This window comes from Dechloromonas sp. ZS-1, assembly GCF_039649255.1.
GTDB lineage: Bacteria > Pseudomonadota > Gammaproteobacteria > Burkholderiales > Rhodocyclaceae > Azonexus.
Genome location: NZ_JBDIYD010000009.1, coordinates 1 through 56555, shown reverse-complemented (window position 1 = coordinate 56555; position 56555 = coordinate 1). Strand labels below are relative to the sequence as shown.

The following is a 56555-nucleotide window of genomic DNA, read 5'->3' as shown; positions in this document are numbered from 1 at the left end:
GAGGACTGGAAAGCCTGCGCTGTGCCCTGCAGGCTGGTCGCCAGCGAGGCCGGGACGTTGACCTCGGATTCGAGCACCTTGATCCGGTCGACCGCATCGCCCAGCGACACGCCCGGCAGCAGGTTGAAGGAAATGGTCACGGAAGGCAGCTGCCCTTGGTGATTCACCGTCAGCGCCTGCGTCTTCTTGGTAAATCGGGCCACGGTATCGAGCGGGATCAGCTTGCCGCCACCGCGCACATACAGGCGCGACAGCATCTGCGGATCGGCCTGATAGGCCGGATCGACCTCCAGAATGACCTGATACTGCGCCGTGCTGCCGTAAATGGTGGACACCTGGCGGGCACTGAACGCGCTTTGCAGGGCGTCCTCGACCTGGGCAAAGGTCAATCCCAGCGCACCGAGCTTGTCGCGATCGACCTCAACCCCGACCACCGGACTCAGGTTGTTGAGGTTGTTGGTAACGTCCACGAAGCCCGGCAACTGTCGGATTTTCTGGGTCAGCGTGCCGGTCCATTGATACAGTTCATCGAGATCGGTGCTTTGCAGGGTGTATTGATATTGTGCCGCCGTGACCTGGCCGCCGATGCGGATGACCGGCGGATTCTGCATATACACCTTGATGCCCGGCACCTGGGCGAGCTTGGGACGCAGGCGCTGAATGATCTGGTCCGGGGTCGAATTCCGCTCATGCCGCGGCTTGAGAATCATGAACACCGTCCCGGTGTTCGCCGTCGGGCGGATACCGCCAGCCCCCACGGCGGACATGAAGGACGCAATGTCCGGGTCCTGGGCAACAATCTCCGCCACCATGCGCTGGTGCTTCACCATGGAAGCAAAGGAGGCATCCTGAGCGCCCTCGGTAAAGGCAATGATCTGGCCGGAGTCCCCGCTCGGCAGGAAATCCTTGGGAACCAGGGTGAACAACCAGACGCTCAGACCAATCGTGGCAAAGAAGCTGAACAACACGCTGCGCCGGTGCTGCAAAGCCCAGCGCAGGCTGCGCTCGTAGCCGGACAGCAGGGCCGAGAAAAAGCGCTCGAACAGCTGAAAAATCCGGCCATGCGTTTCCGTCTCGGCATGCTTCACGTAACGGCTGCACAGCATCGGGGTGAGGGTCAGCGAGACGAAACCGGACACCAGAATGGCCACGCAGATGGTTACCGCGAATTCATTGAGCAGACGGCCGACAATCCCCTGCATGAAAAGCACCGGAATGAACACCGCGATCAGCGACAGGGTCATCGAAATGATCGTGAACCCGATTTCGCCCGCCCCTTTGATGGCCGCCTGAAACGGGGTTTCGCCCGCTTCTACGTGGCGGATGATGTTCTCCAGCATCACGATTGCATCATCGACCACAAAACCGACAGACAAGGTCAGCGCCAGCAGCGAGAGGTTGTCCAGACTGTAGCCGAGCAGGTGCATCACGGCGAAGGTGCCGACCACCGAAATGGGCAGCGCCAGGCTGGGAATGATCGTTGCCGACAGATTACGCAGGAAGAGCAGGATCACCATGATGACCAGGAAGCCCGACAGGACCAGCGTGAATTGCACATCCTCGATGGCGTCGCGGATGGAATGGCTGCGGTCAAACAGGATCTTCATCGTCACGGCCGCCGGCAACTTCGCCTGGAAGGCGGGCAGCACGTTCTTGATGGCATCCACCGTCTCGATGGTGTTGGCGCCAGGCTGGCGCTGGATGGCCAGCACGATGGCCCGTTTATCCACGTTCCAGCTGGCAATGCGGATGTTCTCGACGCTGTCGATCGGCGTCGCCACATCCTCCAGGCGCACCGGCGCGCCATTGCGCCAGGTCACGATGAGCGGACGGTAGGCCGCCGCATTGTTCAGCTGGCCGTTGTCCTTCAGTGCGAAGGTCTGGCGGCTGCCGTCCAGCTGGCCGACTGGCTGATTGACGTTCCCCTGGGCAACGGCCTGTTGCAGTTCATCGAAACCGATGCCGCGGGCCGCGAGCTGATCCGGATTGGCCTGGACGCGCACGGCGAATTTCTGCGAGCCGTAGATCTGCACCTGCGCAACCCCCGGGATGGTCGACAGGCGCTGCGCCAGCTGGGTTTCGGCATATTCATGGACGAGCGAGAGCGGCAGGGTCTCGGACGACATGGCAATGTAGAAAATCGGCGAATCCGCCGGATTCACCTTACGGAAAGACGGTGGCGTCGGCATGTTGGGCGGGAGCTTGCGCAGGGCTGCGGAAATCGCCGACTGGACATCCTGGGCCGCAGCATCGATATCGCGGCTCAATGAAAACTGCAGGGTAATCGTGGTCGAGCCCTGGGCACTGGTCGAGTTCATCGACTCCAGGCCGGAGATCGTCGAAAACTGCCCTTCAAGCGGTGTCGCCACCGCCGCCGCCATGGTTTCCGGGGAAGCCCCCGGCAGGCTGGCGGAAACCGAGATGGTGGGGAAGTCGACCGCCGGCAACTCCGACACCGGCAATGCACGGTAGCCCAGAATGCCGAAAACCAGGATCGCTGCCATCAGCAGCGTCGTCATGACCGGGCGACGGATACACAACTCAGGCAAGGACATCGCGGGCTCCTCAGCGGGTGGCCGATGCCGGCGCAGACGGGGCTGGCGCAGCATCACCGCTGGCGGCTGGCGCCGGCTTGGCGGCCTCCGCCGTGGCTGCAACAGGCGCGGCCACGACCGGGGCCGACTTGGCCTCACCGACCTCTGCAGCCGGCTTGGCTGCCGGCGCTTCCTTGCTCTTGGTACGGACAGTCGCCCCCGGCGTGAGACGCAACTGGCCATCCGTGACCACGACTTCCCCGGCCGCCAGACCCTTGCCAATGGCACTGCGCCCTTGATGGCTGGTCAATACCTCCACCTTGCGCAAGGCCACCGTGTCATCCGCATTCACGACATACAGGAAATTGCCTTCAGCCCCCTGCTGTACGGCTTCATTGGGTACCAGCACCGCCGCCGTCAGCCGATCCAGTACGGTGCTGACATTCAGAAACTGGCCGGGCGTCAGCGCACCCTTGGCATTATCCACCACGGCCTTCATGACGATGGTGCCGGTCGCCTGATCGACGGCATTGTCGATAAAACGTGCCTTGCCGGTAATCTCCTCGCCCTTGCTGCCGGGTATCGACATCTGAACCGCCATCGGCCCGGCGCTGAGGCTCTGGCGCAGGCGGCCCAGATGGCGCTCGGGCACCGAGAAGGTGACATACAGCGGATCAATGCGATTGACCACGGCCAAGGTCGTGTCATTGGTTTTCACCGCAGACCCCGGGAACACCAGGCGTGCGCCGACCACACCGGAGAATGGTGCCCGGATGGTGGTGTAGGAGAGTTGCAGGCGCGCCAGTTCGAGCGCGGCCTGATCCGCCTTCAAGGTTGCCGCCGCCGCCGCTTGCGTCGTTTTGACTTCGTTCAGCTTTTCATCGGACACGAAACCGCGCGCCTTCAGGCCGGTATACCGCGCCACATCAGCCTGCGCCTTGGCCAGTTGGGCTTCATCCTTTGCAACCAGGGCTTCGGCCTGCGCCGCCTTTGCAGCCAGGTCACCCCGATCCAGCTGGATCAGGACATCGCCTTTTTTCACGGCCTGACCTTCGGTGTAACGGACCGACTCAACCTGCCCGTCCACGCGGGACTTGAGGGTCACACCCTCCCAGGCTTCGGCCCGCCCCACCGTCGTGAGCAACACCGGCATCTCACCTTGCTCGGCCTTGGCCACCGTCACCGGCACCGGGCCGGGCTTGGCCGCCTGTTTTTTGGCATCACCGCCCTGGCGGCTGTACCAGACCCCGCCACCGGCGGCGAGGGCAATGACGATGACGGCAAGGAGAAGACGACGGGTGCTCGGCATGATGCATCCAGATTCGGAAAGGGTATTGGACGTAAAAAACCCGTTGCAGAACAACGGGTTTCATTGACTTTTAAAGTGGGGGATTATTCCCACTCAATGGTCGCGGGCGGTTTGCCGGAGACGTCATAAACCACGCGATTCAGGCCACGTACTTCGTTGATGATGCGGTTCGAAACCCGCCCCAGCAATTCGTACGGCAGATGCGCCCAATGCGCGGTCATGAAGTCGCTGGTCACGACGGCACGCAGGGCCACCACGTTTTCGTAGGTGCGGCCATCGCCCATCACGCCCACGCTCTTGACCGGCAGGAAGACGGCGAAGGCCTGGCTGGTGAGGTCGTACCAGCTCTTGCCAACGTCTTCTTCGCTGCACAGACCGGCGACGGCATCGTGTGCCGTGGCGACGGTCGACCGCAGTTCATCGATGAAAATGGCGTCGGCGCGCTGCAGCAGATGCGCTGCCTTCAGGGTGACTTCACCGAGGATGCGCACACCCAGGCCCGGGCCCGGGAACGGATGGCGATAGACCATCTCGCGCGGCAGGCCGAGCGCCACGCCGAGTTCGCGCACTTCGTCCTTGAACAGCTCACGCAGCGGCTCCAGCAGCTTGAGATGCATGTCTTCCGGCAGGCCGCCGACGTTGTGGTGGCTCTTGATCGTGTGGGCGCCCTTCTTGCCCTTGCCGGCGGATTCGATCACGTCCGGGTAGATCGTGCCCTGGGCCAGCCACTTGGCGGCAGAGAGCTTCTTCGACTCGGCCTGGAAGACCTCGACGAATTCCTTACCGATGATCTTGCGCTTCTGTTCCGGGTCGGACACACCGGCCAGCTTGCCCATGAAGTCGTCCACGGCATCGACGCGGATGACCTTGACGCCGAGGTTGCGGGCGAACATGTCCATGACCATGTCGCCTTCGTTCAGGCGCAGCAGGCCATGATCGACGAAAACGCAGGTCAGCTGGTCGCCGATGGCGCGATGGATCAGCGCAGCAGCCACCGAGGAATCAACGCCACCGGACAGGCCGAGGATGACTTCTTCGTCACCGACCTGCTTGCGGATGGCCTCAACGGCTTCGGCGATGTAGTCGCCCATGACCCAGTCGGTGCCGCAACCGCAGATACCATGCACGAAGCGCTCGAGCAGCGCGCGGCCCTGCTTGGTGTGGGTGACTTCCGGGTGGAACTGAACGGCGTAGAACTTGCGCGACTCGTCGGCCATGCCGGCGATCGGGCAGGACGGCGTCGAGGCCATCTTGATGAAACCCGGCGGCAGTTCCATGACGGAGTCACCGTGGCTCATCCAGACCTTGAGCATGCCGTGGCCTTCATCCGTGGTGAAGTCGGCGATGTCCTTGAGCAGTGCGGTATGGCCGTGGGCACGCACTTCGGAATAACCGAATTCGCGGGCCTTGCCGGCCGCTTCGGCAGTCATCACCTTGCCACCCAGTTGCTGGGCCATGGTCTGCATGCCGTAGCAGATGCCGAGGACCGGGACGCCCAGTTCGAACACGACATTCGGCGCACGCGGGGTGTCGCCTTCAGTGACCGAATTCGGACCGCCGGAGAGAATGATGCCCTGAGCGCCGTAATTGCGGATGAAATCGTCAGAGACGTCGTAGGGGTGAATCTCGCAGAACACCTTGGCTTCGCGCACGCGACGGGCGATCAGCTGGGTGACCTGGGAACCGAAATCGAGAATGAGGATTTTCTGGTGGCTCATTGAAAAAATCCGGAAAAGTGAATCCTTGAATGAAAAGGGCGGCTCCTTGAGCCGCCCTGCAGAATGCCGAAGCGATCAATCGAGGTGATAGTTCGGTGCTTCCTTGGTGATCTGCACATCGTGCACGTGCGATTCGCGGATGCCGGCCGAGGTAATCTCGACGAAACAGGCACGATCATGCACATCGGCGATGGTGGCGCAACCGAGGTAGCCCATCGAGGAACGCAGGCCGCCCATCAGCTGATGGATGACGGCGAGGACCGAGCCCTTGTACGGCACGCGGCCTTCGATGCCTTCGGGCACGAACTTGTCGACGTTGGCGGTGTTGTCCTGGAAATAGCGGTCGGAAGAACCGGCCTGCATGGCACCCAGCGAGCCCATGCCACGGTAGGACTTGTAGGAACGCCCCTGGAACAGCTCGACTTCGCCCGGCGCTTCTTCGGTACCAGCGAACAGGCCGCCCAGCATCACGGCATTGGCGCCGGCGGCGATCGCCTTGGCGATGTCGCCGGAGTAACGGATGCCGCCGTCGGCGATCATCGGTACGCCGGTGCCCTTGAGGGCTTCGGAGACGTTCTGGATGGCGGTGATCTGCGGCACGCCGACACCGGCCACGATGCGGGTCGTACAGATGGAGCCCGGGCCGATACCGACCTTGACGCCATCGGCACCCATATCAACGAGGGCACGCGCTGCATCGGCCGTGGCGATGTTGCCGCCGATGACTTCGATATGCGGGAAATTCTTCTTAACCCAATTGACGCGATCCAGCACGCCCTGGGAATGACCGTGTGCCGTATCGACCACGATCACGTCGATCCCGGCTTCGGCCAGCAGTTCGACGCGCTCTTCGGTCCCGGCACCAACACCGACGGCAGCGCCGGCACGCAGACGGCCGGTGGCGTCCTTGTTGGCCAGCGGATGTTCGGTGGACTTCAGGATGTCCTTGACGGTGATCAGGCCACGCAGGCTGAATTCATCGTCGATGACCAGCACGCGCTCCAGGCGATGCTTGCGGATCAGCTCTTTGGCTTCTTCGATGCTGGCGCCTTCCTTGACCGTAACCAGGCGCTTTTTCGGGGTCATGATGGCCTTGACCGGCTGATCGAGATTGGTCTCGAAACGCAGATCGCGGTTGGTCACGATACCGACCACCTTGCCGGCCTTATCGACCACCGGCAGACCGGAAATCCGGTGCTGGCGGGTGATTTCGAGCACGTCGCGAACCGTCATGTTCGGCTGGACCGTGTACGGATCCTTCAGGATACCGGACTCGAAACGCTTCACCTTGGCCACTTCGGCAGCCTGGGCCTTGGCGGAGAGGTTCTTGTGGATGATACCGATACCGCCTTCCTGAGCCAGCGCAATGGCGAGACGGCCTTCCGTGACGGTATCCATCGCGGCAGACAGCAGCGGCATGTTCAGGGTGATGTTGCGGGTCAGCTTGGTAGCAAGACTGACATCGCGCGGCAGGACTTGGGAATGTGCAGGGACGAGCAGGACGTCGTCGAAAGTGAGGGCTTTTTGCAGCAGTCGCATGGCCTTTAATCCAAGGTCACAAAATCGTATTATACAGAAATCCGGCCAAAACCTTGAGACCCATGAGAAACCTTGCGTTTTTTACCCTTGCCCTGATGTCGACCGTCGCCAGCCTTGATCTCGTTGCCCAGACGTATCAGTGGCGGGACGCCAATGGCCGCACCATCATTTCCGACTCCCCGCCCCCGCGCAACGCCAAGGATTCCCGCACGCTGGGCACGGCCCCTGCCCCTGCAGTAGGCCAAGCGCCGGCAGCGCAGCCAGGACAGGCTGCAGCGTCACCGGCAGCGGCACAACCGGCCGCCCCCAAAACCACGGCTGAAAAAGAAGCCGAGTTCAGAAAGCGCCAGCAGGAAGCCAAGGAAAAGGCTGAAAAAGCGGAGAAAGAACAGGCCGCCGCCCGCGAGCGCCAGGAAGTTTGCGAGCGCGCCCGCCGCAACCTGGCCATGCTGGAGTCTGACCAGGCCGTTTCCATGGCCAGCGAAACAGGCGAAAAACAGACCCTCGACGCCAACCAGCGCGCCCAGGAAATCGAACGCGCCCGTCGCCTGGTGGCGGAAACCTGCAAATAATCGCGCGCAACATACGGACGCAAAAAAGCCGGGGCCAGCCCCGGCTTTTTCATGCCCACCCGGTATCCGGCAGGGCGGCTGGATTCAACAGACTCAGGCTTCGGTGCCCGCCTCAGCCTCGCCCGCGCCTTTTTTCATGACCTTGCCTTCCGCCGCCCGCTGCTTGCGGACTTCTTTCGGATCGGCAATCAAGGGCCGGTAAACTTCAACGCGATCCTTGTCGCGCAGCACCGCGTCCACCTTGGCCAACTTGTTCCAGATGCCCAGCTTGTTTTTCTTGAGATCGATCTCCGGGTACTTGGCAAGCAGGCCGGAAGCCTCGATGGCAGCCTGAACGGTGGTGCCCGCCGGTACCTTGAGGGAAACGACCTCCTGCTTGGTCGCCAAGGGGTAACACACTTCAATCTGAATCAGGTCAGCCATGGCTGGCTCCATAAACTTGGGCGGCGCGACGCACGAAGGCATCGACAAAGGTATTGGCAATGTGACCGAAAACCGGCCCGATGATTTTCTCGAACAGCTTGCTGGAAAACTCGTAGTGCAGCCGGAACTCGATCTTGCAGGCATTTTCAGCCAGCGGTTTGAAATGCCACGACCCTTCGAGACGGCGGAACGGTCCATCGACCAGGCGGATCAGCATGCTCTGCGGAAACACCTTTTCGTTCTCCGTAGTGAAGGATGATTTCACCGAGTGGTAATTGATATGCAGCGTTCCCACCGTCTTGTGCGCATCCCGGAACTTCACTTCGGTCTTGCTGCACCACGGCAGGAAGGCGGGGTAATCCTCGCAACGGTCGACGAGTTCGAACATGCGCTCGGCAGATTGTTCGATGAGTACGGTCTTTTCAACCAGGGCCATGCGGCGTGAGTCTTCCTGAATCCTGTAGAATCGCGAATTTTAATGGAACACCCGGCAGCATGAGCATCACGGTCAACAAAAAAGCCTTCCACGACTTCTTCATCGAAGAGAAGTATGAAGCCGGCCTCGCCCTGCAAGGCTGGGAGGTCAAGGCCATCCGTGCCGGCCGGATGAACATCAAGGAATCTTACGTCGTGATCAAAAACGGCGAGATTTTCCTGATCGGCATGCACATCACGCCGCTGCCCACCGCCTCCACCCACGTCAATCCGGACCCGACCCGGACGCGCAAGCTGCTGTTGCACGCCAACGAGATCAGCAAGCTGATCGGCAAGGTGGAACGTGCCGGCTATGCGCTCGTGCCCATCGATCTGCATTACACGCGTGGCCGCATCAAGCTCGAAGTCGGTCTGGCCAAGGGCAAGAAGCAGCACGACAAGCGCCACGATGCCGCCGACAAGGATGCCAAGCGCGAGGCCGAGCGTGCCATGAAGGACCGTCAGCGCTGACGTGAGCGTCGATACCCTGCTCTACTGGGTCGGTCTGGCCGCGGTGGCGGTCAATGCGCTGACCGGCGTCCTCGATTCAGAGCGCAAGCAGATGGATCTAGTCGGCGCCCTGCTCGTCGGCTTTGCCACCGCCCTGGGCGGCGGTACGGTGCGCGACCTGCTGCTCGACCGCAATGTCTTCTGGGTGGTGGATCAGACTTATGTCACGGTCGCCCTGGGGACAGGCTTTCTGACCTTCTTTGTGGCGCGCGCGCTGACCATTCCGCCCCGCCTCTTCCTGATTCCGGATGCCCTCGGTCTCGCGCTCTTCACCGTCGTGGGAACCCAAGTCGCGCTGCAATGGCACACACCCTGGCTGGTCGCCAGCCTGATGGGCATGATCACCGGGGTGCTGGGGGGCGTCATTCGCGACATCCTGTGCAACGATGTCCCGCTTGTTTTCCTCAAAGGGGAACTCTATGCCAGCGCTGCCTGGCTCGGGGCGATGACCCTGATCGGGCTGCAGGCTGTCGGCTTCCATGCCATCGACGCCTCCTGGGTGGCAATGGCCGTTGTGCTGGTCCTGCGCCTGCTGGCCATGCGCTACCACCTCACCCTGCCCGCCTTCGGCAGCCGATCAGAACGCTGAAGCACCGGTTGGAGCCAAGCGGGCTTCAGCCTGCACCAAGGCCCTGACCAGATCGATTTCGCCCTATTCCGACGGTCGACCGTCGGAATAGGCGTGTTTTACAGACCGCGCATCCAGGCCGGACGAAGCGGCGCATGCTCAGGCTGAGCGATGGCCGACCGCACCTCCGCCAGCAGACGCGCCTTATCGGCCCCCAGCGTCCCCTTGAGGACCAGCCAGTTGGAGGCATGGTCGCTGCGAAAAACCGTGCGCTTCAACTCAAGTGCCGACAGAAAGACTTCCATCTCACGGAACAAGGCGAGCTGATCAAGCGGTTCCCAATCCGGGAAATCAGCCCGGAAGCGTTGCTCCCCCTTGGGAAAGCTGACGACCAGCGTCGAGAGGTATTCCGGCTGGGTCAGATTGGCGAGCCGGGCCGAGGCCATGGCATGCGCCTCGCTGTGCGCCGTGCCGCCCAGGCCATTGAGGATCATTACGGAGCGGGTGATCCCGGCCGCCCCCAGCATGTCGAGCGCAGACCGTGTGGAATCGAAGGTTTCGCCCTTGTTGACCGCCGCCAGGACCGTATCGTCGCCGGACTCGGCGCCGACATAGACCATTTTCAAGCCAGCTGCAGCCAGGGCATCGACCTCGGCCTGCGTTTTCTTGCGCAGGTTGCGCGGCAGGCAATAGGCGGAAACACGGCGCACCGCCGGCATATGGGTGCGGATCGCCGCCAGAATGGTGAGCAGACGGCGGGTCGGCAGCACCAGCGCATCACCATCGGCCAGAAAGACGCGCCGGACCTGATCCCCGTACAGAGCCCCTGTCCGGCGAATGCTTTCCAGCACCTCGTCCTCGCTACGCGCCCGAAAAGCCTTTTGCGGCGCGGTGTACATCTCGCAGAAGGTGCACTGGTTCCACGAACAGCCATCGGTCACCGGCAGGATCAGCGACTCGGCTTCGCTCGGCGGGCGAAAAACCGGTTCGACGTAGCGGATGGGGATCATGCCCCGCGCTGGCCGGAAACGCGATCGACGAAAGCCTGCGGCAACAGGGCCGGCTTGCGGGCCGTGTAATCGAAGAACATGATCCCGTGCTTGCCGCGCGCCACTTCGCGCCCGCTGGCCTTATCCAGCAGGCGCCAGACAAAATCACAGCCATATTTGTTGAAATCGGCCACGGCAAAATCCGCGACCAGGGTTTCGCCATGAAACGCTTCGGAGCGATACTGCACCGCCGCATCCGCCACGATCAGGCCACAACCTTCCGTATCGAGTTCGGTATAGCCCATCGACTTCAGGAAACGCACCCGCCCCTCGGCCACCAGAGAGAGCAGACCGGCATTATCGACGTGATGGCCGTAATTGATATGCTGGATGTAAATGGGGATTTCCGTTGAAAACAGGAAGGACTCGGGCAAATCGATCTGAATGCGGGCCATGATCAGGAAAACGGCAAAATGGAAAAGCGCATTCTAAAGGCCTTCTCCCCTGGGCGTTTACCCCGGTATGCCATTTTGCTGGCCTGTACTATCATTTTCATATGAGCTTGATGTCCATCCCGAAACACTCGCGGGCCACGGTCATTGCGATCGTGCTGTTCCTCTGTTTCGATTTTTTGACCCTCGGCCTGAATATCTGGGTCACCATGCGCATCGAGTCGCAGGCAGTCGGCATCAACCTGGCCGGGCGGCAGCGCATGCTGTCCCAGCGCATGGTCAAAACCCTGCTCCAACTCGACAATACCCTCAAACGAGACGAACCCACCGCCAACGGCCTGCAGGAACTGCAACTCACCTTCCGGCTGTTCGACGACACTCTGCGCGGCTTCAGCGAAGGCCACATCACCCAGAGCGGCACCGAGCAGGAAATCTTCCTCCCGGCAGTCAGCGGCCAGGCAGCGCGTTATCTGGTTGAAGAAGCCAACCATGTCTGGGCCCCCTATCGCGAACGCATCGTCGCCGTCCTCGAAGCCGATGGCACCCAGCTGCTGCACGCCCTGCCGGCGGCAGTCACGGCAGCCGAGCGCTACAACCTGCAATTGCTGAGCCTGATGAACCGCCTGACCAGCGAGCTGGAGCGCGAAACGCAGCACGAAGCGCAACAGGTGCGCCTGGTCCAGAGCGTGGCCTTCCTGCTTGCCCTGCTCAACGCCCTCGTTGCGCTAGTGTTGTATCAGCGGCGGATGAAGGCCACCGACCAACAGAAGGACTTGCTGGACGAGATCATCAACCGCGTCAGCGCAAGCATTCTGGTCCTCGACGAAGCCCACCAGGTGGTACAGGCCAACCGGACGGCCGAAAACATGTTCGGTTACGGTGCGGGCGAATTGAATGGACTGCCACTGAAATCCCTGCTCCACGGCAGCGATGGCAACCAGATCGGAAAATGCCGTGACGGGGCCACCTTCATGGCTGAAAGCGTCCGCCAGGACGGTGAGTTCGGTGGCCGCGCCTTGCAGATCGTGACCATTTCCGATGTCACGCTGAACCGCAAGCATGAAGCACATCTGACCACACTGGCCTATCACGACCTGCTCACCCAGCTGCCCAACCGCATGTTGTTCGACGACCGCCTGCAACAGGAAATCGCCCACGCGCAGCGCCACAACCTGATGGTCGGCGTGATGTTCCTAGACCTCGACCATTTCAAGCCGGTCAATGATCGCTATGGGCACGATGTCGGTGATCAGCTCCTGCGTGAAGTGGCTCGCCGCCTGCAGGAAGTGCTGCGCGAAACGGACACCGTTTCACGGCGTAGCGGCGACGAATTCACCCTGCTGATCAGCGATGCTCAGGGCCGAGAAAGTCTCTCCCTGGTTGCCGACAAGATCATTGCCTGCATCGAACAGCCAATCTGTGTGCGCGGCATTGAACTCCATATCAGCGTTTCCATCGGCATCAGCCAGTTTCCGATTGATGGCGCAGATTCCGCCACCCTGCTCGCGCACGCCGATGAGGCGATGTACCGCGCCAAACAGCATGGCCGGGGGCGCAAGGAGTTTTACAGCAATGGCGAGGCGCATGCGCCGACCGGCACAGCCGCGCCCCCCGGCTACGCCGAGGGACTGGACGGGCAATAAACCCTTAGCCCTTGACGCAGACCACCTGCTTCAAGGTATGCACGATCTCCGTCAGATCACGCTGATTGGCCATCACGGCGTCGATGTCTTTGTAGGCGGCGGGAATTTCGTCGATGACCCCCTTGTCCTTGCGGCAGATCACGCCTTCGGTCTGGCGCCGCAAATCGGCTTCGACAAAACTGCGGGCGGCCGCGTTGCGGCTCATGCGACGCCCCGCACCGTGGGCACTGGAGCAGAAGCTCTCTGCATTGCCCTTGCCGCGCACGATGTAGCTGCGCGCCCCCATGCTACCGGGCACGATGCCCAGTTCGCCCTGCCCCGCCAGGATCGCCCCCTTGCGCGTCACCCATACATGCTTGCCATAGTGGCGCTCACGCGCCACATAGTTGTGGTGGCAATTGACCACTTCGCCGGTCACCGTAAAGGCCGGCAAATGGCGCTCCATGCCGCGCAGGACCAGATCGAGCATGCATTCCCGGTTGGCAAAGGCGTAGGTCTGCGCCCAGAGTACGGCCTCAACGTAATCGTCAAAACGGGCGCTGCCTTCCTTGAAATAAGCCAGATCCCGGTCCGGCAGGTGAATCTCCTGGCGCAGCATGTCTTCCCGGGCCAATTCGATGAAATAGCTGGCGAGCGCATTGCCAATGCCCCGGCTGCCTGAATGCAGCATGACCCAGACCTGATCGGCCTCATCGAGACAGACCTCGATGAAATGATTGCCGCCCCCCAGCGTCCCCAGCTGATTGACCCACTTCGAATAACGGCCAAAGCGCTTCAGGAGTTGCGGATGCCGGGCCATCAGGGCATTGAGGCCGGTTTCGAAGGGCTGCGCCTGGTGCTGCAGCGCACGTGCATCCTCATGCTGGGCTTTGCCGACGGGCACATCGCGGCTGATCTGATCGAACACGCGGCGCAGCGACTTTTCGTCGAGTTGCCGGGCATTCAGCGACAAGCGGCAGGCCACCATGCCACAGCCCAGATCGACCCCCGCCGCAGCCGGCACGATGGCCTGATGCGTGGCGATCACCGAACCGATGGTGGCACCAATACCGAGATGTACATCCGGCATGGCCGCCACATGATGGTGGATGAAGGGCAAGGCCGCGATGTTGGCAAGCTGCTGGCGGGAAGCGTCATCGATGTCATCAGTCCAGATATGGACCGGCACCTGCGCCCCCTTGAGGGTCTGATGGATCGGCATGGCGCGAGGGTAGCAAAAACGCCGACCCAGAGCATCCGAACAAAGCGTTACCACTGCTTAACCGCGCTTAACGGAATGCGGAACAACAATACCCGGCCTCACAGAACCGGATGACGCGCCATGACACAGCCTCGCCTCTCAATACGCCCTTATTTACTTGCAGCCTCCCTCAGTATGGCCGGTTGCGCGCCGATGGGCAGCCCAGGCCATGATCGTTACAGCGAACCCGAACGAAGGGAGGCTGCGGTCCCTGCAGGGAGCGTCATCAACAACCTGCAGCAGCAACTGCAACAAACCGCTGAGGCACTCAAGCTGAGCCCCACTCAGGCGGTGCTATGGGACAGCTATCAGGACAAGATCGGTGCCCTGATGAGCGATCAGATGAAGTTACAACCCTATCGGGCCAGCCGGAGTCCGGCGCCGCAACAGATCGCCCAGAAAGTCGATGCGGTGCGTCATCGCCTGACTGCACTGGAGGACATCGAGGATGCAGCCAATCACCTTTACGCTGCACTGACCCCATCACAGCAAGCAACCGCCGACCAACTGCTGCCCAATACGATACCGACACTTTATTCAGGCTTGAGTACAGCAGGTGCTACAGAGGAACGCAGCGGCAATGGCCGCGAGGGCCGAGGCGGCCCTTCAGGCAACCGGGGCGGCCCCGGTGGTGGTATGGGTGGTATGGGGGGAGGCATGGGCGGCGGCCTCGGCCGCTGATCCTGCCGCATATCGCACAGTTGAAATCAGCCCCATGCCAATAGTCGACCGTCGGGAAGCAGCAAAAACCGCCGCCAGGAACGCACGGTTACTGCCCCGGCAGATTGCTGTCTTTACGTATCAACGCAATCTGTTTCAGCCCTGCACCGCATCCTTCGCGGCGGCGCCGCAGGCATGACAGAAACGGGCGAAGGCGCTCTTGCGGGTCTCGCAGGCGCCGCAGTGGTCGAACAGGCAAATCCCGCAATGCGGGCAGTAATCGATGCTCGTGTTCGTGAGATCCACCGGGCGCTCGCAGCCCGGGCAGACTTTTTTGCCCAGACGGGCCAGCGCCGTGTCGTAGGAGAGTTCGCGCCGACGCTCGACATCGGGCAGGGCTTCGGCCTGCTTCTGGCGCTCCAGATACCGGTTCAGGGCGAGGATCGCGTAGCGGCCGACCAGCACGGTGAGCAAGATGCCGACCACCGAGCGCACGTAGCCGCCATAGCTCGGCAGATACGGCACCAGTTCGACAAAGAAGGCAAACAGCGCAAAGTAGATGAAGCCCCAGACAAAGGGCCACCAGGTGCTCTGCCGCTTTTTCGCAAACAGCCAGCCGGCGATGCCGAGCAGCGGCAGGGTCAGTGCCAGGCGATAGCCAAAGACGCGCAACTCCTGCGCCTGCAAGGCGGCGGTCAACGCGCCGGAGGCATCGTTTTCCAGCGTCTGCAAATTGCGCCGCGCCTGCGCTTCGGCCTGACGGGCATCCAGCAGCACCTGCTGGACGCGCTCCACATCGGACAAGGCTTTGCGTTCGAGCACTTTCAACTCTTCCAGCGCACGCGTCCTGGCGATCAGTTCAGCATCCTGATCCGGCCGCTGCGTGGCATGGCGGGTTGAGAGCCAGCCGTTGAAGGTGTCGCGCGCCGTAGCAGCGTTGGCACGGGCCGCGTTCAGTTTCAACTGCGCCTGATCGTGCGCCTCCTGGGCCGTCCGCGCCGTTTCCTCGGCCTGACGAATCTGCTGCCGGGCCTTCTGCGCCGCCGGCTGATCAATGTAGTCTTCCAGCTGCGGGTAATGCTCGACCTTGGGCAGATTGGCCACCAGGTTATTCCCCAGGCCAATCAGGAAGCTGGCAAACACCACCGCCACCAGCCAGAGGCCGAAGCGGAACCATTTTTCCGACAAACGCAATGCCTTGCTCATGCTGCCTCCCGTTGTGCGCCCCGTAACCACTGGAGCAGGAACATCCCGGCCACGGCCAGGCTACCGCCCACCAGACCGACGACCATGGCCAGCCCGCTTTCAACCACCATGCCGAGCTTGCCGCTCGCTGCGACAAAATCCGCCACCACATGATGCACCGGCGGCAGGCCATGCACCAGAATACCGCCGCCGACCATGAACATCGCCGCCGTGCCGAGCACCGTCAGCAGTTTCATCAGTTTGGGCGCCGCCAGGACCAGCCCCTGGCCAACGCGCTGCAGCGCCCGCTGCGGCTTTTTCAGCAGGTAGAAACCCAGATCGTCGAGCTTGACGATCCCGGCCACCACGCCATACACCCCCACGGTCATGAGCAGCCCGATGCCCGCCAGCACGCTCAATTGCGTCATGAAGGGCCGGTCCGCCACGGTACCGAGCGCAATGACGATGATTTCCGCCGACAGCACGAAATCGGTGCGGATGGCGCCCTGGATCTTCTCCGCTTCAAAGGTCGCCATATCGATGCCCGGATCGTCCAGGGCGGCCTTCTCGGCGGCGTGCTCCTGGGGCGAAGCTTTGTGCAGAAGCTTTTCCACCCCCTCGAAGCAGAGATACAGCCCGCCCAGCATGAGCAGCGGCAAGACCGCCTGCGGCAGGATGGCACTGATCGCCAGCGCGGCCGGCACCAGAATCAGCTTGTTTTTCAGGGAGCCAAGTGCCACCGCCCAGACCACCGGCAATTCGCGTTCGGCGCGCACACCCGCCACCTGCTGGGCATTGAGCGCCAGATCATCACCGAGCACCCCCGCCGTCTTCTTGGCGGCCACCTTGGTCATCAAGGCCACGTCATCCAGCACGCTGGCAATATCGTCAATCAGGGCAAGCAGGCTGGCACCGGCCATCGGGGTTCCTCTCATTTTGGGCGTTGTCCTGCGGTCGACCGCAGGATCACGGCATTTTTCAATGCCGGCAGTCTACCCGAGGGCACATCGGTCCAGACTTCACGCGCACGAAAAAATAGGCACAATGACTGTCATGAAAACGCTGCTCATCGTTTATCACTCCCTCACCGGCTGCACCCGCCAGATGGTGATGGCCGCAGCCGACGGCGCCCTCACCGAGCTCGGCATCCGGGTGCTGGTCAAGCATGCGCGCGACACCCATGTTGACGATGTCCTGCACGCGGCGGGCTACCTGTTTGCCACCCCGGAAACGCTGGGCAGCATGAGCGGCCTGCTCAAGGATTTTTTCGACCGGACCTATTACCCGGCCCTCGAGCAACTCAATGGCCGCCCCTACGCGAGCCTCATCTGCGCCGGCAGCGACGGCCAGGGCGCAGCCCGGCAGATCGAACGCATCGCCACCGGCTGGCGCCTCAAATCCGCCGCCCCGCCCCTCATCATCTGCACCCACGCCCAAACGCCGGAGGCCATCCTGAATCCCAAGCAGATCCCGACGGTCGACCTCGACGCCTGCCGCGAATTGGGCGCAGCCATCGCCGGCGGCCTGGCCCTGGGCATCTTCTGAGCCACCCGGCGGCTCAGGTAAAATGGCGCAATGACACAGCGCACCGACCCCAGCCAGCACTCGCCGCTTGGCAAGACCACGGCCTACCGCAGCGACTACGCCCCGGAACTCCTCTACCCGATTCCGCGCCAGATCAAGCGGGACGAAATCGGCATCGACGGCACGCACCTGCCCTTTTTGGGCGAGGACATCTGGAACGGCTACGAAGTCTCCTGGCTCAACCCGAAAGGCAAGCCGGTCGTCGCCCTCGCCACCTTCCGCGTACCGGCCAGCAGCCCCAACCTGATCGAATCCAAATCCTTCAAGCTCTACCTGAATTCGCTCAACCAGACCGCCTACCCGGACAGCGAAACCGTGCGTGCCACGCTCATGCGCGACCTCTCCGCCGCCGCCGGCGCACCGGTTCAGGTTGAACTGCTGCCACTGGAACAACAACCGCAAGTCGGCGTCACCTACCCCGACGGCACCCTGCTCGACACGATGGATATTGCCTGCGACAACTACCAGCCCGCCCCGCACCTGCTGGCGACGGTCGACGGTCCGGAAGTCGAAGAAACGCTCTACTCCCACCTGCTCAAATCCAACTGCCTGGTCACCGGCCAGCCGGACTGGGCCATGGTCGTGATCCGCTACCGCGGCCGCCCGCTCGACCACGCCGGCCTGCTCCGCTACATCGTCTCCTTCCGCGAGCACAACGAGTTCCACGAACAATGCGTCGAGCGCATCTTCACCGACCTCATGCGCCAGTGCGCCCCGCGCACCCTCTCGGTCTACGCCCGCTACACCCGCCGCGGCGGCCTCGACATCAACCCCTTCCGCAGCACCGACACCAGCACCGCCCCGGACAACCTGCGGGAAGTACGGCAGTAAACACAGCCTCCTCGCTGTGCTTACACGTGCGTCGGTGACAGCCCCTTAAAAGCTTGTTACGACGCATTGCCGAGCTTTTGTCGAGGAACGGACATCTAACTTCACTCGTTCACCAAGGCCATTATTCCATCTTCCCCTTACGAGAAACGTCCTACAGCTACTCAGCCTATGTCAAATGCAACGTTTTGTTACGGTGCTGGATTTCTCTGTCATGAGGGCTATAAGTGAATTGACGGGATGAAAAAACGCATTCCGCCAGCTTCATCTGAAATTCATCATGGTGTATGGATATTGTTTGGGAGAGAAAAATGACCAAGAAAACCGTAAAAATTGCGCTGTCTGCTATCGCGCTAGGCTTGATGGCCTCTACAGCATCCTTCGCCGCAGATGCTCCAATTTATGGCAGCCAGTTGATGTCCAAACAGGAGCGCATCGAGCATCGCAATAAGTTGCGGGCCGCGAAAACTGTAGAAGAGCGAGAGCAAGTCAGGCTGCAACATCATGAGCAAATGCAACTGCGTGCGAAGGAAAAAGGGGTTACCTTGCCGGACACACCACCAGCCCAAGGCGCCGGACAAGGTCGTGGCGTAGGCCCCGGAAGCGGAATGGGGCCAGGGCGGAATCGCTAAGCCAGCTTCAGTATCACGCCCCGTTGCAGGGCGTGACAGGGGGCGCCATCGGGTTGATGGCGCCTGGCGACGGTCGACCGTCAGATTTCGCTGAAAACCACCTCGGCCGGCAGGCGGGATTTCGGCAGTTTGGCGTTGAAATCCTGCTCGCTGCTGTAACCCAGGGCGCACATCACGACGGCGCGCAGGCCCTTTTCCGGCAGGCCGAGGGCGGTGTCGAGGGCGGCGACGTCGATGCCTTCCATCGGGCAGGCGTCGACGCCGACAGCGGCGGCGGCTTGCAAGAGGTTGCCGAGGGCGATGTAGATCTGACGATCGGCCCAGGCATCCAGGTCGTTCAACTGGTCACGATGCAGGGTGACGTAGAAACCGCGCGAGTTGGCCTGGCCGGCCTTGGCTTCCGGGGTGGCGAAGCGGCCGTCGCTTTCTTCCTGGGCGAGAAGCGTGTTGAGGTGGGTGTCATCGAGCGTGGTGCGGGCGCAGAAAACCACGACGTGCGAGGCACCGCGGACCTTGCCGGCATTGTAGGCAAAGGCGCCGTCCAGCGTGGCGGCCAGGGTTTCCTTTCCGGCGTCGCTGCCGGCGATGACGAAGTGCCAGGGCTGGCTATTGACCGAGGACGGCGCATAGCGCAGCACGGTCTTCAGGTCCGCCAGCACGGCCGCATCGATCTTGCGGGCCGGATCGAAGGCCTTGCAGGTGCGACGGGTCGTGGCAATCTGGGCAATGTTCATGGTGGGGCATCCTTATCGGTATCTGTAATGGGGGCTGCGCCATCCGGCCGCTCGCGGTTAGAATCCGGTTCCGCGACAGCCTTCCGGCGGTCGACCGGCATTATCACCCGAAATTTGCACCACATTCGAGCCACACATGTCCGACTATTCCGCTTCATCCATCCGCGTCCTCAAGGACCTCGAACCCGTCAAGGAACGCCCCGGGATGTACACCCGGACCACCTGCCCGACCCATATCGTGCAGGAGGTCATCGACAACGCGGCAGACGAGGCGCTGGCCGGTTTTGCCAAGAAGATCGCGGTGCGCATCCAGGCGGATGGCCTCATTGAAGTCTCGGATAACGGGCGTGGCATTCCCGTCGAGATCCATCCGGAAGAAGGCAAGCCGGCCGTCGAACTGGTCTTCTGCAAGCTGCACGCGGGCGGCAAGTTCAACAAGAAGGAATCGGGCAACGCCTACCGCTTCTCGGGCGGTTTGCATGGCGTCGGTGTCTCGGTGACCAACGCCTTGTCGACCCGGCTGGAAGTCGAGATCAAGCGCGGCGGCGGCGTGCATAAAATTGCTTTTGCCGATGGCTTCGTGGTCGAGCCGCTGGCCCGTATCGGCGATGTCGGCCCGCGCACGACCGGCACCACGGTGCGCATTTCGCCGGATCCCAAGTATTTCGATTCGCCCAAGGTCAATCTCGGTCAGTTGGAGCACCTGCTGCGTTCCAAGGCTGTGCTCATGCCCAATGTCACCGTTGAACTGGAGATTGAAGGCCAGGACAAGAAAACCTGGTGCTACCAGAACGGCATGGCCGATTATCTGAGCGAAATGATGGTCGGCCAGCCCGTGGCGCCAATTTTCGTGGGTGAAAAATATGTCGAGACAGAAAACGGTTTTGCCGTCGGTGAAGGCGCCACCTGGGCGCTGGCCTGGTTCGAGGAAGGCGGCGGCAAGCCGGAAAGCTATGTCAACCTGATCCCGACGCTGGACGGCGGCACCCATGAAGCCGGCTTGAAAGCCGGCGTCTTCGAGGCCGTGAAAGCCTTTGCCGAGCACCACGCCATCCTGCCCGCCAAGGTCAAGCTGGCGCAGGAAGACGTCTGCGGCAAGATGACCTACCTGCTCTCGGCCAAGGTGCTCGATCCGCAGTTCCAGGGCCAGACCAAGGAAAAACTGACCAGCCGCGATGCCTACAAGCTGGTCTCGCAGATGGTGCGCGACCCGTTCGAGCTGTGGCTGAACAGCCATGCCGATTTCGGCAAGAAAATCGCCGAGCTCGCCGTCAAGGCCGCGCAGAACCGCCTCAAGTCGACCCAGAAGGTCGAAAAGAAGAAGTCCTCCGGCATCGCCACCCTGCCCGGCAAGCTGACCGATTGCGAATCCGACGACATTGCCCGCAACGAGATTTTCCTCGTCGAGGGCGACTCTGCCGGCGGCTCCGCCAAGCAGGGCCGCGACAAGGAAACCCAGGCCGTTCTGCCGCTGCGCGGCAAGGTGCTCAACACCTGGGAGGTCGAGCGCGACCAGTTGTTCAAGAATAACGAAGTGCATGACATTTCCGTCGCCGTCGGCGTCGACCCGCACGGCATCGACCAGATGGACACGGTCGACCTCTCCGGCCTGCGTTATGGCCGCATCATCGTGATGTCCGATGCGGACGTGGATGGCTCGCACATCCAGGTGTTGCTCTTCACCCTCTTCCTCAAACACTTCCCGGCGCTGGTCGAAAAAGGCCATGTCCATGTCGCCCAGCCGCCGCTCTTCCGCGTCGATGTCGAAGCCAAGGGTCACACGCGCAAGGTCTATTGCCTGGACGAAGCCGAAAAGCAGCAAACCCTGCACAAGCTGCGCGAGGAAGGCATCAACGAAAGCCGCATCACCGTCTCCCGATTCAAAGGTCTGGGCGAGATGAACCCGGACCAGCTCTGGGAAACCACGCTCTGCCCGGACACCCGCCGCCTCGTACCGTTCCAGGCCGGTCGGGAGACCATCCGGGAGATGCACACGACCTTCACCCTGCTCATGGGCAAGGGCGAAGCCGCCGGACGCCGCGCCTGGATGGAAAAAGACGGCGGCCTGGTCGAAGCCGACGTTTAAAAGGAGCCCTGCATGCGCGCCCCCCTCAATCTGGCATTACAAGGTGGGGGCGCACATGGTGCCTTTACCTGGGGCGTCCTTGACGCCCTGCTCGGCGAAAGCGACTTTCCGATTGAAGGGGTGAGCGGCACCAGCGCGGGGGCGATGAATGCCCTCTGTCTGGCGCACGGCTGGATGCAGGGCGGGCGCGACGGTGCACGCCGCGCCCTGGCCGATTTCTGGCAGGCCGTCGCCGCGCAATCCGCCCCCTTTTCACTGCCCAAGGCCTTGCAGGGCAGCATGGCCCCGGCCATGAAAATGATGTTGCAATGGAGCGACCACCTGTCGCCCGAACAACTCAACCCGCTCGATCTGAACCCCCTGCGTGATGTCCTGCATGCCCAGTTCGATTTCGAGCGCCTGCGCCGCGAGTGCCCGATCCAGTTGTTCATTGCCGCCACCCATGCCAACTCCGGCAAGGTCCGCATCTTCCGCAATCCGGAGTTGAGCGCCGACAGCTTCCTCGCCTCCGCCTGCCTGCCGACCATCCACCACACCGTGACCATCGATGGCGAGCCCTACTGGGATGGCGGCTACAGCGCCAATCCGGCGGTCTTTCCGCTGCTCCATCACTGCCCGTCACCCGATATCCTGCTGGTCCTGCTGACACCCCTGCATTACAACGAAACGCCCTATTCCGCGACCGACATCCGCCAGCGCCTGCGCGAACTCGCCTTCAACGCCACCTTCCTGCGCGAAATGCGCATGTTCGCCCACATGCGCGAACAGATCGGCACGCCGCGCTTGCCGGACTGGCTGCCCTTCGGCAAATTCGAACGCCGCATCGCCCGCCTGCGCTTCCACGCCATTGCCGGCGATCACGTGCTCAGCGAGTTTCCGGCTGAAAGCAAACTCGCGGTTAATCTGCCTTTCTTCGAAACGCTGCGCGATCTCGGTAGCCAGCATGCCCGGCGCTGGCTCAGCGCACACCGCCAGGACATCGGCCAACGCGCCAGCCTGGATCTGAACCGGGTGTTTTACTAATCCAGCGATCAGTAGTGCAGTTCGGGGCACGAGGACAGCCGCGCATGCCCCGGCGGCATGCCAGGCCGAAGACGGAAGGGCTGTCCAGTCCTAGATGCTGAAATCTGCAGTGTTGCTCGATGGTTGAACCGCATCATGGTTCGACACCACCCGGTCGCGCCCGCGCCGCTTTGCCTCATACAAGGCCAGATCCGCCCGATTCAAAATTTGCTCCGGCCCTTGGTCGACTTCGGCAATCGTGGTCACGCCGATACTGATCGTGAGCGGGATCACTATCTCGCCAAACTGAACCGGCGTCTCACGCAGCATGGCGCACACACGTTGGGCAAACTGCTCCGCATTCCCCATACTGGTTTCAGGCAGAAGCACAGCGAACTCTTCGCCGCCCAAACGGCCCACCGTATCGGATTGACGCACGGCACCACGGAGAAGTTTAGCCACGTGCAACAAGGCAGCATCGCCCGCCGCATGGCCATGGGTGTCATTGACCCGCTTGAAGAAGTCAATGTCCGCCATGAGCACTGAAGCCTGTGAATGAGCGTAACGTTTCACCCGCACCATCTCGCTGTCCAGTTTTTCCAGGAAACATCGCCGGTTATCCAGCCCGGTCAGACCATCGGTGGTGGCCAGTTTCGTCAGCATATCCTCCATCTGCTTGCGGGCCGAGATGTCGGTATGCGTACCCACCATGCGCAGCGGCCGGCCATCGGCATCACGTTCAATGACCATCCCACGGTCAAGAATCCATTTCCAGCTACCGTCCTTGCTCAGAACACGATGCTCATTGGTATAAAAGGGGGCCTCCCCGGCGAAATGACGCTCCAGATCATCCAGCACAGAGCTCATATCATCTGGATGCACCCGTTTCTTCCACTCATCCAGTTCGCTCCCGATTTCGGCTTCACTGTAGCCAAGCATCGTTTTCCAGCCTCGGGAAAAGAGCACACGGTTGTGCGCCATATCCCAATCCCAAACCCCATCACCGGCGGCCTCAAGGGCCAGGCGCCAGCGCTCCTCGTTCTCTGCCAGCAAGACCTCTTCGGCCAATCGCTGCTTGTTCGAACGGAAACTCAGGTAGCCAACCAACAAGAGCAGTGCTGATATCCCGCCCCCGGCGAGCATGGCACGGGAACGCTGATCCTGGTAAGGACGCATCATTTCCCACACCGCATGCCCTACGACCACAACCAGGTTATGGCTCTCGATTTTTCGCCAGGCGTACATCCGGTTGAAACCATCCACCTGGGACTGACGCTCAAAAACACCCGAATCGGGCGACAGGGCTGACAAATACGGGGCATCGGTCAGACTTTTACCCAAGGCACTCTCGGGATTGGGATAACGAGAGAGAATTTCCCCCTCCTGCCGCACCACACTGATGATGCTGTCGCCAGAAAGCTGGATGGATCGGTAAAAACGACTGAAATATTCGGGGGATACCGACAGGACCACCACCCCGGAGAACGTGCCGTGCGAGTCATAGATCGGTCGGGTGAACTGGATGGACCAGCGGTTGGAAACACGCCCGAGCAGCGGCTTGCTGATGAAGAGTTCATCCACGCTACGCTGCCGATGTACCTTGAAGTGTTCGCGGTCGCTGAGATCCAGGGGTTTGGCCGGCTGCTCAAGGCTCGAAAAGGCCAGCGTGCCGCTGGCGTCGATCACGGCCACCTGAAATGCCAGTTCGCGCTTGAGGTATTCCTGACGCTGCCGGACTGCTTTGGCGAAGCGCTCGCCATCCCCTTCCCATTGATCGCGAAGGTCAATGAGGGTGACATCGATTGTTTTCACGGATGACTCGATCTGCATGGCAAACGCCAGGGCCAGATTTTTCAAATCATCATGATTTCTGGACAGCAACTCCCCCCGGGCTCGCTCCACATCGAGAAAAATGCCCCCCCACAGCAAGACGAGCAAGGTCCCCATCACACCGTACAGCTTCAACAGGCGCGCATCGCGCCATGCGTTGGTCGAACCACGAGCCATTGAGTCCCCTCATCAATCGTATCTGCCCCACATGCTTGGCCTTTGGTACGCCAGCGCATGATGACGCGCTCCCCCCAACCAAGCCGCGATGCCTCATGAACGAGCACTACGTCCCTTCAGCTCGAGATAGGCATTGTGCGTCGTGTCGTTGCCGAAGCCATCATGCAATGACAACCCTGCATGGATTGGGCATAGCGGATTATGCATTTATTCCAACAATAACCAAAATGACAAATTTATTTTCAATTGCCGTCAGAAACACCTTGCAACAACTCAATGCCCAGCGCACATACCTCGCTTACATCTCTGCAGTCTAATGGTCTCCAGCGCGGCACTCGCCGCAGATGACCCGCCGAAAGGAGCACATCATGTTGAAGCACACCAAATTCCGACTGGCCGCACTGAGTCTTTTTGCCATGGGCGCACTGACCGCTGCACCGGGTTTTGCCCAACCCGCCGACTGCATGGGTGGCCCGATGGGGCGTCCGCAGGCTGAAGGACGCCAGGCAGACCGCATGAAGCAGCATCAGCAACGCCTGCACGATGCCCTGAAGCTGACACCGCAACAGGAAAAAGCCTGGGAACTGTTCCAGAGCTCGCATCCGGCCCAGGCCGGCGGTCAACGCCCTGACCCGGCCGAATTTGCCAAGCTGCCCGCCCCGGAACGCGCCGAAAAAATGCTGGCCGTCCAGAAGCAACAGCAGGAAGCCATGGGCAAGCACGTGGCAGCCATGAAGGAGTTCTACGCTCAACTGACGCCGGAGCAGAAAGCAACCTTTGACGCCCAGGGCATGCGTGGTCCGCGTCAGGGTAGCAAACGCGGTCCTGGTGCCGGTGGTCCTGGTGCAGGGGGTCCCGGGGCCGGCGCACCGGGTAACCCGCAGTAAATTCATCGCTGGCATCGCCAGCTTGCCCCCGGTTTAGCCGGGGAGCGCCAACGGGCCATCCTGTCATGGCCCGTTGCCTTGTCGACGGCGCTCAACTTACCGGGCAGATTGGCACGCACCGCTACGGACTGTTACGCAGTGGCCTCGGGCGCAGCGCTAGAATGCACGCTTTTCTGCCGTTACGCCCCACGCCCGTGTCTCAGTCCAATCCCGTTTTTGCCGCACGCCGTCAGTTTTTGCTGGCCGGCGCCACGCTGCTCATTGCCGCCTGCACGCCGGGCGAACTGGTACGCCCTGCAGCGCCGACACCGCTCACGACCAGTGCCGCCAAACCCCGGATTGCGCTGGCGCTAGGGGGCGGTGCCGCACGCGGATTTGCCCACATTGGCGTGATCAAGGTGCTCGAATCGCATGGCATCGTGCCGGACATGGTGGTCGGCACCAGCGCCGGCGCCGTGGTGGGCGCCTTGTATGCCGGTGGCTTCGACCCCTTCCAGATGCAGAAACTGGCGCAACAACTCGATGAAAAGGTTTTCGCAGACTGGACGCTGGGCGGACGCGGCTTCCTGAAAGGCGAAGCCCTGCAGGAATTCATCAATCAGCACCTCTCCCGCCGCGTCATCGAGCGCCTGAACAAACCTTTCGCCGCGATTGCCACGGATCTGCAGAGCGGCGAACGCATTGTCTTCCGCACAGGAGATACGGGCATGGCTGTGCGTGCCTCTGCCGCCGTTCCCGGCGTGTTCCAGCCGACACCGATCAAGGGGCGCAACTACGTCGACGGCGGCCTGACCAGCCCGGTACCGGTACGCGCTGCACGCGAAATGGGCGCAGACATCGTGATTGCCGTCGATATTTCAGCCAGACCGGAAGGACAGCCGACCGACAGCCTGACCTCAGTCATGTGGCAGACCATCACGATCATGGGCGGCGCGATCAGCAAAAATGAATTGAAGGAAGCCGATATCGTCATCCGCCCGGCTTTGCCCTACGTGAAATCGTGGGACTTCACGGCGCGCAACGAAGCGATGCTGGAAGGCGAACGGGCCGCTCAGCAAGCGTTACCCGCCCTGCGCCAGAAGCTCGGTCGCTAAAAGTGTCAAAAAAGTAAAATCCCGCTTGCTTCCTGTCACAGTGCACCGTTAGGATTTCTCCTGTCATAAGCCTGTGTGCTGGAGAATGGCGTGGATATCCTGCTTGTTGATGATGAAGCCGAAGTACGCGGCAACCTGAAGCTGCTCCTTTCACTCGAAGGTCATACCGTACGGGAAGCCGAGCATGGCCAAGCCGCCCTTGCCGCGCTGGCGGATAACCCGCCCGACCTGATTTTTTCCGATGTGAGAATGCCGGTCATGGATGGCTACGAATTCTGCCGTGCCGTGAAAGCGCATGAAGACTGGCGCTACATTCCCGTCACCTTCATTTCCGGCAGCGAGAGCATCGAAGCCCGCCTGGAAGCCTTTGAGGCCGGTGCGGAAGATTTCATCGTCAAACCTTTCGATGTGGCCGAGCTGCTGCACAAGGTGGGCACGGCAGCACGCATCATCGAAGAAACCCGAGCCCTTCGTACCCAGGCCAGCGAAGCGCAAAGCACCGCGTTCACCGCCATGCAATGGGCAGCCGAACTCGGCAACGTACTGGAATTCATGCGCCAAGCCCTGACGTGCCAGCAACCGGCAGCGCTCTGCCAGTTGATTCGCCATGCCTTGCAAGGCATGGGCCTGGATGCCACCGTGATGATTCACAGCGGCCACGAGGCCCACACACTCAGCCAGCGCGGCAAGGATATCCCGCTCGATCACTCCATCCTGCTGCATTTGCGAAAACTGGAGCGCATTTTCGAGTTTCAGCGTCGCGCCGTTTTCAATTACGACTCGGTGACCGTGGTCGTGCACGACATGCCTCGCGATGATCCTGCGCTGTGTGGGCGTCTGCGCGACCATCTGGCGCTGCTGGCCGAGATTGCCGATGCGCGCAACAAAACCCTGTCGCTGGAAAATCTGAAGCGCAGCCAGGCTGACGGCCTGGGCTCGGCGATCGGAATTGCCGAATCGGCCCTGGCGGAGATTTCACGCTCGCAGCAGATCAGCGAACGCACCTTGGGTGAGAGCGTGGATACGCTTCAGGACCAGCTATCCAGCGTATTTGTCGGCTGCGGGCTGAAAGAGTCGCAGGAGGCCAGTATTCTGGCCGTGATTGCCGAGCACCGCGAAGCGCTGGAAGCCCTGCTCAAGGAACACCAGGCCGCCACCCGGCGGCTTGATGAGGTCATGGCGATCCTGAAGAGCCTGTCGGCGCAAAACGCCAGGGCGCTTTAAGGCAAGGGATTCCCGCGTGCGGCCCGACGGGGCACACACACCGTAAAGCGGCAGCCGCCATCGGCACTGATGGGGCTGTCCACATCCACCTTCCCGCCTTGCAGGGTGACCATCTGGCGGACGATGGCCAAGCCCATGCCAGCCCCCGGCAAATGCCGGACATTGGTCGCCCGCTGGAAATCGCCGAACAACAGGGGCAGATCGTCCGGCGGAATCCCGATACCCTGATCCTCGACGGCCACCGTCAACGTAGCCTCATCTCCGAAGATGCGGATGCAGACCGGCGCCCCGTCCGGTGAATATTTGAGGGCATTGCTGACCAGATTGCCGAGAATATGCTCCATCACCGCCGCATCCAGCTCGCACCAGGGGTCCTCGGTTTCGTTCAGCACGCGCAGCCGCCCCAGCGCAGCCACATTGAACGCCATGGCGGCCTGATGTGCCTGCTGGCCGATCAATTCCACCGCATTGCAGCGCACCGGCGAAAACTTCTCCCGCAACAACTCGGTCTTGCCCAACTGCATCAGGCCATCGAGCATGTCCTGCATCCGGCCAATCGCCCGCGTCATGCGATCAAAGAGTTCGGCACGCTGCACCTCGTCGAAGCGCGCCCCGTAGTCCCGCAACAGTTCAAGGGAGCTCTTGAGCAAGGTGAGCGGGCTGCGAAATTCGTGTGAGGTCATGGAGACAAAGCGCGAGCGCAAAGCACTCAGTTCGGCTTGGCGCTGCATGGCGAGCTTCATCTGGGCTTCGGCGGCATAACGCTCGCTCACATCCGAGATGATCCAGACACTCTCCGTCAGTTCGCCCCCTTGAACCACGGCCTGCCCAGCCAGTTGCAGGCGGGTTTGCCGTATCGCCCCTTCCGCGCTGACACTCTGGCATGAACATTCAGCCCGAAAATTCTCGCCGGCGACCAGACGCGTTGCCACAGCGGGCCAGTCATCGGCAATTTCGGAAAACTGGGACAAAAACGGTTCACCGGCATAGAGCGGCAAGCCCGTGAGCGTCATGGCCATTTCATTGCGCCATTTGATCCGGCCCGCCTGGTCGATGGAAACAATGCCGATGATGCCGTTTTCCAGCACGACGAAATCCCGCGCCAGAATGTCTTCAAGATGTTGGCGATAAACATCGTTGGCCCGCTGCAGGCGGGCACGCTTGCAGCAGTTGCGCACGGTCTTTTCGAGCGCAGCCGGGTTTTCAACCGGTTTCAGGAAGAAATCCCAGGCGCCCTTGTGCGTGGCTTCGACCAGGTCGCGCATGTCCGTGGTGCCGGAGACGACAATCGTCGGCAAATGCGGATGCCGGGCCATGACCCAGGCAATCACCTCCGTTCCCCGCATGCCGGGCATGTCGAGGTCGACGATCAGGGCATCGGGCAGGGCCTGATCCAGACGCGTAATCCCCGCCTCACCGGAGGCCGCCGTCCAGACCTCCCAACCGGAGTCCTCAAAAAAGGCGCCCAATTGGGTTCGACAACCCGCATCGTCATCAATGATCAACAGTCGGTTCGACATGCGCATCCCCTGATTGCTTTTTTATGGCCATCAACAGGATGGCGCTGCTGGCAAACAAGACCATATGGCAGAGATAAAGTTTCATGCCTGTTTCATTGTTTCATCCGTCTGCCGGCAAAAACACCGGGGACGGGCTAAAATCCGGGCTTGATCCCGGCCCGCAACACCATGTCCCAGCCTCGCCTCCTCAGCGTCATCCCGCCGATGACGCAATTGAACGTACCGTATCCGTCCACAGCCTACCTCACCGGCTTCCTGCGTGAGCGCGGTTTTGCCGCCTTTCAGGAAGACCTGGCGCTGCAGCTCGTCCTGACGCTGTTTTCGGATACGGGACTGGATCGCGTGCGGGCGGCGGTCGACGCCTTGCCGGGCAAGAAAAAGCCACGCCCGCTGCGCAATTTCGTCACGCATTTCGACCGCTACCGCGCCACCATCGGACCGGCCATTGCTTTCCTGCAAGGTCGCGATCCCTCGCTGGCCTATCGGATTGCCAGCCGCGGCTACCTGCCGGAAGGGCCACGCTTCGATCAGGCCTTTGCCAACTATGCCGACGATGACAGCGGCGATCCGCTGGGCTGGGCATTTGGTGCGCTCGGCGTGCAGGACCGCGCCCGCCATTACGCCACGCTTTACCTGAACGATCTGTCCGATGTCGTGCGCGAGGCCGTCGACCCGCGCTTTGAGTTTGTCCGTTACGCCGAATCGCTGGCCCAGAGCCAGCCCAGCTTCGAGCCGCTGGCCGAAGCCCTGGCCGCCCCTTGCACGCTGGTCGATGAGATTCTGCAAAATCTGGCCCGGGCGGCGGTCGACCGTCACCAGCCGGATATTTTGCTGCTCTCGACGCCCTTCCCCGGCTCGGTCTATGCCGCCTTGCGCATCGCCCAGGCGATCAAGGCTCATGCACCGCGGGTGGTCATTGTGCTGGGCGGTGGCTGGGTCAATACCGAGCTGCGCGAACTGGCCGAGCCCCGGCTCTTCGATTACGTCGATTACGTCACGCTCGATGACGGCGAACGCCCGCTGCTCGCGCTGATCGAGCATCTGGACGGCAAACGCCCGCGCCTCAATCTGGTCCGCACCTTCACCCGCGTCGACGGCGCCGTACGCTGGTTCAACCACGGCGAAGCCGACGTCGCCTTTGCCGAGGTCGGCACGCCGACCTGGGACGGCCTGCCGCTCGACCGTTACCTGTCGCTGCTCGACATGCTCAACCCGATGCATCGCCTGTGGTCGGATGCGCGCTGGAACAAGCTCACCGTCGCCCACGGCTGTTACTGGAAGAAATGCAGCTTCTGCGATGTGAATCTCGACTACATCGGGCGCTACGACGGAATTGGTGCTGTCCAGCTGGTCGACCGCATGGAACGCATCATCGAAGAAACCGGCCAGTCCGGCTTTCACTTCGTCGATGAAGCCGCCCCGCCCAAGGCGCTGCGTGCCATGGCGGAGGAAATCCGCCGGCGTAACCTGACCGTTTCCTGGTGGGGCAATATCCGCTTCGAAAAATCCTTCTCGCCCGAGGTCTGCCTTGAACTGGCCGACAGTGGCTGCGTGGCGGTCTCCGGCGGCCTGGAAGTCGCCTCCGACCGTCTGCTCCAGCTCATGAAAAAAGGTGTGTCGGTCGAACAGGTGGCGCGCGTCACGCGCGGCTTCACCGACGCCGGCGTGCTGGTGCACGCCTACCTGATGTACGGTTTCCCCACGCAAACGACGCAGGACACGGTCGATGCGCTGGAATATGTACGCCAGCTCTTTCTGAACGGCTGCATTCAATCCGGCTTTTTCCACCGCTTTGCCTGCACGGTCCATTCCCCGGTCGGCAAGGACCCGGCGGCCTATGGCATCACGCTCAAGCCCGAACCCTTCAAGGGCTTCGGCAAGAACGACGTGGCCTTCATCGACCCCACCGGCACCGACCACGCCACGCTCGGTCGAGGCCTGAACAAGGCCCTCTACAACTTCATGCACGGCATCGGGCTGGATGAAGACGTACGGGCCTGGTTCGACCTGCGCGTGCCGCGCCCGACCGTGAATCGCAATATTATCGCCCGCGCCCTGCAGGCCAGCGGCCAGGGCTGAATTTCGGGCCTGCCGTGCGGTTGACCGTCAGCCGCACGCAGCAAGCAAAAAGGGGCCGATCGGCCCCTTTTTCACAACGTATGCAGCAGGTGTTCAGGTACGCATTTCGGTCAGCACCACCCCAACGCCCTTCAGACGTTCAGCCAGCGCTTCGTCCGTCTTGGCAAGCTTGGATGCGTTGTGCGTTTCCGCCCCTTGCACCAGCACCTCACAGCCCAGTTTTTCAAGCTGGTGCGCGATGGCGGCCACCACATGGCCTTTGCCGGAGTGATCGGGTCCGGTCACAGAGACGATGATCTTGTCTGCGTACATGGTTTTATCCTTATTGTCCTCGGTTTGTAAAAGCTGACAGAACAGGCCAGCGCCATTGAAATCCTAACGCGAGCCCAGTCCAAGGAGTTGATTCAGCGCAAGCCGCAACCGAGATCCCGGCACCTGAAAAATAAAAAGGGGCCTGACGGCCCCTTTTGCAATTGACACGCGCACGCCGCGAATCAACGTTCCTTGCTTTCCAGCGCGGCCTGGTTGATCTCGACCTTGTAACGCGCACGCAAGGCGGCGATGTAGGCTTCCACCTCTTCCTGCGTCGCAATCTGGCCGATCTGGCGCTGCAGGCCCTGACGGCGGGCATCATCCAGTTGCTCGCCGGCACTGACCTTGACCAGCTTGAACAGGGCATAGCCTGTGCCCGGCAGCTCAACGCCGGTGTAGGCCGGCAACTTGGCAGCATCGATACGGAAAATCGGCGACACGGCCGGCGGCGGCACCATGCGGGCATCCATGCGGGAGATCGGCTTGGCGGCCCCCCAAGCCAACTTGTCTTCGCCCTTCTTCAGGGCTTCCAGACGGGCTTCGCCATCCTTGCTGGCGAGCACCTGGGCCTCCTTGCGCTTCAGCATGCTCTCGATGCTGGCCTTGACCTGCTCGAACGGTACCTGTGCAGCCGGCTTGTACTCGACGATGCGTGCGGCCACCAGCGTGTTCGGCGCCACTTCGACCGCTTCGGTATTGCGCTTGCTCTTCACGCTGTCTTCGGCAAACAGGGTGGCCAGCAGCTTTTCGTTACCGAGCGGCCCGGCGGCCGGATTGGCCTGACGGGACAGCCAGTCACTCTGCTTGACGGTGAGCTTGAATTTCTCGGCAGCGGGCTTGAGGCTGTCGGATTGCTCGTAGACCAGATTGGTGAAGGCTTCGGCGGCTTCGGCAAATTTGCGGGCGGCGCTGCCGGCCTTGACCTCGGCTTCGATCTGCGCGCGCACTTCGGAAAGCGGCTTTTCCTTCGCGGCGTGGATGCCGGTCACCTTGATGATGTGGAAACCGAAATCGGATTCCACCACACCGGAGACCTCGCCTTCCTTCAGGCTGAAGGCAGCGTCTTCAAACGGCTTCACCATCGCACCGCGACCGAAGAAACCCAGATCGCCGCCCTTGCCGGCGGAACCCGGATCACTGGAGTGCTTCTTGGCGAGATCGGCAAAGGCAGACGGCGTCTTGCGGAGATCCTGCAGAATTTCCTCGGCCTTGGCCTTCGCCTTGTCCTTGCCGAGCTTGTCGCTGGCGATCAGGATATGGCTGGCACGGCGCTCTTCGGGCTGCTGGAATTTGTCCTTGTGACCGTCGTACCAGGCCTTGATCTCGGCATCGCTGACACTGAGCTGGGCGCTCAGGGCATCCATCGAGAGCACGACGTACTCGGCCTTGGCCTGCTCCGGCGTGGCAAATTGCTTGCCGTTTTCGTCGTAGAACTTCTGCGCGGCGCCGTCGGCCAGTTTGACCTTGTCGAGGTAGGCATCCAGCAGCACGCGATATTCCTGTACCTCGCGCTTTTCGGTCTGCAGGCCGATCACCTTGTCGCTCACCGTCCGCGCCACGATGCCGGACTGGGCAACGGCGGTCGCCAGTTGCTGCAGGGTCAGGTCCTGGCGCAGCTGGGCCTCAAAACCTTCCGGGGACATCCCCTGAGCTGCCAGCATCTGCGTGTAGCGCTCCTGGCTGAACTTGCCATCGACCTTGAAGGCTTCGATCCCGTTGATCGTGCGACGCACGACGTCATCGCTGGCAAACACACGCTGCTTGCTGGCTTCCTGCATGAGCAGGCGCTGGGTGATCAGGTCATTCAGGATGCTCTTCCGCGCTTCCGGCGTATCCAGCAATTTCGGGTCGAACTGGCCCGCCATCTGGGCACGCAGCCGATCCTGCTGTTCGCGGATGGCTTGCTGAAACTGCTGCTGGGTGACCTTGTATTCACCCACCTTGGCCACGTCATCCCCGGCGCCATTGCTGCGCATGTAGGATTCGACGCCAAAGAAGGCGAAGGGCAACGTGATCAGCCCCAGGAAAACCTGGACGACTTTCTTGTTGTTGCGGACTGCGTCAAACATGAGAGGAAAGATCCTTTGGAAGCACTGAAACCGACCTGTGGGGCGGCTCCAGGAAGGGTTCCGGTCAATGCCGGCAAAGGGCGAATGATACCGTAGTTTTCACGGGGCAAAATTGATCCGTCAGGGGTGCGTAATCAGATGCCCCAGACGCCGTACCGCGTCTTCGATTTCCGGCGTATGCGGGTTGCCGCAATTCAGGCGCAGGCAATTACGATACAGGCCGCTGGCCGAGAACAGTTCGCCGGGCACGAAAGGCACCCCCTCGCGTACGGCGCGTTCGTAAAGCGCGCTGGTATTCACCGCCTCCGGCAATTCCAGCCAGAGCACGAATGCCCCATGCGGCTGGGAAATCCGGGTTTCGGCCGGAAAGTGGCGGGCCACCGCATCGCGCATGGCAGCCACCTGAGTTTCATAGTGCCGACGCAGGCTGCGCAGGTGGCGCTCGTAGGCACCGGAATCCAGATATTCGGCGACCACCATCTGGGTCACCGGATTCGAGGCACCGCTGCAAATCGTTTTCTGCAACGACACGGCTTGCCGGTAACGCCCGGCCGCCACGAACCCCAGACGCAGCGCCGGCGACAGCGATTTCGAGAACGACCCACAGAGCATGACATTGCCCGTGGTATCAAAGGCTTTCAAAGGCCATGGGCGGGTATCGCCAAAATGCAGGTCGCCATAGATATCGTCCTCGATCACGGCGATGCCGCGGGCGGCGGTCAACGCCACCAGGGCGCGCTTTTTCTCGTCCGGCATCGTGCTGCCCAGTGGGTTACTGACATTCGGCACGAGCAGGCAGGCGGCCACCTTGCCTTGGCGGGAGGCCAGATCGAGGGCTTCGAGCGACATTCCGTGCCGGGCATCGCAGGGAATCTCCAGCGCCTTGAGCCCCAGCGATTCGAGCAACTGCAGCATCAGGTAATAGGCTGGCGACTCCACGGCCACGGTATCGCCGGGCTGCGTCACCGCACGCAGACACAGGCCGAGCGCCTCCGTACACGAATTGGTGACCAGCAACTCTTCTGTCGGCAAAGGCCCGCCCCAAGCCAGCGAACGCCGGACAAGCTGGTGCAGGAGCGCCGTTTCCCCCGGCGAATGGTGGCTACCGCTTTGCAGCAGGGTCGGATGCGTGCGCACCACCTTGGCGTACAAACGGTTCAGCGCAGCGATCGGCAACAATTCGGGCGCCGGCCAGGCGGCCACCAGCGGCGCCATGCCAGGTTGGCGCGCCGCCTGCAGGACCCGCTCCAGACGCTGCGAAATGGCCACCGGCATCGCCTCCTCGGGCGTGTTCCGCAGTTGGGGCACCGCCCGCTGCGGGCCACGCAGGCGAACGTAATAGCCAGACTGCGGACGCGCCTCGACCTTGCCCGCGTCTTCCAGGCGACGTAGTGCCTGCACGACAGTCGACATGGAAAGCCGCTTCTCGCTGGCCAGCCGCCGTACCGAAGGCAGCCGATCACCCGGTGCCAGCACCCCCCGTTCGATCAGGCTGGCCAGTTCGGCAGCCAGGCGTTCATAGCGCAGCAATTCAGGGCCAATCGGAGTAGCCATACAGTTCAGCCTCAGAACGACCAATACAGTTCATCCAGAACAAAACTGTATTGATATCAATTTTAATGTTTTGAAACTGTACCAGTTTTTCGCGCGCCCCTATGCTGTGAGCACCATTCAAACCGGAGCGCCAACATGACCCGACCCCAAGATTTCGAACTCGCCCACAGCCAGGCCTTGAGCCTGGGCAAGGCCCAAGGGCAAATCCTGCGGTGTGTCCGTGGCCGCCTCTGGATCACCCTGGCAGGCGATGCCGACGACTATTTCCTCGATGCCGGACAAACGATGCAGTTGCCGGGCAGCGGCGTCAGCGTGGTCATTGAAGGGATGGGCAGCAGCCGCTGCCAGGTAGCCTCCGGCAGGGTGTTCGCCGTGTGGCTGCGGCGTCTCAGTTCAAAGCGTCAAAAAGATCCGGCACCTTGGGCAGCAGGTTCGCCTGCTTGACCGTGAGCCGAACCGGCTGACCGCGCCGACCGATGGCCTCGACGATCATGCGACCGCCCGAGGCCTCGGCCACAACCCGCACGTTGCGGGTCGCGGCACGGGTTTTACCCTGGTAGGTCACCAGCGTACCAGCAGGCGGCAAAAGGGAATCAGGACGGGAATTCATGGCGCAAGGCTAACGCGGGCCGGGAAAAAAATCGAATACTGTACATTTATACAGTTATTCGTTATCCTGCAGCCATTGCTCATCCATTGACACCTTGAAGGAGCCTGATCATGAAACAACTGCAGAAGTGGTTTGACCAGATTGCCGGCATTCACCGCGAAGAACAGGAACGCCAGGCACTGGCCCGACGCGTTTTCAGCCAGCGCGGACCGGATCCGCTGCTCCTGCAAATGCCGGCCTGCTGGCGGCGCAAGGCACGCATCGGCCGGATTTGATGGCTGCCCGGCGGTCGACCGGGGAAAAATGGCAAAAACCGAGGAAATTCCCGGGTAAATTGCGAGCGAGTGCCTTGCCGGATGCTGCGGCTGCGGCATAATTCGCACTGTGAAACGGGCCGGCTGTCGGCCCGCCAACCCGGAGATTCAAACCAGATGAAGCGTATCGACATCGATGCCGCCATCCGTTCGCATAACCAGTGGCGCCGCCAGTTCCTGAATGCCTTTGCCGGCGGGGACTATGTCGACATGCCTTTGTCCGAACATCGCAGCTGCCTGCTCAGCCTGCAATTGGGCCGACTACGTGAGCGCCATGCCGGCGACGCCGTTTACCAGGCCCTGCTCGCCGCCGACGAGCGCTTTCATGACCTCGCCAACGAAGTCATTGAACTGAGCAATAACGGCATGGCCAGCACCGCCGACCTGCTCCTGCCGGAGCTCAATGAAGCGGCGCATCAACTGATCGCCCAACTCGACGCCTTCCGCCCGCTGCAACAGGACTGAGGTACGGCACGAACGGGCATCTGCACCAGTCGCCTTATCCGCCCCAGGCCAGTGCCGCGATAACCAACAAAAAGCCCCCGTTTTCCGGGGGCTTTTTGTTGATGCCGATTGTGTTGAACCCGACTCAAGCCTGCGCCTGCCCGCCCTTGCGATCGCTTCTGCCCAGTGCACACTGGTACTGCAGGGACTCGCGATCCGGCTCCGCCGGATACGCAACCACCAGCATGGCGCTCAATACGCCGTTGCCGCACGTGCGGCCTGATCGTAGCGGCCGGAAAGTTGGCGCAACACGCGGGCCAGATCCCCCAGGCGCGCATTTTCTTCTTCCTGACCGGAAAAGCCGGGCATCAGGCAGGCTTCGCGCACATCGCGGTAACGCTGACAGAGGGCTGCCCCTTCCTCGGTTGTGGCAAAAAAGACTTCCTTACCGCGCTTGGTGCTGCTCAGCAAGCCCATGCCTGAGAGTTTCTTGACCGAATAACTGACCACGTGGGTGTCTTCGATATTGAGGACAAAACAGATGTCAGCCAGGCGCTTTTCGGTCCGGCGGTGATTGATGTGATGCAGGATCAGGACATCCACCGGTGCCATGTCCTTGACCCCGGCCGCGCCCATGCAACGGATCAGCCAGCGGTTGAAGGCATGAGCGGCAATGATCATCCCGAACTCGAATTCCGAGAGTTCCGGTGACTTGTCCGAGACCAGATGCGAGGACGAAACGATGCGCTGACCAACCGGCGGAACAGCAGTTGCTTCAAGCTCGGGGGCGTTCTTCGTGCGACGGGACATGTGCTTTTCTCCTGGAATTTGATACGGATTATAGCGAATGTTATGTTGACTTTTTATCGACGTTTTCTTAACGTTACATCGCCATGTTCGTGCACACACCATCGGGCCGGCTCGAAAAACTCCCCCTTCCGAGCCGGCCCGGTGCATGATGTGGCGTCCATTCCAGACAATAACGAGGAGAAGTCCATGCTGAAAACCTTTGCCGCCCTTGGCCTCAGCAGTACCCTGATGTTCTCGTCCGCCGCCGCGCTTGCCCAGCAGAAGTGGGACATGCCGACCGGCTACCCGACCTCCAATTTCCACACCGCCAACATCCAGCTTTTTGCCAAGGATGTTGAAAAGGCCACCGGTGGCAAACTCGTGCTGACCATTCACGATGGCGGGGCCCTCTTCAAGGCCAACGAGATCAAGCGTGCCGTTCAGGGTGGTCAGGCGCAGATCGGTGAAATCATCATCTCCGGTTATTCGAACGAAAATCCGGTTTTCGGCGTTGATTCCATCCCCTTCCTCGCCACCAGCTATGCTGAATCCGAGAAGCTCTGGAAGGCCACCAAGGCCGCCACCGAAGCCCATCTCGCCAAGCAGGGCCTGAAAGTGCTGTACGCCGTGCCCTGGCCGCCGCAAGGGATTTTCAGCACCAAGCCGATCAACTCGGCAGCGGATCTGAAGGGTGCCAAATGGCGTGCCTACAACCCGAACACCAGCCGTATCGCCCAATTGGTCGGCGCCCAGCCGGTGACGGTTCAAGCTGCTGAACTGACCCAGGCGCTGGCCACCGGCACCGTCAACACCTTCATGACCTCCGGCGCCACCGGCTATGACAGCAAGGTCTGGGAGCAGGTGAAGTATTACTACGACGTCAGCGCCTGGCTGCCGAAGAACCTGGTCATCGTTTCCAAGAAGGCCTTTGACGGCCTCGACAAGCCGACCCAGGACGCGCTGCTGAAAGCGGCGGCCGAAGCCGAATCCCGCGGCAACAAGATCAGCCAGGAAAAGAACACCTGGTATCTCGAGCAACTGGCCAAGAACGGCATGAAGATCGAGAAGGGCTCACCGCAGCTGAAGGCTGACCTGAAGAAAGTCGGCGAGCAAATGATCGCTGACTGGGTCAAGCAAGCCGGCCCCGATGGCCAGGCCATGCTCGACGCCTACCGCAAGTAACGCACCGCCCGCGTTCCCCAACCGCACCACCAGGGCCTTTCCCCGGAAAGGCCCTTTTTTCGGAGAGGCTCCATGCGCAAGCTGATGGATACCCTATTCACGCTGGCCGCCTATCTGGCTGGCCTGTTCATGATCGCGACCCTGCTCGCCGTCCTGTCCAGCATTTTTGGCCGGCTCATTCCGGCGCTCGACCTGCCGGGCTCGGATGCCTATGCCGGCTATTGCATGGCGGCGGCCGGTTTCCTCGCGCTGGCGCCGACCCTGCGCCGTGGCGAGCACATCCGTGTGACGCTGATCTTCAATCAGCTGCCGGCCCGCGCCCAGCACATCCTGGACATCTTCTGCCACCTCGTTGCCCTGGGACTCTCCAGCGCGCTGGCCTGGTTCTCGATTCGCCTCGTGCTGCAAAGCCGTGAATTCTTCGACATCTCCACCGGCCTCGATGCCACGCCGTTGTGGATTCCTCAGATTGGCATGGCGGTCGGCACCAGCCTGTTCGCCCTGGCCTTCCTGAATGATCTGGTCCTGCTGCTGGCCGGACAAACCCTGCGCGACGCTTCGCCCGATGGCGAACCGGCCCGTATCGAATAAAGGGGAACCGCCATGGACCTGACCATTACCCTGCTGCTCATCGTCACCCTCTTCGTCATCCTCGGTTCCGGCGTCTGGATCGGCCTCGCGCTGACCGGCGTCGCCTGGATCGGGATGGAATTGTTCACCAGCCGCCCGGTTGGCGATGCCATGTCGATCACCATCTGGAGTTCTGCCTCCTCCTGGACGCTGACCGCCCTGCCGCTCTTCGTCTGGATGGGCGAAATCCTGTTCCGCACCAAGCTCTCCGAAGACATGTTCAAGGGCCTCGCCCCCTGGCTGGAACGTCTGCCGGGCCGCCTGCTGCACACCAACATCATCGGCTGCACGATCTTCGCCGCCGTCTCCGGCTCCTCCGCCGCCACCTGCGCCACGATCGGCAAGATGACCCTGCCGGAACTCAAGCGCCGCGGCTATCCGGAACACATTGCCATCGGCACCCTGGCCGGCGCCGGCACGCTCGGCCTGCTCATCCCGCCGTCGATCATCATGATCGTCTATGGCGTGACGGCCAATGTCTCGATTGCCCAGCTGTTCATCGCCGGCGTCATCCCCGGCTTGCTGCTGGCCGGCCTGTTCATGGGCTACACCATCGTCTGGGCGCTGCTGCACCCGGATCAGATTCCGCCGGCCGAACAGAAATTCACCTTCTTCCAGAAGCTCTACGAATCGCGCCACCTGATTCCGGTGGTCTCGCTGATCGCCGCCGTGCTCGGCTCGATCTACACCGGCCTGGCTACAGCCACCGAAGCGGCTGCACTGGGCGTTGTCGGCTCGATGATTATTGCTGCGGTGCAGGGTGAACTGAGCTGGAAGAATTTCCGCGAAAGCCTGCTCGGCGCGACCCGCCTCTACTGCATGATCGCGCTGATTCTGGCGGGTGCGGCTTTCCTGACCCTCTCGATGGGCTACCTCGGCCTGCCGCGCCATCTGGCAGAGTGGATTTCCAGCTTGGGCCTGTCGCCGCTCATGCTGATCATCGCGTTGATGCTGTTTTTCATTGTCCTGGGCTGCTTCCTCGACGGCATTTCGATCGTCGTGCTGACCATGGGCGTCCTCCTGCCGACCGTTGAAGCCGCCGGTTTCGATCTGGTCTGGTTCGGCATTTTCGTGGTGCTCGTGGTCGAAATGGCGCAGGTGACCCCGCCGGTCGGCTTCAATCTCTTTGTGCTGCAAGGCATGACGAAGAAGGAAATCACCTACCTCGCGAAACATGCCTTCCCGATGTTCCTGCTCATGGTGGCGGCCGTCCTGCTGCTCTATTTCTTCCCGGGTTTCATTACCTGGCTGCCGCAACAGATGGCGGGCTGAGCAGCATCATGACCACCCCGCTGTCCGACACCCCACGCCTGCTGCCGCTCGGCGACAGCGCGTGGACCGTCGAGTTTGCCCGGCACATCGACCCGGCCATCCATGGCCGGGTGATGGCCCTGGATGCCTTGGTCGACGAGGCACGTCGCCATGATCCGCTCTTTGCCGGCATCGTCGACACCGTACCGACCTTCCGCTCCCTGACCGTGCATTACCGCCCGGGCACGGACCCGCTGCTGCTCGGCGAGCGTCTGCTCGCCCTGGCCGGGAATGCCGAAGCCAGCCCCCTGGGCGGACGCCACTGGCTGCTGCCGGCCTGCTTTGACGCCGAATTTGCACCGGACCTGAGCGTGGTCGCCGAGCGCCATGGCACCACCGAAGCCGATGTCATCCAGACGCTTTGCCAAACCCCGTTCCGTGTCTACATGATTGGCTTCATGCCCGGTTTTCCGTACATGGGCGGCCTGCCGGCCAGCCTGCACACACCACGCCTGAGCACGCCGCGCAAAGCGGTGCCGGCCCGCTCCATCGCCATTGCCGGCGAGATGTGCGCGGTCTATCCGTGGCAAAGCCCGGGCGGCTGGAATCTGCTAGGCCAAACGCCGATCGACCTGTTTGTCGCTCAGGACAACCCGCCCGCCCTGCTCGCTTCGGGTGATTTTGTGCATTGGCAGGCGGTCGACCGTCGGGAATACGCCGAAATCGAACAGGCACTAAGCAGTGGCGAACTGCATCGCCAGCACTTTCTGCACGGAGGTTCAGCATGAACGGCTGGCTGGATGTGATCGACGGTGGTCTCGGCAATGCCATTCAGGATGCCGGCCGCTACGGTTATCGCCACATGGGCGTGGCCGTCTCCGGCTTTCTCGACCCCATTTTCGCGGCCTGCGCCAATGCGCTGATCGGCAATCCGGATGCGGCGGCAGCCATTGAAATCCGCGGTCTTGGTCCCGGTCTGAAGGTACGCCAGGGCCCGGTCCGTGTCGCCCTGAGCGGTGCGGTCAGCGCCAGCATCCTGCGCCACGGCGGCAGCACCCAGGAACTGCCGGCCTGGCACAGCGCCACACTGGAGACCGGCGACATCCTCAAGTGCGGTGCCGTCAGCGGCGGTACGGCCTATCTGGCGATCAGCGGCGGCATCGACCTGATCCCGCAACTCGGCAGCCGCGCCACCTATCAGCGCGCCGGCATCGGGGGCATCGATGGCCGTCTGCTGGCCGCCGGCGACGCCTTGCCCTGCCACCGACTGGCCCGTAACGAATATCGCGAATACCGCGCCGAACCCTGGGAACACCACAACGGCCCGATCCGGCTGATTCCCGGCCCACAGGTCGATCATTTTGCCGACGGCGAACTGGCGCGCTTCCTTGCCGCCACCTATTGCGTCACCCGCGACAGCGACCGCATGGGCATGCGTCTCGACGGCCCGGCCCTGGCCCACCGCAGCCCGGCCCACGCCGACATCGTCTCCGATGCCGTGACCCCGGGCACCCTGCAGGTGCCGGGCAACGGTCTCCCCATCCTGCTGCTGGCAGATTGCCAGACCGTGGGCGGCTACCCCAAGATCGCCACCGTCATCCGTGCCGACCTGCCGCGCCTGGCCCAATGCCGCGCCGGCGACAACCTGTGCTTCACGACGGTCGACCTGCCGCAGGCCCTCGAAATCCAGCATCAGGAAGCCCTGCGGCTGACCCGCTGGCAACATGGCATCCAGACCTATCTGCCCGCCGGCTACCTCGATGAAAGCGCGCTCTACACCTGCAATCTGATCGATGGTGTCGTGCGCGCCGAGCCCCCCATCCGTGACTGAACGACCCGGAGTCCTCCGCATGTCCCAGAAAATCAACCTCAATGCCGATCTCGGCGAAAGCTTCGGTGCCTGGCAGATGGGCAACGATCCTGCCTTGCTGGACCTCGTGGGCAGCGCCAATGTGGCCTGCGGCTTCCATGCCGGCGATCCGCTGGTCATGCGCCAGACGGTACGCGCCGCGCGCGAACGCGGGGTGAGCATCGGCGCCCACCCCGCGTTCCCCGATCTGCAGGGTTTCGGACGCCGCCGCATGGACATCCCGGCGGCTGAACTCACCGCCATGCTGATCTATCAGATCGGCGCCCTGCAGGCGATGGCGAGCGTCGAAGGCCATCACGTCAGCCACGTCAAACCGCACGGCGCGCTGAACAACATGGCCTGTGCCGACGCCCAACTGGCGGACATCGTCGCGCGCGCCGTGGCCGCCGTGAGCCGCGACCTGATTCTGCTTGCCCCGGCGCATTCACAACTGGCGCTGGCCGGCGCCCGCGCCGGTCTCTGGGTCGGGCTCGAAGTCTTTGCCGATCGTGCCTATCAGGAAGATGGCCAACTGGTTCCGCGCAGCCAGCCCGGTGCAATGATTCACGGCGCGGAGGCCAGTCTGGCCCATGTATTGCGCATGCTGGAAGCTGGCGGCCTGGTCAGCCAAAACGGCAAGGTGTTGAAAACCGCCATCCACAGCATTTGTGTTCACGGCGATGGCCCGGACGCAATCGCTAGTGCCCAGCGCATTCTGGAGGGGCTGCAAAATGCAGGCTACACGCCAACAACATTGCCAGAAACACTAACAAAATAGTATTTTTGCCAGATTAACCCGGCAATTGCGGCGCAACAGTGTGCCACCCGTCACACTGTTTCAACCTAGTAAAATCACTAGATCATATCAGCACAGCACCCGAAAATCGCAGACAATCCTATGACTTTTTACATAGTTTTCGGGCGGTGCCTTCCCCATGAAAGTCAATTTACCCGTCACCCAGACGGCCGTACCGCTGCCGGTCGACACGCTGCTGGTCTCGAAAACCGACCTGAAAGGCATCATCACCTACGCCAATGATGCTTTTGTCGACATCAGCGGATTCACCCGCGACGAACTGATTGGCAAAAGTCACAACCTGGTACGCCACCCGGACATGCCGCCCCAGGCTTTTGCCGACCTCTGGCAAACCGTCAAAGCCGGACGCGCCTGGAAAGGCATCGTCAAGAACCGCTGCAAGAACGGGGACTTCTACTGGGTCGAGGCCACCGTCATCCCGGTCACGAAAAACGGGGAAATCATTGGCTACATGTCGTCGCGCACCACGCCGACCCGTCAGCAGGTCAGCGATGCCGAAACACTCTACCGCCAACTGAGGGAAAGCAAGGCCGCCTTGCCCCGCCCGCGCAAGACACTCTCCCTCAAGGGAAAACTGGTCGCCTTCGCATTCGCCGTGGCCGCACTGGTCGGCAGCATGGGGCTGCTGGCCATTCAGGATGCCGCACAGCATCGGGACACACTCACGGCAGCCTATAGCGAACACGCCGATCCGGCGCTGGCCCTGCACGAAACCCTGGCACTGATGGATGGCGCATACAAGCACGCCGTACTCGCCGTCATGCACGACCCGGCCGGTCCTTACGCCAAACAGCACGCGCACCCGATCACTCAGCACCTGGACTCGATCAACCAGAAAATCGATGCCCTGCGCAAGCTACGCAAATCGATTGGCGAACGCCATTTCTCCGATACCGACAAGGCGACCTTTGACGCACTCGTCCAGACCGGCGATCGCTACATCGACCAGGGCCTGACCCCGATCAAGGCCGCCTTGCAGGCGGGGCAATTCGGGCAGGCGGCGGAACTCACGGAAAGCACCCTTTTCCCGCTTTACGAGGCTGCCAAGAAGCAGGCGAAGACGCTGAACACCACCATCCTGGCCGAAAAGGATGCCGCCAAACAGGCGGCACAGACCCATTTCGCACAAACGCGCCAGCAACTGCTGGGCGTCAGCCTGCTCTGCCTGCTGCTGGTTGGCGGCATGGCCTGGTGGATCATCCGCAGCATCACGCGCCCCCTGCAAACCGTCACCGATCATTTCCGCCGCATTTCCGAAGGGGTGCTGACGGATACGGTCGACATCCACCGACAGGACGAAATCGGCACCCTGATGTGCTCGCTCGCCGTCATGCAGACCAATCTCAAGGTGATGCTCGACAACATCAACACCTCGTCCAAGATGCTGCTGCAGTCGAGTGCAGACCTGGATGCCCAGATGTTCATGGTGACCATGCAGTCGGACACCCAGCAACGCGAAGTCGAAAGCGTGGCCGCCACCACGGAGGAGTTCAGCCAGGCCGTGGCCGAAGTGGCCGGCAGCGCGCAGCAAACAGCCGAATATGCCCAATCCGCCGAGCAACTGGTGTCCTCCTGCGGCACGACCATTGCCAGCAGCCTGCGCGCCAATGAGCAGGTGATCAGCACGGTGAATAACTCCAGCGAGATCATCGGTCGTCTGGGCAGCAGCATCCGCCGGATTGGCGACGTGACCAAAGCGATCCGCGAGATTGCCGACCAGACCAACCTGCTCGCCCTCAATGCCGCCATTGAAGCGGCGCGCGCCGGTGGGGCCGGACGCGGCTTTGCCGTGGTTGCCGACGAAGTCCGCAAACTCTCGGAACACACGGCCAACAGCACGCGCGACATCACCAATGTGATCAACGAAATCCAGTCGATTTCCGAACAGGCCGTGCAAGCGATGCATCAGGCCGTCAGCGAAGTCACCCGGGGCGATGCCTTGATGCAGGCAGGCGCCCAGGAATTAAGTCAGCTGACGGCCTCCAGCCAGGCGGTCAACGGGATGGCGCAGCACATTGCCAGTGCGGCCCAGCAACAGTCCGTGGCCGGCCAGTCCGTCGCCAGCAGCATGGTCAATGTGGCCGCCATGGTCGAGCAGAACGCCAGCGTCGCCCAGCAAGCCACCCAGCTCTCCAAGGACCTGCTCAAGACCGCCAACCGGCTCAAGAAGACGCTGGTCAAATTTCAGCTCTTCCTGCCCAGCGAAGCACCGCCGGTGGCCGCCAGCGCACCGCGCGGCCACACGCAGGAATTCATCGAGCTGTAAGCAAAAAGGGCCGGTTCAACCGGCCCTTTTTCTGAACACCTGGCGCTCAGCACTCAGGGCAGATCGTTTTCCAGCACATCCATGCGCAAGCGCCGCAAACCTTCCGGCATGCGCAACGTCACCCGATCCCAGCCCTCGAGATCAAGCACCTCGTCCAAGCAAGCCTCCATCCGCGCATGCGCGTCGATGGCTGCTGCGGCAATGCGCTGATGTACGACCACCGCCACATCGCCCCGGCTTGAATTGATTTCGCAATTGTTCTGGTAGGCAAATCAAGGGGGGGCTCGCGACCAAGTGCGTCACAGAGAAAAGCTTAATTGCAGCGCTATGATGCCTTGTAGATGCTCGGGAGGTTCACGCCTCATTCTAGGGCTTGTGAGGGAGTTTGTTGGTATGTTCGGTGCCTGTCCTAGTCGCCGACGCATCGGGGGTGCTGCAGCGCGTCTGGAGGTGCTCTGAAGGGGGTTATAAGTGCTTCTTGCGCCTGACGTCATCTCTCTCTCAGCGAAGCAGGTTTTATCGTTGTATTTCCCGAATTCTCAATCCTTGTTTACCCATTCGTGTAGCCACGCAGCGGCTTACCGATGGTAGCGTGCTTGGTTGGGTGATGCTCGGTGCTGGCGGTAATAGAGACGCCGGAGATACCCCAAGTAAGGGTGAGTAACGGGTGATAGATGGCAGTAGTTTTTCTGAAGGGGGAGTGTGTGAATAATCCGGTAACTTCACCAGACTTGGGGGAGATGGGCGCTGAAAGCGCATTCTCAAACCACGACGACTTTGTCCTGCCCAGGTGGCGACAGAACTGCGTCGCTTGCGTGAGTTGATTGGGAAGTCGACTACAGCCAAAGCTCACTAGGTCGCAGCAGAAGTTGGAAAGAGCACCACGGATCAACATGCCCCCGGAGCAAATCAGCAAGCTCAGGAGACTCAGGTGTCGCTCGGTGATCGCAAAACTGTCTGGCCGCACGGGACGCAAGCAGCTCTCGAATACTACATCGACCAAACATGCACCGGGATTGTCATTCAACAAACCAATGCTGCTCACCTACACCAATGAGAAGCACCCCTACCGAATCATCCGTTTCCACCGATAGTTCAAACCATAAGCCTGGATATCAGCATTGCAAGAGATCGATCTTGATAGCTCGAGCTCGAGTACACATAGAGTACACGAATAAAATTCAGAAGAGATCGGCTGTAAAACAACAACGTAAGTTATTGATTTTATGGCGCGCCCGGAGGGACTCGAACCCCCGACCTGCTGCTTAGAAGAAAGCAAAAGTTTAACGGAACGAATTATTGATCAAAATTGACCCGAATGGAAGATTAAAAATTTTTCCTTTTAAATCAATACAATTTTAGTCTTCATCACACTAACCACCTTTGCAACTCAATTGACTTATATCGATCCGCATTCTAAATTCTGCTTACAGATTGCTTACAAGTTACAAAGCCAATGAGCAGAATCAAACTAACAGCAGGCCGGATTCGTGATCTCTCCTGCCCAGATGAAGAGTCTCAGGTGTTTCTATGGGATAGTGATGTGTCTGGCCTTGCGGTCAGAGCCACGCCCAGCGGAAAAAAGACTTTCTTCTTTCAAGGGCGAATTGCAGGCAGATCTGTTCGCATAAGCATTGGCGATGTACGCGACTGGGGCATCGACGAAGCAAGGGAAGAAGCTCGAACCGTTCAAAAGCAAATTGATAACGGTCTCGACCCCAGGAAAGAGAAGGCGGCTCGTCTTGCCAAAATCATCGATGAGCGGGAGTGCTCGTTGCGCGAAGAAACAACCTTTGGCATCGCCTGGCAGACCTACCTCACTGCAAATCGAGCGAAGTGGAGTGCGCGTCATTTCACAGACCATCTGAAAGCAACTTCGGAGACAAGCAAGCCTCCTGGCCCCCTGGCAGAATTTTTGTCACTTCGATTGAGTGAGGTTAACTCTGAAAAAGTAAAAGCCTGGTTGGACAGGGAGGTAACAAAACGCCCAACCTACTCGGCCATTGCCTTTCGCAAGCTTCGGGCCTTTCTAAACTGGGCTGTCGAGCAACCTGACTATCAGGGCATTGTTGCACACGATGCCTGTAGTCGAAAAGTTTCCCGAATCAAATTGCCAAAAAATCGAGTTAAGACCGATTGCCTGCAAAGGGAACAACTCAACGCCTGGTTTGCTGCAGTCAAAAAGTTATCGTCACCGATTGTATCTGCATACCTACAGGGACTGCTCATAACAGGCGCTCGCAGGGAAGAGCTTGCAACTTTACGCTGGGAAAACGTAGATTTGAAATGGAAATCGTTAACAATTAGAGACAAGGTCGAGGGCGAACGTACCATACCCTTAACCCCCTACTTTGAAAGCCTGCTGCGGGATCTAAAACGAATCAATCAGACCCCACCTCCTGCCGAGCGCATCCTTCACGGTAAGCGTATCAAGAACGATGTTGAAAACTGGAAACCGTCAGAATGGGTATTCAGCAGCAAGACATCAGCGACAGGCAGAATTGTCGAGCCACGCATCGCCCATAACCGAGCTCTCGCCGAGGCTGGACTTCCCGATCTAACGCTGCATGGTCTCCGCCGAAGTTTTGGCACCCTTGCCGAGTGGGTGGAATGTCCAGTTGGAATTAGCGCCCAGATCATGGGGCACAAACCTAGCGCCCTAGCCGAAAAGCATTATCGACAGCGCCCCATCGACCTCCTACGAATGTGGCATACAAAGATCGAAGCATGGATGCTCGAAGAAGCTGGTTTGAAATTTGTGTCGACATTCCCAAATAACAAAGTGCCAGTTGACACATCCAGTTGACCAAACTATTAATTCTAATCAATGGCTTGCATAAAAAACGCAACCAATTAGAATTTGCAGCACAGATCAGTGCAGTTCAACATTGAAAATCTCTGGTTTGTGCGCTTTTTGCTTAGCGCCATTTTCTTTTGCTCGAAAGACTAAGCGGGCCCCACCCCTAGGGCTAAAACGCTTGGGCCGAACAAATGCAACGAAGTGTCAGTTGTATTGCCGACAGCAATTGCTGTCGGGCCTGCTTGTGGCTTTGCTACGGCAGTGTTCGATTCGAGCCTTCTTGCTCCATCACAACTCCACTTCACCCAAGCTATGCGGCAATTTGCTGCAACTTTCAAACTTTGGCAGAGGGGAGCCTGGAGCATTTTCTATGCAAGACGAAACAGATATTGGTCAAACGGAGCAGACTCACCTTTCTTCACCTACCCCAGCAGCAAGAAACCTGGCACCAAAGGAATCCGCTTTGCAACCTGGACTCCTAGAGAAATTACTGCGCCGCTTAGAGGTACTCAGCCACCTCACGACCGAGCAATTTGCCGAGATCCTTCATGTTAAGCCAGAAACGGTTAGGTCAGGGCTTTGCCGCTCAGGAAATTACTGCAGCATTATCCCACTGAAGCTTCCGAACCGGCGTTTGGCGTGGCCGGCTAAAGATGTGGTTCGCCTATTGAACGGGGAGGAAAATTAATGGCCAACCAAACTAATGTATTGAAAGAGAAAAACAATCAATTGACAGGGATGTCTGAGGCGGCAATTCCCGCAACCCCTGGCCTTCATATCGTTCAGGTGCCTAGCAATCTTCCATTGATTTACATCCGTCGCGCACTTGAACAGGCAGTGTTTGCTGGACTCTCAGCGTATACGCTTGGGTTTGAAAAATCTCAGCGACTGATTCCGTTCCTGTCCGTCAGTAAAAACCAACTGACACAAGCCACTGACTTATATCGCAACCACTTTTCGAGTAAGGAGGGCGAGCAGCCTAATGTGGTCCTTTTGGGCAAGAATCAATTCGACGTTTTCAGCTCGGAGGGTATGTTGTATGTGACTCTCAAGACTGGAAAGCCACGCGGGGAAACCGTATGCACCATGCAGCAGCAGATTCGTTCGACATTCCAACCTAGCCAAGTCGAGAACTTTATCAAGCTTCAGACACACGCACGTGAAAAGAATATTTGCTTCATCGTATTTCTTCAAAGCGATCTAGCACCGGATGCAATCGGATGCACTGAGCTTGCGGATGAGTACATTTTGTTGAGCCGCTGCGAGCCGTATGTGGGAGCAGTCACCTCATTCTCGGTTGACTCCCTCAACCGCCAATGGCTCAGTGGGCTTGCAATTGGCAACGTCCAGATGTCGACGATTTGGGGCATTGGCGGTGACACCAAGCTGACAACTGAATCATTTATCCATGAAAAGCTCGAAAACCGCTTGGCTTGGCTTGCCAGAAACGTCATGGTTATGGGGCCTGATGATGTAGGCAAGTTACTCTGTATTAGTCGGCACTCCGTATGGCGCCATGAAAAGCAGATATTTGTGCCAACACCTCATATCCTGCCGGACCCTAAATTCATCGACCACCAACTGAAGTTTTTTGCATGTCCTGACCCGATGGATGAACCACCCGACGATTGGACACAAGCTTAACGAAACCAAACCTCAAGCCCTGATGAGATCAGGGCTTTTTGTTTCCTAGCAATTATCGACTGCAGATGTGCTCGGCGCTCGATACCCCCACCTGCGCAGGCCCGGTTGAAACTAACGAGTTGTTGCACACATTCACTACAACTATTGCAACACAAGCAACTCGTGCAACAACCGCACGACCGCGGTAAATCCCTGACGCGCCATTGTACGAAGACGCTCATCATCGGCCACTGACTTACCGACGATGACAATACTCAGAGCACCAACGAAGTCCGCTGTGCTTCGTTCAAACCAGAAGCTGGTCGAGAGTCCCACCTGACGTAATGAAGTCAGCCACCCACTTTGGCTGACGACCACGGCCAGTCCACGCGAGGTCGGCATTTTCCGGGTCGCGATACTTAACGGCTACAGCCTTTTTCACCTTGGGCTCCGACACGCCGCCAAGCAGATCATCAAGCGAAAAACCATGTGCTGCTGCAATTGCCTCAATCTCTTTACGGGCCTTCGCCTTGTCCTCTCTTTCCCGGCGCTTGAGCTCTGCCGGAATACGTTCAAGTAGAGCTTTGAGATCTGCCGTAGTGATAGCAGAAAAATCCATGACAATTTGTCCTTATGAAGAGAGTTGCGATTATGCCGTAAAAAAAGATAAACACTGCGTTAGCAAGCACACTGTATTTTAGCGGGCATACAACCCCACCCCTAAACACAATCCACATACCATATAATTCTAGATGCCATACTGTGACCCACAACAAACTTGAATAACAACCAAGCAAACACTGTAATACTTACCGTTGCTACAATTACTTGCCAATCAACAATTCAATAGTCAGCCATGAATAATAAACAGAAAACGTGCCTTAGTGGTTTGTATATCAATGGTGTGTTTGCATCGTCGACATTCGATAATGTTAAAGCGAAATTTAAGGTCTCGCATCAAGCTTTGGGAAAGCCACTACCCTACGATAATGACAAACCTACGATGACTAGTAGCCAAGTATTCAACAGCATTGGGAATGCCAGCCTCACTGTCAGGTCTTCTGGTGATGGCACAACGTTGACTATTGATGGCTCATATATCAAGTGGCTAACAGGGCAGAATGTTATCGGTACTTCTGACTTGTTTTATTTGTGTTCCCAGACATTTCAGAGGGTATGTAAGGCTATTGGAATTTGCCCTAGCCAAGAGGAAGTTGACGCTGTTGAACAAGGTGAATTTGTCTTGTTTAGACTTGATTATGCCGTTCACTGTGATGCAAAAAGTGAAGACTCTGCGATATTCCTGCAAGAGCAAATCAAGAAACACTGGGCATTCAAACAGCGAGATTATTCACACTACGGTTATCATGAAACATTGTATGTTGCTCAAAGTTCTAAGCGCCGGACTTTTAAGAGTTACATGAAGGGCCGGGATATTAAAGCCAAGGGTGGTTTAGCTGATGTTCTATACGGCAAAGAAATCGAGAGCATCAGCAATCAATTGGTGCGCATTGAACTTACTTTACGTAATAAATACCTTAAAGAAACCAATTCGACCAGAAACCCGGATTTGAAACTAAACAACCCGTTGGCGTGGAAGAAAAAGTACGCCAAGGCCCTGTTGAAACAACGAATCAAAACCTTGTTATCAGGCATTAACGGAATGAACTCACTGCCTAATCATTCAAAGTCAAAAGGAAAAATGAGTAACGCTGACAAGGCTGTTATTGCGGCTCATTCTGCAGGCGTTTCAATTTCCAGCATTTATGACCAACGTGGGTATAAACGTATTAGAAACAAAATCAAGAAAAATACTGGTATCGACATAGCTCTTCCTGTTGGGCAACAACATATCAACGATTATTTTTTGGAAGCTCGTCAGTTACTTCGTGATGGCATCAAGTACCGCTCCAACCGTGCTCTATTCAATGCCATGATGGCCCATGTCGACAATGCCGATTCCAATTTAACCTCGGACATATCTGACCTGATGGGCTAATGATTTCCTAGCTCAGTTGCACTCAACGGTTGAAAATCATGCAACAACTCCAACAAGCGCAACACAGTACTGTCTGCCACACTGAATGTTAACGTATTTGTTAAAGGATTTAGCAATGAGCTTCACCGCCCAAGATGTTGTGCCGATCAGCGAGGCACGTGCTCGACTGACCGAGTTGGCTGATGATGTGGTGTCCGGCGCTGAAAAGCTGCTGACCAAGAACGGGGCGGCTTACGTCGCATTGGTCGATGCGAAGAAACTCGACTACTACCATCGGCTGGAAGAAGAACACGCCAGCTTGGTGTTGCTGACCGAAGCGGAAGCCGGTCTCCGTGAGGTTTTGGCCGGGCATCGCGTATCGAACGCTGACCTGATGAAGGCGTTGTCTTAATGGCGTTACCCCTAAACGCCAAGGTCGAAGCTGCACCGAACTTCCTCGCCAACCTCGATGCCGCTCACCAGTTCTTTCTGGTTCAGGATGCAGACAGCGCAGATTCACGGCTAACCAAGCTGAAAGAAGACCTCAGCGACATGATCGCCATCCTGGCTTGGTCGCCAGCCAGCGGTCGGCCAGCACGGTTTTTATCTGCAAAATCTGCACAAGCTACGCTGAAAGCCAACGCGGTTCAGCAACTAGCAGAGCAAGCCGGGCGGGAACATGCCGATCAATCGTTATCTGAACTGTTGGGTCAATAGCTCCAACACATTTTGTGGTTGCGCATTGGCTTGGGCCAGTATTGCGGCTCCTGCTTGGCGCAGCATTTGAGTGCGGACATGTTGTGCAGTTTCGGCGGCATAGTCAGCATCAAGTATGCGCGATCTAGTGCTCGAGGCGCTTTCCCTCGCGATCTGCAAATTTGACACAATACCATCGAAGCGGCTTTGCGCAGCCCCCACGCCCGCTCGGATCATGCTGATTTTATCCAATGCGGCATCAGCGATACTAATTGTTTCCATAGCCGCCTCCGCAGTACTGACATCAATCAGACCAGCCACTTTGACAAAATCAGATGAAATAACAAACCCGCTCGGCAATTGCAGAGAAAGCTCACCAATAGCGATAGCACTGTCGTTTTCCGTGCCTGCCGTGAGCGTTTTTCCGCCAAAAATGATCGACGAAGGTGGTGTAGTGATATTTGGGGAAAAAGTTTCGATATCAGACGAAGTCATCGAAAAAATCCCGTTTCCTGAAACATTCGTCCCTTGCTGGGTCGATACGGTAAAACCCGTCCCCAGGCCATCTCCAATGACTCCCAAAACATTCTGGGCCCCATTTGAAAACGAAATATTGGTGTTGCCATTATAAGAAAGGGTTACCGACGAGCCCGAGTTGGTCGCATTCCAGGCACCTCCCAAACTGTTATTCAATCCTTGAGCAATTTGCCCAGCAATCTGCCCAGGGTTGTATACGCTGGCCACCCCCAACGGGATGGTGATTCTTTGTGGAACCCCTGCGTTATCAGCAGAGGTTAAATCAAAAGAGATCTCATTTATCCCGGTGGAATGCATAGACTCAAAACCACCGGCACTAAAGAGGACTGGATTTGGGCCACTATAGATCACGCTATTCACCCGAGTTGCACTTAAAGAAAAACTACCGTTGGCAAAAGTGGTTCCTGGTTGATTTATGACGGCAGCAGACATGTCGGGCGGGGAGGTAATCAACACATCGGAACCAGAAACCGTTGCAACACCCGGACCATAACCAGAAACCGGATCATTGATGGCGGCAGCAACAGCCATTGCATTAGCCGCAGGCGTGCCCCCCGCAGCCAGGGGAATATTGAAATATTTTGGGGAAGGTCCGGATTGGCCGTTGGTGTAAAAATTTACTGCGAAATTCAGCTGGTCACCGATTCCACTGGTTCCTGCCAGGGACAACTTGAGCGTTGAGGGTACGGGCGCAATGCTGGTGTTGCTGATGCCGAGCGTAATTGTCGGGTTGGTCATAAAACTGGCAGCACCGGTCACCGAAAAATTTTCCAGCCCGATATTTTCGCCCAAGCTATTTGTTAATGTTACCCCGCCGCCGCCTGCATTTGCGGTCAGATAACTGAACCCGGCAGAGTTGATGGCATTTGCGAAATCGGCCTCAATTGTTGGAAAGGCACTTGTATCTCGAACGAAACTGATATTTTTGTCGGGCTCATAGCCCAGCCCGGATATTTTGAATGAAACGGTGACACCATCATCCATCCCGGTTGAATTTCTAAAATCGACGACGGTCGAATTAGTCGCCGTTGCCACGACCCCATTCCCTCCCCAGAAGAGATCGTTATTAATTTCATCTGCCAGCCACCTAGCTGATTCACCGGGTGTTTCATTGTAGGTCCAAGGTGTTCCAGTTGGATCGGTTATCGTTAGTTTTTGCGCTCTTCCAGTGCCTGCAGCACTGTTGTAATCGGGGCCGACCAGAACTTGAGGGGTAGTGAGTGCAATGACCGGGGTACTCGTTCCGACCGACAAGCCGATATTGGTAACGTCTTCGAGTTTTGCGGAGCCGATCGACAGAGAAAAGGAGTCCGGATTGTTCGCACCAATTTGAATATGCTGGTTCGTGTACGAACCATCAATCAACTTCAGGTTATTAAAATGCGTGCCATTGACGGTGCGCACATATTCACTTGCCAATTGATCTACTTCGATCTGCATGGCCTGCCGGTCGCTGTCTTTATACGTGCCATTGGCTGATTGAACAGCCAGTTCCCTTATTCGTTGAAACCAGGTCGTTAGGTTGTGCAACGATCCATCCGCGACTTGTGTCGCTGAAACAGCATCGTTCACATTTTTCAAAGCGACCCCCATGCCTCGCTCCTGGGCTTCTATCCGAGTCGCTATTGCGAGGCCAGCAGCATCATCTTTAGCACTATTCACCCTTAAACCCGACGATAGTCTCTGCAATGAAACCTCGATCGTAGAGCCAGTCCCATTCAGATTACGTTGCGCTGTCATGGAGTACAGATTAGTGTTGATGATAGAAGGCATGACAAATATATTCTTACGTGCGTGACATATACAAAAGCAAATATCAGGCCATATGCAACAGATCTCGTAACTAACGAATAACAACCGCGGTTTTTGCATATCGGAATTTATTGCCGGTGAATTTTGCCACCGCTTTTGCGGACGCCAAACATACACCCAGCGAATTTCCTGTCATACCAAGATCAGAACTACCACGTATCAAGACGACTTCAGGGGGAAGGTATATACCTCCAAGTTTGGGGTGAACTGACCGAGCACTTCGACGACACGATTGCTCATGTCGGCGTACAGGGCGTAATTCGAGGAGAAGGCAACGATGCCGTACTGTTTGGCTTCCTTCTGGATTTTGAACCAGGGAACGCCCATCGGAATGCCCAAAGCTTTGACTTCGACACTCCGCGCCACCACACAGCCATCGTTATTCGACAGCACCACCACCGGCTTCGAGGCCAGCTTGGGGTCGAACAGCTTTTCGCAACTGGCGTAGAAGTTGTTGCAATCGACCAAGGCGAATACCGGCATCGCTACCCCAGGCGCTTAAACTTGGCGATCACCACACCCCAGATGACCAATTCCATGTCACCGCGTATGTCGATGGTCGGATAGGCCGGGTTTTCAGCAACCAGTGCGACACAGCCATCACGGTGATGCAAACGCTTCACCAGGCGTTCGCCATCGACAAAGGCAATGACGATGTGACCGTGCATCGCTTTGATGCTGCGATCCACGACCAGAATATCGCCGTCGAAAATCTCCGCGCCTTGCATCGAGTCGCCCTGCACCGGGAAGAAGAAGGTGCTGACTGGGTTGCGAATCAGGTACTCGTTGATGTCGAGCCGCTTGTCTTCGTAGTCTGCAGCCGGGCTGGGAAACCCTGCCGAGACCTTGGCCGCACCGAGCGGGATAAATACACGTGGCGGGTCGAGGGCAGGCAACCAGTCAAAGCCAGAATTGGCAGCCTCAAGCATGAGCTTCAACCGCCTCGGCAGACACCGGCACTTCAGTTTCAGCGTGAGTATCATCCATCAATAGGACGTGCTCGCACTCGGGGCAAACCAAGCACACGTGATCACCGAGCGTTGCCGTTTCCAGATCGGTGGCGTTCAGCGGGGAGTGACAGAATGGGCAGACGATACGAATCATGGCGGCCTCCGTTTAATACTGTATTTTTATACAGCCGCCAGAGGTAAGCAATACTGTATGCCAAATTGCTAGACAGTTGCTGAAGGGGCCAAAATTTCCGCCGCTATCGACCTCAAGCTATTTTTTAGCAACGGGATGTCAGCATGAAAACAATCATCTCATTTACCAACAATTGAAGAAATGGCGGCCTCGGCCTGATTGACTATCTCTCGCTCGGGGTTGTCGATGAAACCAGCGCCGTGGCAGTTAACGCAAACATCAACCGACCTTGGCCCCTCCCAATCAGCACCTGTTCGATAGGTAGACATATCGTAATAGGTCGAGTGGCCTTCACAAACCGGACACTTGCGACGTCCCCCCGGAATTGAGTAGCGCCTGACTTTAGAGTCCAATCCATCACGACAAGGAGATTGGACATGAAGAAG

At 59.5% G+C, this 56555-nt stretch carries 55 protein-coding genes (1 of these 55 running past the window's edge); 29 read left to right on the top strand and 26 right to left on the bottom strand.

The annotated features are described in order from the left end of the window. The 4 genes from AACO21_RS12115 to guaB form a co-directional block, all read right to left on the bottom strand. Positions 1 to 2555 carry the 5' portion of an efflux RND transporter permease subunit gene (locus AACO21_RS12115; protein ID WP_346192781.1) on the bottom strand. 538 nt of this gene lie to the left of the window's left edge, so only the first 2555 of its 3093 coding nucleotides appear in the window; its start codon is at positions 2553 to 2555; its stop codon lies beyond the left edge, outside the window. 10 nt (positions 2556 to 2565) lie between these two features. Next, positions 2566 to 3843: an efflux RND transporter periplasmic adaptor subunit gene (locus AACO21_RS12110; protein ID WP_346192780.1), complete on the bottom strand. Its 1278-nt coding sequence runs from the start codon at positions 3841 to 3843 to the stop codon at positions 2566 to 2568. Positions 3844 to 3926: 83 nt separating this feature from the next. After that, entirely contained in the window at positions 3927 to 5561 is a 1635-nt protein-coding gene (gene guaA / locus AACO21_RS12105; RefSeq protein WP_346192779.1) for a glutamine-hydrolyzing GMP synthase, read from the bottom strand. A 75-nt stretch (positions 5562 to 5636) separates the two neighbouring features. Further along, positions 5637 to 7100, bottom strand: a complete 1464-nt coding sequence (gene guaB / locus AACO21_RS12100) for an IMP dehydrogenase (protein ID WP_346192778.1) — start codon at positions 7098 to 7100, stop codon at positions 5637 to 5639. A 62-nt stretch (positions 7101 to 7162) separates the two neighbouring features. Here guaB and AACO21_RS12095 point away from each other — a divergent pair, with 62 nt between their 5' ends. Continuing rightward, positions 7163 to 7672 carry a DUF4124 domain-containing protein gene (locus AACO21_RS12095; RefSeq protein WP_346192777.1) on the top strand — a complete coding sequence of 170 codons (510 nt, stop codon included), beginning with the start codon at positions 7163 to 7165 and terminating at the stop codon, positions 7670 to 7672. A 93-nt stretch (positions 7673 to 7765) separates the two neighbouring features. Here the strand turns inward: AACO21_RS12095 and AACO21_RS12090 are convergent, their stop codons facing one another. Next, entirely contained in the window at positions 7766 to 8095 is a 330-nt protein-coding gene (locus tag AACO21_RS12090; protein ID WP_346192776.1) for an RnfH family protein, read from the bottom strand. After that, the gene (locus AACO21_RS12085) at positions 8088 to 8531 is read right to left on the bottom strand and encodes a type II toxin-antitoxin system RatA family toxin (RefSeq protein WP_346192775.1); all 444 of its coding nucleotides are present in this window, start codon (positions 8529 to 8531) and stop codon (positions 8088 to 8090) included. Before AACO21_RS12085 ends, AACO21_RS12090 begins: the two co-directional genes overlap by 8 nt. A 59-nt stretch (positions 8532 to 8590) precedes the next feature. Between AACO21_RS12085 and smpB the strand changes: the two genes are divergently transcribed. Further along, positions 8591 to 9040, top strand: a complete 450-nt coding sequence (smpB, locus tag AACO21_RS12080; protein ID WP_346192774.1) for an SsrA-binding protein SmpB — start codon at positions 8591 to 8593, stop codon at positions 9038 to 9040. 1 nt (position 9041) lies between these two features. Then, complete coding sequence (locus tag AACO21_RS12075; protein WP_346192773.1) at positions 9042 to 9668, top strand: trimeric intracellular cation channel family protein; 627 nt, start codon at positions 9042 to 9044, stop codon at positions 9666 to 9668. Positions 9669 to 9766: 98 nt separating this feature from the next. Here AACO21_RS12075 and AACO21_RS12070 read toward each other — a convergent pair whose 3' ends face one another. Continuing rightward, complete coding sequence (locus tag AACO21_RS12070; RefSeq protein WP_346192772.1) at positions 9767 to 10657, bottom strand: radical SAM protein; 891 nt, start codon at positions 10655 to 10657, stop codon at positions 9767 to 9769. Further along, positions 10654 to 11091: a thioesterase family protein gene (locus AACO21_RS12065; protein ID WP_346192771.1), complete on the bottom strand. Its 438-nt coding sequence runs from the start codon at positions 11089 to 11091 to the stop codon at positions 10654 to 10656. Before AACO21_RS12065 ends, AACO21_RS12070 begins: the two co-directional genes overlap by 4 nt. Before the next feature lie 110 nt (positions 11092 to 11201). Between AACO21_RS12065 and AACO21_RS12060 the strand changes: the two genes are divergently transcribed. Then, positions 11202 to 12731: a diguanylate cyclase gene (locus tag AACO21_RS12060; RefSeq protein WP_346192770.1), complete on the top strand. Its 1530-nt coding sequence runs from the start codon at positions 11202 to 11204 to the stop codon at positions 12729 to 12731. Between the two features lie 4 nt (positions 12732 to 12735). On the opposite strand, the gene AACO21_RS12055 is transcribed toward AACO21_RS12060, so the two are convergent. Next, complete coding sequence (locus AACO21_RS12055; RefSeq protein WP_346192769.1) at positions 12736 to 13932, bottom strand: RtcB family protein; 1197 nt, start codon at positions 13930 to 13932, stop codon at positions 12736 to 12738. Between the two features lie 120 nt (positions 13933 to 14052). Between AACO21_RS12055 and AACO21_RS12050 the strand changes: the two genes are divergently transcribed. Beyond that, a complete protein-coding gene (locus tag AACO21_RS12050) occupies positions 14053 to 14652 on the top strand; it encodes a Spy/CpxP family protein refolding chaperone (RefSeq protein WP_346192768.1) in 600 nt (199 codons plus the stop codon). Between the two features lie 135 nt (positions 14653 to 14787). Here AACO21_RS12050 and AACO21_RS12045 read toward each other — a convergent pair whose 3' ends face one another. Next, positions 14788 to 15837: a serine endopeptidase gene (locus AACO21_RS12045; protein WP_346192767.1), complete on the bottom strand. Its 1050-nt coding sequence runs from the start codon at positions 15835 to 15837 to the stop codon at positions 14788 to 14790. Continuing rightward, entirely contained in the window at positions 15834 to 16751 is a 918-nt protein-coding gene (locus AACO21_RS12040; protein ID WP_346192766.1) for a DUF808 domain-containing protein, read from the bottom strand. Before AACO21_RS12040 ends, AACO21_RS12045 begins: the two co-directional genes overlap by 4 nt. 118 nt (positions 16752 to 16869) lie before the next feature. On the opposite strand from AACO21_RS12040, the gene AACO21_RS12035 reads away from it, so the two are divergent. From AACO21_RS12035 to AACO21_RS12025, 3 genes are all read left to right on the top strand, one after another. Next, a complete protein-coding gene (locus AACO21_RS12035; protein WP_346192765.1) occupies positions 16870 to 17361 on the top strand; it encodes an NAD(P)H-dependent oxidoreductase in 492 nt (163 codons plus the stop codon). Positions 17362 to 17391: 30 nt separating this feature from the next. Next, positions 17392 to 18231 carry an NADPH-dependent 7-cyano-7-deazaguanine reductase QueF gene (gene queF / locus AACO21_RS12030; protein WP_346192764.1) on the top strand — a complete coding sequence of 280 codons (840 nt, stop codon included), beginning with the start codon at positions 17392 to 17394 and terminating at the stop codon, positions 18229 to 18231. A 308-nt stretch (positions 18232 to 18539) separates the two neighbouring features. Further along, the gene (locus AACO21_RS12025) at positions 18540 to 18860 is read left to right on the top strand and encodes a hypothetical protein (protein WP_346192763.1); all 321 of its coding nucleotides are present in this window, start codon (positions 18540 to 18542) and stop codon (positions 18858 to 18860) included. Positions 18861 to 18940: 80 nt separating this feature from the next. Here the strand turns inward: AACO21_RS12025 and nfsB are convergent, their stop codons facing one another. Next, complete coding sequence (nfsB, locus tag AACO21_RS12020) at positions 18941 to 19594, bottom strand: oxygen-insensitive NAD(P)H nitroreductase (RefSeq protein ID WP_346192762.1); 654 nt, start codon at positions 19592 to 19594, stop codon at positions 18941 to 18943. Positions 19595 to 19730: 136 nt separating this feature from the next. Between nfsB and parE the strand changes: the two genes are divergently transcribed. Continuing rightward, positions 19731 to 21680 (top strand): DNA topoisomerase IV subunit B, encoded by a 1950-nt coding sequence (gene parE, locus AACO21_RS12015; RefSeq protein ID WP_346192761.1) that lies wholly within the window; start codon positions 19731 to 19733, stop codon positions 21678 to 21680. A 12-nt stretch (positions 21681 to 21692) separates the two neighbouring features. After that, a complete protein-coding gene (locus AACO21_RS12010) occupies positions 21693 to 22703 on the top strand; it encodes a patatin-like phospholipase family protein (protein WP_346192760.1) in 1011 nt (336 codons plus the stop codon). 90 nt (positions 22704 to 22793) lie between these two features. Here the strand turns inward: AACO21_RS12010 and AACO21_RS12005 are convergent, their stop codons facing one another. Next, the gene (locus AACO21_RS12005; RefSeq protein ID WP_346192759.1) at positions 22794 to 24689 is read right to left on the bottom strand and encodes a diguanylate cyclase; all 1896 of its coding nucleotides are present in this window, start codon (positions 24687 to 24689) and stop codon (positions 22794 to 22796) included. A 368-nt stretch (positions 24690 to 25057) separates the two neighbouring features. Between AACO21_RS12005 and AACO21_RS12000 the strand changes: the two genes are divergently transcribed. The 3 genes from AACO21_RS12000 (at position 25058) to AACO21_RS11990 (ending at position 27894) form a co-directional block, all read left to right on the top strand. After that, positions 25058 to 25576, top strand: a complete 519-nt coding sequence (locus AACO21_RS12000) for a Spy/CpxP family protein refolding chaperone (protein WP_346192758.1) — start codon at positions 25058 to 25060, stop codon at positions 25574 to 25576. Between the two features lie 161 nt (positions 25577 to 25737). Then, entirely contained in the window at positions 25738 to 26670 is a 933-nt protein-coding gene (locus AACO21_RS11995) for a patatin-like phospholipase family protein (protein WP_346192757.1), read from the top strand. Positions 26671 to 26760: 90 nt separating this feature from the next. Then, positions 26761 to 27894: a response regulator gene (locus AACO21_RS11990; protein ID WP_346192756.1), complete on the top strand. Its 1134-nt coding sequence runs from the start codon at positions 26761 to 26763 to the stop codon at positions 27892 to 27894. Here AACO21_RS11990 and AACO21_RS11985 read toward each other — a convergent pair. Further along, positions 27891 to 29414: a hybrid sensor histidine kinase/response regulator gene (locus tag AACO21_RS11985; protein WP_346192755.1), complete on the bottom strand. Its 1524-nt coding sequence runs from the start codon at positions 29412 to 29414 to the stop codon at positions 27891 to 27893. The genes AACO21_RS11990 and AACO21_RS11985 overlap by 4 nt on opposite strands. 168 nt (positions 29415 to 29582) lie before the next feature. Here AACO21_RS11985 and AACO21_RS11980 point away from each other — a divergent pair, with 168 nt between their 5' ends. Next, positions 29583 to 31493 carry a radical SAM protein gene (locus tag AACO21_RS11980; protein ID WP_346192754.1) on the top strand — a complete coding sequence of 637 codons (1911 nt, stop codon included), beginning with the start codon at positions 29583 to 29585 and terminating at the stop codon, positions 31491 to 31493. Between the two features lie 93 nt (positions 31494 to 31586). On the opposite strand, the gene AACO21_RS11975 is transcribed toward AACO21_RS11980, so the two are convergent. The 3 genes from AACO21_RS11975 to AACO21_RS11965 all read right to left on the bottom strand — a co-directional run bounded on the left by AACO21_RS11975 (position 31587) and on the right by AACO21_RS11965 (position 35428). Next, positions 31587 to 31805, bottom strand: coding sequence for a hypothetical protein (locus AACO21_RS11975; RefSeq protein WP_346192753.1), 219 nt, complete (start codon positions 31803 to 31805; stop codon positions 31587 to 31589). A 182-nt stretch (positions 31806 to 31987) separates the two neighbouring features. Then, positions 31988 to 33874 carry a SurA N-terminal domain-containing protein gene (locus tag AACO21_RS11970; RefSeq protein ID WP_346192752.1) on the bottom strand — a complete coding sequence of 629 codons (1887 nt, stop codon included), beginning with the start codon at positions 33872 to 33874 and terminating at the stop codon, positions 31988 to 31990. A gap of 120 nt (positions 33875 to 33994) precedes the next feature. After that, complete coding sequence (locus tag AACO21_RS11965) at positions 33995 to 35428, bottom strand: PLP-dependent aminotransferase family protein (RefSeq protein WP_346192751.1); 1434 nt, start codon at positions 35426 to 35428, stop codon at positions 33995 to 33997. A 135-nt stretch (positions 35429 to 35563) separates the two neighbouring features. On the opposite strand from AACO21_RS11965, the gene AACO21_RS11960 reads away from it, so the two are divergent. Next, entirely contained in the window at positions 35564 to 35872 is a 309-nt protein-coding gene (locus AACO21_RS11960) for a DUF2917 domain-containing protein (protein WP_346192750.1), read from the top strand. On the opposite strand, the gene AACO21_RS11955 is transcribed toward AACO21_RS11960, so the two are convergent. Then, positions 35817 to 36038, bottom strand: a complete 222-nt coding sequence (locus AACO21_RS11955; RefSeq protein ID WP_346192749.1) for a hypothetical protein — start codon at positions 36036 to 36038, stop codon at positions 35817 to 35819. The genes AACO21_RS11960 and AACO21_RS11955 overlap by 56 nt on opposite strands. 110 nt (positions 36039 to 36148) lie before the next feature. Here AACO21_RS11955 and AACO21_RS11950 point away from each other — a divergent pair, with 110 nt between their 5' ends. Both AACO21_RS11950 and AACO21_RS11945 read left to right on the top strand, forming a co-directional pair. Further along, complete coding sequence (locus AACO21_RS11950; protein WP_346192748.1) at positions 36149 to 36313, top strand: hypothetical protein; 165 nt, start codon at positions 36149 to 36151, stop codon at positions 36311 to 36313. A gap of 156 nt (positions 36314 to 36469) precedes the next feature. Further along, positions 36470 to 36817 (top strand): hypothetical protein, encoded by a 348-nt coding sequence (locus AACO21_RS11945; RefSeq protein ID WP_346192747.1) that lies wholly within the window; start codon positions 36470 to 36472, stop codon positions 36815 to 36817. A 231-nt stretch (positions 36818 to 37048) separates the two neighbouring features. On the opposite strand, the gene AACO21_RS11940 is transcribed toward AACO21_RS11945, so the two are convergent. Next, a complete protein-coding gene (locus AACO21_RS11940; RefSeq protein ID WP_346192746.1) occupies positions 37049 to 37606 on the bottom strand; it encodes a winged helix DNA-binding protein in 558 nt (185 codons plus the stop codon). Between the two features lie 186 nt (positions 37607 to 37792). Here AACO21_RS11940 and AACO21_RS11935 point away from each other — a divergent pair, with 186 nt between their 5' ends. The 7 genes from AACO21_RS11935 (at position 37793) to AACO21_RS11905 (ending at position 45580) form a co-directional block, all read left to right on the top strand. After that, positions 37793 to 38767, top strand: coding sequence for a TRAP transporter substrate-binding protein (locus tag AACO21_RS11935; RefSeq protein ID WP_346192745.1), 975 nt, complete (start codon positions 37793 to 37795; stop codon positions 38765 to 38767). Positions 38768 to 38839: 72 nt separating this feature from the next. Continuing rightward, on the top strand, positions 38840 to 39358 hold the full coding sequence (locus AACO21_RS11930; protein ID WP_346192744.1) for a TRAP transporter small permease: 519 nt from the start codon (positions 38840 to 38842) through the stop codon (positions 39356 to 39358). 12 nt (positions 39359 to 39370) lie between these two features. Then, the gene (locus AACO21_RS11925; RefSeq protein WP_346192743.1) at positions 39371 to 40669 is read left to right on the top strand and encodes a TRAP transporter large permease subunit; all 1299 of its coding nucleotides are present in this window, start codon (positions 39371 to 39373) and stop codon (positions 40667 to 40669) included. Positions 40670 to 40677: 8 nt separating this feature from the next. Beyond that, the gene (gene pxpB, locus AACO21_RS11920) at positions 40678 to 41436 is read left to right on the top strand and encodes a 5-oxoprolinase subunit PxpB (protein ID WP_346192742.1); all 759 of its coding nucleotides are present in this window, start codon (positions 40678 to 40680) and stop codon (positions 41434 to 41436) included. Beyond that, a complete protein-coding gene (locus AACO21_RS11915; protein WP_346192741.1) occupies positions 41433 to 42479 on the top strand; it encodes a biotin-dependent carboxyltransferase family protein in 1047 nt (348 codons plus the stop codon). Before pxpB ends, AACO21_RS11915 begins: the two co-directional genes overlap by 4 nt. A 19-nt stretch (positions 42480 to 42498) precedes the next feature. Further along, positions 42499 to 43275 carry a 5-oxoprolinase subunit PxpA gene (locus tag AACO21_RS11910; protein ID WP_346192740.1) on the top strand — a complete coding sequence of 259 codons (777 nt, stop codon included), beginning with the start codon at positions 42499 to 42501 and terminating at the stop codon, positions 43273 to 43275. 157 nt (positions 43276 to 43432) lie between these two features. After that, entirely contained in the window at positions 43433 to 45580 is a 2148-nt protein-coding gene (locus tag AACO21_RS11905; protein ID WP_346192739.1) for a PAS domain-containing methyl-accepting chemotaxis protein, read from the top strand. Between the two features lie 53 nt (positions 45581 to 45633). On the opposite strand, the gene AACO21_RS11900 is transcribed toward AACO21_RS11905, so the two are convergent. Beyond that, complete coding sequence (locus AACO21_RS11900) at positions 45634 to 45801, bottom strand: hypothetical protein (protein ID WP_346192738.1); 168 nt, start codon at positions 45799 to 45801, stop codon at positions 45634 to 45636. A gap of 1235 nt (positions 45802 to 47036) precedes the next feature. Here AACO21_RS11900 and AACO21_RS11895 point away from each other — a divergent pair. After that, a complete protein-coding gene (locus AACO21_RS11895; protein ID WP_346192737.1) occupies positions 47037 to 48386 on the top strand; it encodes an integrase family protein in 1350 nt (449 codons plus the stop codon). Positions 48387 to 49067: 681 nt separating this feature from the next. Continuing rightward, positions 49068 to 50024, top strand: a complete 957-nt coding sequence (locus tag AACO21_RS11890) for a hypothetical protein (RefSeq protein ID WP_346192736.1) — start codon at positions 49068 to 49070, stop codon at positions 50022 to 50024. 286 nt (positions 50025 to 50310) lie between these two features. Here the strand turns inward: AACO21_RS11890 and AACO21_RS11885 are convergent, their stop codons facing one another. Continuing rightward, entirely contained in the window at positions 50311 to 50622 is a 312-nt protein-coding gene (locus tag AACO21_RS11885; protein ID WP_346192735.1) for an H-NS histone family protein, read from the bottom strand. A gap of 237 nt (positions 50623 to 50859) precedes the next feature. Between AACO21_RS11885 and AACO21_RS11880 the strand changes: the two genes are divergently transcribed. From AACO21_RS11880 to AACO21_RS11870, 3 genes are all read left to right on the top strand, one after another. Next, complete coding sequence (locus AACO21_RS11880; protein ID WP_346192734.1) at positions 50860 to 52002, top strand: phage/plasmid replication protein, II/X family; 1143 nt, start codon at positions 50860 to 50862, stop codon at positions 52000 to 52002. A gap of 115 nt (positions 52003 to 52117) precedes the next feature. Then, positions 52118 to 52393 (top strand): type II toxin-antitoxin system Phd/YefM family antitoxin, encoded by a 276-nt coding sequence (locus AACO21_RS11875; RefSeq protein ID WP_346192733.1) that lies wholly within the window; start codon positions 52118 to 52120, stop codon positions 52391 to 52393. Next, a complete protein-coding gene (locus tag AACO21_RS11870; RefSeq protein WP_346192732.1) occupies positions 52393 to 52698 on the top strand; it encodes a hypothetical protein in 306 nt (101 codons plus the stop codon). The genes AACO21_RS11875 and AACO21_RS11870 overlap by 1 nt, the downstream gene beginning before the upstream one ends. On the opposite strand, the gene AACO21_RS11865 is transcribed toward AACO21_RS11870, so the two are convergent. The 5 genes from AACO21_RS11865 to AACO21_RS11845 form a co-directional block, all read right to left on the bottom strand. Further along, the gene (locus AACO21_RS11865; protein WP_346192731.1) at positions 52675 to 54987 is read right to left on the bottom strand and encodes a flagellin; all 2313 of its coding nucleotides are present in this window, start codon (positions 54985 to 54987) and stop codon (positions 52675 to 52677) included. The genes AACO21_RS11870 and AACO21_RS11865 overlap by 24 nt on opposite strands. A gap of 198 nt (positions 54988 to 55185) precedes the next feature. Further along, the gene (locus tag AACO21_RS11860; protein WP_346192730.1) at positions 55186 to 55509 is read right to left on the bottom strand and encodes a hypothetical protein; all 324 of its coding nucleotides are present in this window, start codon (positions 55507 to 55509) and stop codon (positions 55186 to 55188) included. Positions 55510 to 55511: 2 nt separating this feature from the next. Then, complete coding sequence (gene umuD / locus AACO21_RS11855) at positions 55512 to 55955, bottom strand: translesion error-prone DNA polymerase V autoproteolytic subunit (RefSeq protein ID WP_346192729.1); 444 nt, start codon at positions 55953 to 55955, stop codon at positions 55512 to 55514. After that, entirely contained in the window at positions 55948 to 56130 is a 183-nt protein-coding gene (locus AACO21_RS11850) for a hypothetical protein (protein WP_346192728.1), read from the bottom strand. The genes umuD and AACO21_RS11850 overlap by 8 nt, the downstream gene beginning before the upstream one ends. 158 nt (positions 56131 to 56288) lie before the next feature. Beyond that, positions 56289 to 56555, bottom strand: a 267-nt coding sequence (locus tag AACO21_RS11845) for a hypothetical protein (RefSeq protein ID WP_346192727.1), incomplete at its 5' end; no start/stop codon positions are given.

Excerpts from the sequence above, each read along its gene's own strand:
- AACO21_RS11885 (WP_346192735.1), bottom strand. The coding sequence starts at position 50,622 with ATGGATTTTTCTGCTATCACTACGGCAGATCTCAAAGCTCTACTTGAA.
- AACO21_RS11980 (WP_346192754.1), top strand. The coding sequence starts at position 29,583 with ATGTCCCAGCCTCGCCTCCTCAGCGTCATCCCGCCGATGACGCAATTG.
- AACO21_RS11945 (WP_346192747.1), top strand. The coding sequence starts at position 36,470 with ATGAAGCGTATCGACATCGATGCCGCCATCCGTTCGCATAACCAGTGG.
- AACO21_RS12045 (WP_346192767.1), bottom strand. The coding sequence starts at position 15,837 with ATGAGCAAGGCATTGCGTTTGTCGGAAAAATGGTTCCGCTTCGGCCTC.
- AACO21_RS12000 (WP_346192758.1), top strand. The coding sequence starts at position 25,058 with ATGTTGAAGCACACCAAATTCCGACTGGCCGCACTGAGTCTTTTTGCC.
- pxpB (WP_346192742.1), top strand. The coding sequence starts at position 40,678 with ATGACCACCCCGCTGTCCGACACCCCACGCCTGCTGCCGCTCGGCGAC.
- AACO21_RS11880 (WP_346192734.1), top strand. The coding sequence starts at position 50,860 with ATGAATAATAAACAGAAAACGTGCCTTAGTGGTTTGTATATCAATGGT.
- AACO21_RS11915 (WP_346192741.1), top strand. The coding sequence starts at position 41,433 with ATGAACGGCTGGCTGGATGTGATCGACGGTGGTCTCGGCAATGCCATT.
- AACO21_RS11965 (WP_346192751.1), bottom strand. The coding sequence starts at position 35,428 with ATGGCTACTCCGATTGGCCCTGAATTGCTGCGCTATGAACGCCTGGCT.
- AACO21_RS12005 (WP_346192759.1), bottom strand. The coding sequence starts at position 24,689 with ATGGCTCGTGGTTCGACCAACGCATGGCGCGATGCGCGCCTGTTGAAG.
- AACO21_RS11940 (WP_346192746.1), bottom strand. The coding sequence starts at position 37,606 with ATGTCCCGTCGCACGAAGAACGCCCCCGAGCTTGAAGCAACTGCTGTT.
- AACO21_RS11860 (WP_346192730.1), bottom strand. The coding sequence starts at position 55,509 with ATGCCGGTATTCGCCTTGGTCGATTGCAACAACTTCTACGCCAGTTGC.
- AACO21_RS12035 (WP_346192765.1), top strand. The coding sequence starts at position 16,870 with ATGAAAACGCTGCTCATCGTTTATCACTCCCTCACCGGCTGCACCCGC.
- AACO21_RS12085 (WP_346192775.1), bottom strand. The coding sequence starts at position 8,531 with ATGGCCCTGGTTGAAAAGACCGTACTCATCGAACAATCTGCCGAGCGC.
- AACO21_RS12055 (WP_346192769.1), bottom strand. The coding sequence starts at position 13,932 with ATGCCGATCCATCAGACCCTCAAGGGGGCGCAGGTGCCGGTCCATATC.
- AACO21_RS11910 (WP_346192740.1), top strand. The coding sequence starts at position 42,499 with ATGTCCCAGAAAATCAACCTCAATGCCGATCTCGGCGAAAGCTTCGGT.
- AACO21_RS12040 (WP_346192766.1), bottom strand. The coding sequence starts at position 16,751 with ATGAGAGGAACCCCGATGGCCGGTGCCAGCCTGCTTGCCCTGATTGAC.
- AACO21_RS11995 (WP_346192757.1), top strand. The coding sequence starts at position 25,738 with ATGCACGCTTTTCTGCCGTTACGCCCCACGCCCGTGTCTCAGTCCAAT.
- AACO21_RS11960 (WP_346192750.1), top strand. The coding sequence starts at position 35,564 with ATGACCCGACCCCAAGATTTCGAACTCGCCCACAGCCAGGCCTTGAGC.
- AACO21_RS11865 (WP_346192731.1), bottom strand. The coding sequence starts at position 54,987 with ATGCCTTCTATCATCAACACTAATCTGTACTCCATGACAGCGCAACGT.
- AACO21_RS11870 (WP_346192732.1), top strand. The coding sequence starts at position 52,393 with ATGGCGTTACCCCTAAACGCCAAGGTCGAAGCTGCACCGAACTTCCTC.
- AACO21_RS12060 (WP_346192770.1), top strand. The coding sequence starts at position 11,202 with ATGTCCATCCCGAAACACTCGCGGGCCACGGTCATTGCGATCGTGCTG.
- AACO21_RS11925 (WP_346192743.1), top strand. The coding sequence starts at position 39,371 with ATGGACCTGACCATTACCCTGCTGCTCATCGTCACCCTCTTCGTCATC.
- guaA (WP_346192779.1), bottom strand. The coding sequence starts at position 5,561 with ATGAGCCACCAGAAAATCCTCATTCTCGATTTCGGTTCCCAGGTCACC.
- AACO21_RS11935 (WP_346192745.1), top strand. The coding sequence starts at position 37,793 with ATGCTGAAAACCTTTGCCGCCCTTGGCCTCAGCAGTACCCTGATGTTC.
- guaB (WP_346192778.1), bottom strand. The coding sequence starts at position 7,100 with ATGCGACTGCTGCAAAAAGCCCTCACTTTCGACGACGTCCTGCTCGTC.
- AACO21_RS11895 (WP_346192737.1), top strand. The coding sequence starts at position 47,037 with ATGAGCAGAATCAAACTAACAGCAGGCCGGATTCGTGATCTCTCCTGC.
- smpB (WP_346192774.1), top strand. The coding sequence starts at position 8,591 with ATGAGCATCACGGTCAACAAAAAAGCCTTCCACGACTTCTTCATCGAA.
- AACO21_RS11950 (WP_346192748.1), top strand. The coding sequence starts at position 36,149 with ATGAAACAACTGCAGAAGTGGTTTGACCAGATTGCCGGCATTCACCGC.
- AACO21_RS12070 (WP_346192772.1), bottom strand. The coding sequence starts at position 10,657 with ATGATCCCCATCCGCTACGTCGAACCGGTTTTTCGCCCGCCGAGCGAA.
- queF (WP_346192764.1), top strand. The coding sequence starts at position 17,392 with ATGACACAGCGCACCGACCCCAGCCAGCACTCGCCGCTTGGCAAGACC.
- AACO21_RS12090 (WP_346192776.1), bottom strand. The coding sequence starts at position 8,095 with ATGGCTGACCTGATTCAGATTGAAGTGTGTTACCCCTTGGCGACCAAG.
- parE (WP_346192761.1), top strand. The coding sequence starts at position 19,731 with ATGTCCGACTATTCCGCTTCATCCATCCGCGTCCTCAAGGACCTCGAA.
- AACO21_RS11850 (WP_346192728.1), bottom strand. The coding sequence starts at position 56,130 with ATGATTCGTATCGTCTGCCCATTCTGTCACTCCCCGCTGAACGCCACC.
- AACO21_RS11890 (WP_346192736.1), top strand. The coding sequence starts at position 49,068 with ATGGCCAACCAAACTAATGTATTGAAAGAGAAAAACAATCAATTGACA.
- AACO21_RS12025 (WP_346192763.1), top strand. The coding sequence starts at position 18,540 with ATGACCAAGAAAACCGTAAAAATTGCGCTGTCTGCTATCGCGCTAGGC.
- AACO21_RS11985 (WP_346192755.1), bottom strand. The coding sequence starts at position 29,414 with ATGTCGAACCGACTGTTGATCATTGATGACGATGCGGGTTGTCGAACC.
- umuD (WP_346192729.1), bottom strand. The coding sequence starts at position 55,955 with ATGCTTGAGGCTGCCAATTCTGGCTTTGACTGGTTGCCTGCCCTCGAC.
- AACO21_RS11875 (WP_346192733.1), top strand. The coding sequence starts at position 52,118 with ATGAGCTTCACCGCCCAAGATGTTGTGCCGATCAGCGAGGCACGTGCT.
- AACO21_RS11970 (WP_346192752.1), bottom strand. The coding sequence starts at position 33,874 with ATGTTTGACGCAGTCCGCAACAACAAGAAAGTCGTCCAGGTTTTCCTG.
- AACO21_RS12095 (WP_346192777.1), top strand. The coding sequence starts at position 7,163 with ATGAGAAACCTTGCGTTTTTTACCCTTGCCCTGATGTCGACCGTCGCC.
- AACO21_RS12110 (WP_346192780.1), bottom strand. The coding sequence starts at position 3,843 with ATGCCGAGCACCCGTCGTCTTCTCCTTGCCGTCATCGTCATTGCCCTC.
- AACO21_RS12050 (WP_346192768.1), top strand. The coding sequence starts at position 14,053 with ATGACACAGCCTCGCCTCTCAATACGCCCTTATTTACTTGCAGCCTCC.
- AACO21_RS12065 (WP_346192771.1), bottom strand. The coding sequence starts at position 11,091 with ATGGCCCGCATTCAGATCGATTTGCCCGAGTCCTTCCTGTTTTCAACG.
- AACO21_RS11905 (WP_346192739.1), top strand. The coding sequence starts at position 43,433 with ATGAAAGTCAATTTACCCGTCACCCAGACGGCCGTACCGCTGCCGGTC.
- AACO21_RS11930 (WP_346192744.1), top strand. The coding sequence starts at position 38,840 with ATGCGCAAGCTGATGGATACCCTATTCACGCTGGCCGCCTATCTGGCT.
- AACO21_RS11975 (WP_346192753.1), bottom strand. The coding sequence starts at position 31,805 with ATGTACGCAGACAAGATCATCGTCTCTGTGACCGGACCCGATCACTCC.
- AACO21_RS12010 (WP_346192760.1), top strand. The coding sequence starts at position 21,693 with ATGCGCGCCCCCCTCAATCTGGCATTACAAGGTGGGGGCGCACATGGT.
- nfsB (WP_346192762.1), bottom strand. The coding sequence starts at position 19,594 with ATGAACATTGCCCAGATTGCCACGACCCGTCGCACCTGCAAGGCCTTC.
- AACO21_RS11955 (WP_346192749.1), bottom strand. The coding sequence starts at position 36,038 with ATGAATTCCCGTCCTGATTCCCTTTTGCCGCCTGCTGGTACGCTGGTG.